The 57671-nt window shown below is 37.0% G+C and carries 47 protein-coding genes and 9 pseudogenes (2 of these 56 cut by a window edge); 13 read left to right on the top strand and 43 right to left on the bottom strand.

Features of this window, described 5'->3' with window-relative positions:
- The 4 genes and pseudogenes from AT575_RS03500 to AT575_RS03485 form a co-directional block, all read right to left on the bottom strand.
- Positions 1-142 (bottom strand): annotated as a pseudogene (locus tag AT575_RS03500) (pyridoxamine 5'-phosphate oxidase family protein) (it extends 232 nt beyond the left edge of the window).
- Between the two features lie 23 nt (positions 143-165).
- Complete coding sequence (locus tag AT575_RS10980; RefSeq protein ID WP_102777172.1) at positions 166-654, bottom strand: YkvA family protein; 489 nt, start codon at positions 652-654, stop codon at positions 166-168.
- Positions 575-1030: a DUF1801 domain-containing protein gene (locus AT575_RS03490; RefSeq protein WP_102777171.1), complete on the bottom strand. Its 456-nt coding sequence runs from the start codon at positions 1028-1030 to the stop codon at positions 575-577. The genes AT575_RS10980 and AT575_RS03490 overlap by 80 nt, the downstream gene beginning before the upstream one ends.
- A 104-nt stretch (positions 1031-1134) precedes the next feature.
- A complete protein-coding gene (locus AT575_RS03485; RefSeq protein ID WP_102777170.1) occupies positions 1135-2151 on the bottom strand; it encodes a Gfo/Idh/MocA family oxidoreductase in 1017 nt (338 codons plus the stop codon).
- A gap of 207 nt (positions 2152-2358) precedes the next feature.
- Between AT575_RS03485 and AT575_RS03480 the strand changes: the two are divergent.
- From AT575_RS03480 to AT575_RS03465, 4 genes and pseudogenes are all read left to right on the top strand, one after another.
- Positions 2359-3054, top strand: a pseudogene (locus AT575_RS03480) (LexA family transcriptional regulator).
- A 7-nt stretch (positions 3055-3061) separates the two neighbouring features.
- Positions 3062-4488, top strand: a pseudogene (locus AT575_RS03475) (Y-family DNA polymerase).
- Positions 4481-4860, top strand: a pseudogene (locus tag AT575_RS03470) (hypothetical protein). Before AT575_RS03475 ends, AT575_RS03470 begins: the two co-directional pseudogenes overlap by 8 nt.
- A complete protein-coding gene (locus tag AT575_RS03465) occupies positions 4841-5146 on the top strand; it encodes a DUF5960 family protein (protein WP_102777169.1) in 306 nt (101 codons plus the stop codon). The pseudogene AT575_RS03470 and the gene AT575_RS03465 overlap by 20 nt, the downstream one beginning before the upstream one ends.
- A 117-nt stretch (positions 5147-5263) precedes the next feature.
- Here the strand turns inward: AT575_RS03465 and AT575_RS10765 are convergent, their stop codons facing one another.
- From AT575_RS10765 to AT575_RS03450, 4 genes are all read right to left on the bottom strand, one after another.
- Positions 5264-5566, bottom strand: coding sequence for a ferredoxin reductase domain-containing protein (locus tag AT575_RS10765; protein ID WP_245871435.1), 303 nt, complete (start codon positions 5564-5566; stop codon positions 5264-5266).
- Between the two features lie 93 nt (positions 5567-5659).
- A complete protein-coding gene (locus AT575_RS03460; protein WP_245871433.1) occupies positions 5660-6547 on the bottom strand; it encodes a ferric reductase-like transmembrane domain-containing protein in 888 nt (295 codons plus the stop codon).
- Positions 6540-7313, bottom strand: coding sequence for an FAD:protein FMN transferase (locus AT575_RS03455; protein WP_102777168.1), 774 nt, complete (start codon positions 7311-7313; stop codon positions 6540-6542). Before AT575_RS03455 ends, AT575_RS03460 begins: the two co-directional genes overlap by 8 nt.
- On the bottom strand, positions 7310-7822 hold the full coding sequence (locus AT575_RS03450; protein WP_102777167.1) for an FMN-binding protein: 513 nt from the start codon (positions 7820-7822) through the stop codon (positions 7310-7312). Before AT575_RS03450 ends, AT575_RS03455 begins: the two co-directional genes overlap by 4 nt.
- Positions 7823-8020: 198 nt before the next feature.
- Between AT575_RS03450 and AT575_RS03445 the strand changes: the two genes are divergently transcribed.
- On the top strand, positions 8021-8380 hold the full coding sequence (locus tag AT575_RS03445; protein WP_102777334.1) for a type II toxin-antitoxin system RelE/ParE family toxin: 360 nt from the start codon (positions 8021-8023) through the stop codon (positions 8378-8380).
- Positions 8373-8648 carry a helix-turn-helix domain-containing protein gene (locus AT575_RS03440; RefSeq protein ID WP_102777166.1) on the top strand — a complete coding sequence of 92 codons (276 nt, stop codon included), beginning with the start codon at positions 8373-8375 and terminating at the stop codon, positions 8646-8648. The genes AT575_RS03445 and AT575_RS03440 overlap by 8 nt, the downstream gene beginning before the upstream one ends.
- 62 nt (positions 8649-8710) lie before the next feature.
- Here the strand turns inward: AT575_RS03440 and ffh are convergent.
- From ffh to AT575_RS03425, 3 genes and pseudogenes are all read right to left on the bottom strand, one after another.
- A pseudogene (gene ffh, locus AT575_RS03435) lies at positions 8711-10266 on the bottom strand (signal recognition particle protein).
- A 12-nt stretch (positions 10267-10278) separates the two neighbouring features.
- Positions 10279-10611 (bottom strand): putative DNA-binding protein, encoded by a 333-nt coding sequence (locus AT575_RS03430; protein WP_174683089.1) that lies wholly within the window; start codon positions 10609-10611, stop codon positions 10279-10281.
- A gap of 195 nt (positions 10612-10806) precedes the next feature.
- Positions 10807-11505 (bottom strand): GntR family transcriptional regulator, encoded by a 699-nt coding sequence (locus AT575_RS03425; RefSeq protein ID WP_102777164.1) that lies wholly within the window; start codon positions 11503-11505, stop codon positions 10807-10809.
- Positions 11506-11807: 302 nt separating this feature from the next.
- Here AT575_RS03425 and guaA point away from each other — a divergent pair, with 302 nt between their 5' ends.
- The 3 genes from guaA (at position 11808) to AT575_RS03410 (ending at position 16615) form a co-directional block, all read left to right on the top strand.
- Complete coding sequence (guaA, locus tag AT575_RS03420) at positions 11808-13370, top strand: glutamine-hydrolyzing GMP synthase (RefSeq protein ID WP_102777163.1); 1563 nt, start codon at positions 11808-11810, stop codon at positions 13368-13370.
- Between the two features lie 406 nt (positions 13371-13776).
- Positions 13777-14946: a cation:proton antiporter gene (locus AT575_RS03415; RefSeq protein ID WP_102777162.1), complete on the top strand. Its 1170-nt coding sequence runs from the start codon at positions 13777-13779 to the stop codon at positions 14944-14946.
- A gap of 190 nt (positions 14947-15136) precedes the next feature.
- Positions 15137-16615, top strand: a complete 1479-nt coding sequence (locus AT575_RS03410; protein ID WP_102777161.1) for a peptide MFS transporter — start codon at positions 15137-15139, stop codon at positions 16613-16615.
- Positions 16616-16903: 288 nt separating this feature from the next.
- On the opposite strand, the gene AT575_RS03405 is transcribed toward AT575_RS03410, so the two are convergent.
- The 15 genes and pseudogenes from AT575_RS03405 to AT575_RS03335 all read right to left on the bottom strand — a co-directional run bounded on the left by AT575_RS03405 (position 16904) and on the right by AT575_RS03335 (position 35134).
- Positions 16904-17785, bottom strand: coding sequence for a VOC family protein (locus AT575_RS03405; RefSeq protein ID WP_102777160.1), 882 nt, complete (start codon positions 17783-17785; stop codon positions 16904-16906).
- A 140-nt stretch (positions 17786-17925) separates the two neighbouring features.
- On the bottom strand, positions 17926-19035 hold the full coding sequence (locus AT575_RS03400; protein ID WP_129587063.1) for a hypothetical protein: 1110 nt from the start codon (positions 19033-19035) through the stop codon (positions 17926-17928).
- A gap of 41 nt (positions 19036-19076) precedes the next feature.
- A pseudogene (locus tag AT575_RS03395) lies at positions 19077-20684 on the bottom strand (type I restriction-modification system subunit M).
- Positions 20685-20696: 12 nt separating this feature from the next.
- Positions 20697-22604, bottom strand: coding sequence for an AAA family ATPase (locus AT575_RS03390; protein ID WP_102777158.1), 1908 nt, complete (start codon positions 22602-22604; stop codon positions 20697-20699).
- 9 nt (positions 22605-22613) lie between these two features.
- Positions 22614-23828 (bottom strand): restriction endonuclease subunit S, encoded by a 1215-nt coding sequence (locus AT575_RS03385; protein WP_102777157.1) that lies wholly within the window; start codon positions 23826-23828, stop codon positions 22614-22616.
- Positions 23821-25074, bottom strand: a complete 1254-nt coding sequence (locus AT575_RS03380; protein ID WP_102777156.1) for a hypothetical protein — start codon at positions 25072-25074, stop codon at positions 23821-23823. Before AT575_RS03380 ends, AT575_RS03385 begins: the two co-directional genes overlap by 8 nt.
- Positions 25075-25076: 2 nt before the next feature.
- Positions 25077-28071: pseudogene (locus AT575_RS03375) on the bottom strand (type I restriction endonuclease subunit R).
- Between the two features lie 296 nt (positions 28072-28367).
- A complete protein-coding gene (locus AT575_RS03370) occupies positions 28368-28583 on the bottom strand; it encodes a hypothetical protein (RefSeq protein WP_102777155.1) in 216 nt (71 codons plus the stop codon).
- Positions 28549-29571: a hypothetical protein gene (locus AT575_RS03365; RefSeq protein ID WP_102777154.1), complete on the bottom strand. Its 1023-nt coding sequence runs from the start codon at positions 29569-29571 to the stop codon at positions 28549-28551. The genes AT575_RS03370 and AT575_RS03365 overlap by 35 nt, the downstream gene beginning before the upstream one ends.
- A 33-nt stretch (positions 29572-29604) precedes the next feature.
- Positions 29605-30606, bottom strand: a complete 1002-nt coding sequence (locus AT575_RS03360) for a hypothetical protein (RefSeq protein ID WP_102777153.1) — start codon at positions 30604-30606, stop codon at positions 29605-29607.
- Positions 30607-30931: 325 nt separating this feature from the next.
- Positions 30932-31195, bottom strand: coding sequence for a hypothetical protein (locus AT575_RS03355; protein WP_071793151.1), 264 nt, complete (start codon positions 31193-31195; stop codon positions 30932-30934).
- 88 nt (positions 31196-31283) lie between these two features.
- Positions 31284-31601, bottom strand: coding sequence for a PTS cellobiose transporter subunit IIB (locus AT575_RS03350; protein WP_102777152.1), 318 nt, complete (start codon positions 31599-31601; stop codon positions 31284-31286).
- 2 nt (positions 31602-31603) lie between these two features.
- Entirely contained in the window at positions 31604-32929 is a 1326-nt protein-coding gene (locus tag AT575_RS03345) for a PTS sugar transporter subunit IIC (RefSeq protein WP_102777151.1), read from the bottom strand.
- A 12-nt stretch (positions 32930-32941) separates the two neighbouring features.
- A complete protein-coding gene (locus tag AT575_RS03340) occupies positions 32942-34309 on the bottom strand; it encodes a glycoside hydrolase family 1 protein (protein WP_102777150.1) in 1368 nt (455 codons plus the stop codon).
- Between the two features lie 111 nt (positions 34310-34420).
- A complete protein-coding gene (locus AT575_RS03335) occupies positions 34421-35134 on the bottom strand; it encodes a GntR family transcriptional regulator (RefSeq protein ID WP_102777149.1) in 714 nt (237 codons plus the stop codon).
- A 435-nt stretch (positions 35135-35569) separates the two neighbouring features.
- Here AT575_RS03335 and AT575_RS03330 point away from each other — a divergent pair, with 435 nt between their 5' ends.
- Positions 35570-36292 carry a DUF554 domain-containing protein gene (locus AT575_RS03330; RefSeq protein WP_102777148.1) on the top strand — a complete coding sequence of 241 codons (723 nt, stop codon included), beginning with the start codon at positions 35570-35572 and terminating at the stop codon, positions 36290-36292.
- A 90-nt stretch (positions 36293-36382) separates the two neighbouring features.
- Here the strand turns inward: AT575_RS03330 and AT575_RS10760 are convergent.
- The 6 genes and pseudogenes from AT575_RS10760 to gyrA all read right to left on the bottom strand — a co-directional run bounded on the left by AT575_RS10760 (position 36383) and on the right by gyrA (position 44878).
- Positions 36383-38823 (bottom strand): annotated as a pseudogene (locus tag AT575_RS10760) (pneumococcal-type histidine triad protein).
- 9 nt (positions 38824-38832) lie between these two features.
- Positions 38833-39765 carry a metal ABC transporter solute-binding protein, Zn/Mn family gene (locus AT575_RS03320; RefSeq protein ID WP_102777147.1) on the bottom strand — a complete coding sequence of 311 codons (933 nt, stop codon included), beginning with the start codon at positions 39763-39765 and terminating at the stop codon, positions 38833-38835.
- Between the two features lie 266 nt (positions 39766-40031).
- Positions 40032-40988, bottom strand: a complete 957-nt coding sequence (locus AT575_RS03315) for a DUF1002 domain-containing protein (protein ID WP_102777146.1) — start codon at positions 40986-40988, stop codon at positions 40032-40034.
- Between the two features lie 153 nt (positions 40989-41141).
- On the bottom strand, positions 41142-41555 hold the full coding sequence (gloA2, locus tag AT575_RS03310; protein ID WP_102777145.1) for an SMU1112c/YaeR family gloxylase I-like metalloprotein: 414 nt from the start codon (positions 41553-41555) through the stop codon (positions 41142-41144).
- Positions 41556-41615: 60 nt separating this feature from the next.
- Complete coding sequence (locus AT575_RS03305; RefSeq protein WP_102777144.1) at positions 41616-42362, bottom strand: class A sortase; 747 nt, start codon at positions 42360-42362, stop codon at positions 41616-41618.
- A 2-nt stretch (positions 42363-42364) separates the two neighbouring features.
- Entirely contained in the window at positions 42365-44878 is a 2514-nt protein-coding gene (gene gyrA / locus AT575_RS03300; protein WP_102777143.1) for a DNA gyrase subunit A, read from the bottom strand.
- 191 nt (positions 44879-45069) lie between these two features.
- Between gyrA and AT575_RS03295 the strand changes: the two genes are divergently transcribed.
- Positions 45070-46053, top strand: a complete 984-nt coding sequence (locus tag AT575_RS03295) for an L-lactate dehydrogenase (protein ID WP_102777142.1) — start codon at positions 45070-45072, stop codon at positions 46051-46053.
- A gap of 56 nt (positions 46054-46109) precedes the next feature.
- On the opposite strand, the pseudogene AT575_RS10750 reads toward AT575_RS03295, so the two are convergent.
- The 9 genes and pseudogenes from AT575_RS10750 to AT575_RS03250 form a co-directional block, all read right to left on the bottom strand.
- Positions 46110-46642 (bottom strand): annotated as a pseudogene (locus AT575_RS10750) (dihydrofolate reductase family protein).
- 70 nt (positions 46643-46712) lie between these two features.
- Positions 46713-48080 carry a H2O-forming NADH oxidase gene (gene nox / locus AT575_RS03285; RefSeq protein WP_102777141.1) on the bottom strand — a complete coding sequence of 456 codons (1368 nt, stop codon included), beginning with the start codon at positions 48078-48080 and terminating at the stop codon, positions 46713-46715.
- A gap of 309 nt (positions 48081-48389) precedes the next feature.
- A complete protein-coding gene (locus AT575_RS03280; protein WP_102777140.1) occupies positions 48390-48992 on the bottom strand; it encodes a lysozyme family protein in 603 nt (200 codons plus the stop codon).
- Positions 48993-49970 (bottom strand): nucleoid-associated protein, encoded by a 978-nt coding sequence (locus AT575_RS03275; RefSeq protein WP_102777139.1) that lies wholly within the window; start codon positions 49968-49970, stop codon positions 48993-48995.
- A 3-nt stretch (positions 49971-49973) separates the two neighbouring features.
- On the bottom strand, positions 49974-51230 hold the full coding sequence (gene glyA / locus AT575_RS03270) for a serine hydroxymethyltransferase (RefSeq protein WP_102777138.1): 1257 nt from the start codon (positions 51228-51230) through the stop codon (positions 49974-49976).
- A gap of 31 nt (positions 51231-51261) precedes the next feature.
- Positions 51262-51855: an L-threonylcarbamoyladenylate synthase gene (locus AT575_RS03265; RefSeq protein WP_102777137.1), complete on the bottom strand. Its 594-nt coding sequence runs from the start codon at positions 51853-51855 to the stop codon at positions 51262-51264.
- Positions 51842-52678 carry a peptide chain release factor N(5)-glutamine methyltransferase gene (gene prmC / locus AT575_RS03260; RefSeq protein WP_102777136.1) on the bottom strand — a complete coding sequence of 279 codons (837 nt, stop codon included), beginning with the start codon at positions 52676-52678 and terminating at the stop codon, positions 51842-51844. Before prmC ends, AT575_RS03265 begins: the two co-directional genes overlap by 14 nt.
- Positions 52678-53757, bottom strand: a complete 1080-nt coding sequence (prfA, locus tag AT575_RS03255; RefSeq protein WP_102777135.1) for a peptide chain release factor 1 — start codon at positions 53755-53757, stop codon at positions 52678-52680. The genes prmC and prfA overlap by 1 nt, the downstream gene beginning before the upstream one ends.
- 17 nt (positions 53758-53774) lie before the next feature.
- Positions 53775-54353, bottom strand: a complete 579-nt coding sequence (locus tag AT575_RS03250) for a thymidine kinase (RefSeq protein ID WP_102777134.1) — start codon at positions 54351-54353, stop codon at positions 53775-53777.
- A gap of 202 nt (positions 54354-54555) precedes the next feature.
- Here AT575_RS03250 and AT575_RS03245 point away from each other — a divergent pair, with 202 nt between their 5' ends.
- Both AT575_RS03245 and AT575_RS03240 read left to right on the top strand, forming a co-directional pair.
- Entirely contained in the window at positions 54556-54741 is a 186-nt protein-coding gene (locus AT575_RS03245; RefSeq protein ID WP_071793194.1) for a 4-oxalocrotonate tautomerase, read from the top strand.
- Between the two features lie 53 nt (positions 54742-54794).
- Positions 54795-55736 (top strand): FAD:protein FMN transferase, encoded by a 942-nt coding sequence (locus tag AT575_RS03240; protein WP_102777133.1) that lies wholly within the window; start codon positions 54795-54797, stop codon positions 55734-55736.
- A gap of 86 nt (positions 55737-55822) precedes the next feature.
- Here the strand turns inward: AT575_RS03240 and AT575_RS03235 are convergent, their stop codons facing one another.
- Both AT575_RS03235 and AT575_RS03230 read right to left on the bottom strand, forming a co-directional pair.
- The gene (locus AT575_RS03235; RefSeq protein WP_102777132.1) at positions 55823-57094 is read right to left on the bottom strand and encodes a nucleobase:cation symporter-2 family protein; all 1272 of its coding nucleotides are present in this window, start codon (positions 57092-57094) and stop codon (positions 55823-55825) included.
- Positions 57094-57671, bottom strand: partial view of a xanthine phosphoribosyltransferase gene (locus tag AT575_RS03230; protein ID WP_102777131.1) — the 3' portion only. Its footprint extends 4 nt past the window's final position; 578 of the gene's 582 nt are visible here — the last part of the coding sequence; its start codon lies beyond the right edge, outside the window — the gene reads right to left on this strand; the stop codon is at positions 57094-57096. The genes AT575_RS03235 and AT575_RS03230 overlap by 1 nt, the downstream gene beginning before the upstream one ends.

Genomic DNA, 57671 nt, shown 5'->3' with positions numbered 1-57671 from the left:
CAGGGATTAATATAGTATCTTCGCCTTTAAGAACAAGATAAGAATTCCAAGTGCAAGTGACATGCGGTTCTTCATTGCCCCATGATGTGATTGAAACAGGCCCTTCATGAGTGAGGACTGCTAAAAATGTGTCTGTAAACATATGTTCTCCTTTTTTAAAGTTTTTTATTTATTTTGCCAGAACTTATAGGCAAAAAGAATAATGACTATCCAAAATAATACGATTGGAATGGCATAATACCAGTGTTTAGGTTTTCCATTTTGCCACATTCCTTTAGACGCAGACTGAGCATCTTGCCAAACTTGATTAGGAATCATTTTAATTAATAAGGTAATTAACAAAGGCAAAATAAGGATATCGTCTAAGTAGCCTAGGATAGGAATAAAATCCGGAATCAGATCTACTGGTGATAAGGCATAAATGACGATCACTGCTGCTAGGCCTTTTGCGTGTAGTAGAGGGGTTCTTGAGTCTTTGAGAGCCAGGAATACGGCTGGGACATCGCTTTTAAGCTCTTTTAGGTTATAAAAAAGCTTTTTTCTTTGTGATTGAATAAAGTGTAGCCTCCTCTTCTTATTTAGGAATGTTGTCCTGATAGGTCTTAATGAAGTCTTCTTGACTGACCTTTTGGCAGAGTTGTCCAATGAGTCCATAAGGAATGGTTTTCATATTCTTAAAACGAATACAAGATTTTCCAACATCTGGTTTAGTTTTAAGATACTTGGGATATTCTTGTAAAAACCAGTCTCTCACAGCATCAAACATATAGATACCGTTATGATAGATGGCAATATAATTTTTTTGGGAACCAATGGTTATAAAAGAAAGGTCATCGTCGGGGTTACAATGGTATCCATCAGGAAAAAGATCTCTTGGTACAACATAGGAAATCATCTGGTATTGTAATTTTTCTTCATAACGACCTGGGAGATTGTCTTTGATGACTTGTCTTAGACGCTCAATAACCTGTCTGCGTTCTTCAGGGAGTGCCTCTAAATAGGCTGTAATCGAATCAACATCGTATTGCATTTTGCTACCTCCATCTCTTACTCTTATTATAGCTGTAAACCGCCTAAAAGTCGCTAAAAAAGGCTGCCTCAGCAACCTTTCTTTATCTTTTTCATAAGCCAGATCTAATCTTGGTTCATGTGACGAATGCCTTCTTCGATAATTTCGATTTGGCGGATAGTTTCTTCGTCTTTAACCACTTTTTCTTTTCCTAAAATAATGCTGTCATGAATAGCTTGGTACATGCGGGCGTAGCTACCTACTTCAGAAATAACTTTTTCTTCGTGGTAAACACCTTGGTCATCCACATATGTGAGTGTACCATAGTGTTCTGGGCTATCCATACCAAAGTCTGGATTGGTTGGCATGTAGAAACGTTTTAAGTCGTCTTCTTGACGGTCTTTTGTTGCTTTAACAAACATCCCTTTTTTACCATAAACAACAAAACTTGGACGTTCTTTAATACGGAAGTAACTTGATTTAATAGAAACTTTTTTGACGCCATAGTAAAAATCTAAGTCAAAGTAATCATTCATACGGCCTTTACCAAGTAATTGACGCACATCATAATGAACAGAGTCAGGCATACCAAAATAAGAAATGACTTGGTCAATAGTGTGACAAGCATGGCCGTATAAGTAGCTGGTATTAATAGAGTATTCTGGAGTATTTTCAGGAATTTCTGGACGGAAATAATCAAAGTGCATTTCCACTTCAAGGATATCTCCTAAAACACCACTATCAATCACTTTTTGAACAGTTAAGAAATCAGAGTCAAAACGACGGTTTTGATAAGCTTGAACAAAAAGACCTTTTTCTTTAGCGATAGCAAACAACTCACGTGCTTCTTCTGCTGTCTCTGTAAATGGTTTTTCTACTAAGGTATTTTTTCCAGCTAATAAACATTGCTTAGCAACACTATAGTGAGCTGATGGTGGGATGGATAAAATAACTAATTGGATCTCTGGATCTTCCAAGACATCCTCAATTTTATCTGTATAGATAACACCGTCTAGGGGTTCCCATGGACTAGGTGCTGGTGAATAGATGGTTTTAATTCTAATATCTTCCAATTGTGTTGAAAAAGGCATGTGGTAACGATTGGCACTTTTCCCATTTCCGATGTAAGCAATGGTTAACATAAAAATCTCCTCTAATGCTTTACTTTTTTCATAACTCTTTTCATTATTAGATGAAAAAAATCACAAAATTTTAGCTAGTTCAATCATACCGCCAATTAGTGAAATTGTCAAAATATACTCATTTTTATCTATCAAAAAGCTTGAATTCTCAATCTGGATTTGATATACTTTAGTAAAGTTATAACTTTACTAAAAGGAGCGATTAGAATGTTCTCAGGAAAACAATTAAAAGCCATTCGGCAAAAAAGAAAAAAATGAGTCAAGAAAGTCTTGGCCAACAATTAGGAGTTAATAAAATGACCATCTCTAATTGGGAAAAAGAAAAAAAACGTCCCTAATCAGAAACACCTACAAGAATTATTAGATATCTTTCAGGTCAGCGAGGATTACTTCAGTCCTCATCATGCTATTTTGATGCCTTATAGTCAACTGAATTCCCGCAATAAAGAAAAAGTGATTAGCTTATCTGAAGATTTGTTAGCTCAACAAAGTAAGATCATTCCTATGCCGACAACCGCCAAAAAACTTTACCGTTATCGTGTTTATGAAAGCCTGTCAGCCGGTACTGGTTTCTCTTACTTTGGTGATGGCAATTATGACGAGGTCTTCTACGATGAGCAATTGGACTACGATTTCGCTTCATGGGTCTTCGGGGATTCCATGGAACCAACTTATCTCAATGGTGAAGTCGTTTTGATCAAACAAGAAGGTTTTGATTATGATGGGGCTATTTATGCTGTCGAGTGGGACGGACAGACCTATATTAAGAAGGTTTATCGTGAAGAGGAAGGCTTACGTCTGGTTTCTTTAAATAAGAAATATTCAGATAAGTTTGCTCCGTTCGATGAGAATCCACGGATCATCGGTAAAATCATCGCTAATTTTATGCCTTTGGAAGTTTAGACGTCCTATGTCTTACATTGATTATTCACGCGAGCCCAGGTCAGATATTGCCTTTGTGGATATGAAATCATTTTATGCCAGTGTTGAGTGTGTTGATCGAGGCTTAAACCCTTTACGCACCTCACTCTGTGTCATGAGTCGAGCAGATAATAGTAATGGACTTATTCTGGCTTCTTCTCCTACTTTTAAACGTGTTTTTGGCAAATCGAATGTAGCCGTTCCTATGATTTGCCTTTTAATATCCAAACAAGACGTTTTAACTATCAAGTTGCCCAAAGAGAAGGTTGGACAGTAACCCCTGCTCTTGTCGCCTATATTGAAGCCTGGGCAAAACATACCTTAGTCCTCCCTCCTCGGATGGACCGTTACATTGAAAAGAATATTCAGATTCAACATATTTTTCAAGAGTTCGCTTCATCGCAGGATATCTTAACCTATTCGATTGATGAAGGTTTTTTGGATTTAACCTCTTCCTTAAATTATTTTATTCCTCATAATGATTTGAGCCGGAAGGATAAATTGGATGCGCTAGCTAGTCGTATTCAGTACCGAATTTGGAAAGAGACCGGTGTTTATTCAACTGTTGGCCTCAGTAATGCCAACCCCCTCTTAGCCAAGTTAGCCTTGGATAATGAGGCCAAGCATAGCGACTCCATGCGTAGTAATTGGTCTTATGAGGATGTGGAAAATAAAGTCTGGCAGATTAAAAAGATGACGGACTTTTGGGGAATTGGTGTCAGAACAGAAAAAAGGTTACATAAGCTAGGCATCTTTTCCATTAAGGAATTGGCTAATGCTAATCCGGATATCTTAAAAAAAGAATTCGGGGTCATCGGTCTTCAACTCTGGTTTCATGCTAATGGGGTGGACGAAAGCAAGGTTCATAAACCTTACAAGCCTGTCAGTAAAGGTGTGGGGAACTCGCAGATTCTGCCCAGAGACTATTATCATCAAGCTGACATTGAACTTGTTTTAGGAGAAATGGCTGAACACGTGGCCAGACGTTTGCGGCGTAAGGAAAAGAAAGCTAGTGTGGTCTCTATTTATGTGGGCTTTTCTAAAGGACAGGAACAAAAGCCTATCAATAGTCAAATGACCATTGATCCTGCTTATAGCAATAAGGTGATTCGTCAGGCCGTTATCTTCTTATTTCGCAAACATTATGTAGGGGGTGTGGTTCGGCAGATTGCTGTTAGATGTGATGGCTTGGTCGATTCCTCTATTGAGGTTTTCTCTTTGTTTGACGACTTTGAAAAAAAGGAAAAAGAAAACCATTTAGAGGCCACTATTGACCAAATCCGTGACCGCTTCGGCATTATGGCTTTACAAAAGGGTTCTTCTTTATTGGAAGCTTCGCGTGTTGCTGAACGTAGCCAATTAATTGGTGGCCACTCAGCTAGTATTGATAGAGAAAGGAAAAAGTTTCATGATTGATCGTTCTTATTTACCCTTTGCTTCTGCCCGGTCTTATTACGATCGTAAAATGGCTAAATGGATGGGCTTCTTTCTGTCAGAGCACAACCATTCGCTAGAGGAAGACCGGCAACGCAAAAACGTTTTTAGTTACTGGATCTAGAGGAAAAGCAATTACTTTTGAGTCAGGCTTACAGTCAGCAATTATCTGTTAAGGTTCGTATCTTTGAAGACAATCAGCTTAAAACTTATTATGGAAAGATTAGCCGAGCTAGTCATAGTCAGGATGACTTTCAAATCAAATGCAAGGCAATCTACTACAGCTTTCCCATAGAACTTTTAATTTCCATTGAACAAGAGGAGTCGACTGACCATGACCATTCACTCTTATAACCAAAATAATTATCAGTTCGATTTTTTTAGTAAGGATTACCGCTTGTTTGAAACAGATTTTTACAAGTACTCAGCCTTGCGTATTCCCTTAACTTTTTTAACAGATGATATTCTGCTGACCTTAAATCGGTCACAGTCGACCTTCTTTAAACTCAATAAAGAAAATGCCATTGACCAAAAGGACCACTACTTCTATTTTAAGCTGATGGAACATCCTAAGCATCCGGAAGTGAAGTTTTATGCCTATCAAGGGGTCGATTTATTAACTAAAGAGAAAATGGCTTAATGCTTTAAAAGTCTTCACCTGTGTGAAGACTTTTTTGTATGACATTAAAGAAGTTATATTTTTAAGTTGAAAGGATTCTGTTGTTAAGAAAAAGGATCCGAAGCTAGGAAAGTTAAATTACCAAGAAAACTCTTCAAAATAAACACGTTCCGGAACCATGCCAGCTTCTTGCATCACTTTTTGCCAATGGCGTCCCATGGCTATTGGTCCCCCTAAGAGAACAATACAATCGTCACGATTTTCTGGTAACTGCCCTAAAATGTCTTGGTCGTGATAACGTCCTACTTGGCAATAGGCTTTGAAATTCGGATTTTCTTGCCACTGCATGAGGCGGTCTTGGTAGATAAACTGCTCTGGACTTTTTACGGTGTAAAAGAATTGCGTTGGTATATGTGGGTTACCTTCTACTACTGATAGCAAGGGCACAACTCCGATACCACCAGCAATGATGACAATTTCTTTAGGCTTAAAGCTTTTAATCAGTGACTGGTATTTGCCAAAGCCGCCATCTACTCAGATGGGTGAATTATTGGGGATTTGAGCAAGCTGTCTTGTGAAATCGCCGTCCCCGCGGATAGCAAAGGTCAAGACTCCCTCTCGCCCCGGTGCATTGACTAGGGAAAAGGGGTGAGGCTCTGCCATTCCTTTAAATTGAGGAAAGGAAATAAAGGCAAAATCCCCCGGTTGGAACTTCAGACGTGAACGTCTTGGTAATTGCACTTGCAGTTCTCTAATATTAGGGGCAATTTCTTGATTAGCTATAAGGCTAGCTTGAATGCCGTGTGCTGCTGGTTTGAAATGGAACCAGAGGTAGGCTAGGAAGACAAAGATGGAATAAGACCAAATGAGTAGCATGAAAGGTTTATTGGAGACGATGAAATCAATCAGTTGGATGTGAATAAAAATCAACAAGGTTGCTAAGACATTGAGACGGTGCAGCCAAACTGAAATTTCGTGTTTAAAGATGCCTTCCAAGAGTTTTTTGATGGTTTCCAAAATGGGAAAACGACTGGTTAACCAACCGGCCATGAAAATCATGGAGTAAGCAGCCAAGCCTAAGAAAATAACAAAGGCAATATCACCAGTATTTTTGATTAAACCATTTGACGGGTCCAATTCTTTATGTAAAAAAGCTAAAAAAATGGCAAGGAGACTAATCATTCCATGAATCATATAAGCACTTGGTAAACCAAGCCAACGGTCAATCCATTTGGGCTTAGTAGCAATATAGGTTGAGGTCAGCATCCAAACATAAGCTAAGACACCTAGTAAAATGCCAAGACTACTATTAGCATGAACTCCTGTTAATCCTGTTTTTAAGGTATACAAAAAAGGTAACGGTAAAATAAATAGAATGACGAGCCAAGACAAGCCTGTTCTACTAGTCAGTTTATTAAGCATAATGGATTTCCCCTTTGTTAAAGATAATCAAACCTTCTTGGTGGCAAATGAGACCCGAAAGTCCTTCTTTAGTGATAAATTCTGTAAAATCGGATTCACTGGCAACAAGACCCACAGTCGCCCAAACATCGGCAACGGCTAATGAATCAGAGATAATAGTTACTTGCTTAACGCCAGAATGAAGTGCTTGTTGACTATGCTGCCCCCGCTTACTAAAGCCAGAGGTTGCCATAGCCCCGTTTGCTAAATGATAAGTAGCTACTATTTTTTGCCTATCATCCGGATTCTCAACAGCTATCTGCCATTCAAAATCAGAAGCTTCACGACTAGCAAATTGCATATCACCACCGCCATTAAAAGAGACTGCTATCATAAAGTCATGAGCAAGCAAGGGTTTAATCACTTCTTTGAAGATTTTCTCAACAGTCCAACCTTTAGCATAACCAGTCGGATTATAAGAGTCATTGTAATAAGGTGTAAAATAACCCTTAGTTTTGACTTCTGCAGCCGCACAGGAAGCATAGACCTGATAAAACTCTCGATTCTCTAATAAAATCTCATCCTTTCCGGCCGCAAACTGAGAAACCAAACTATCCTCTAAAAATGGAGAATAGGTCTGCTCAATCCGCTCTAACTCAGCCTCAATGGCAGGCTTAATGTCTTCCATCAGTAGGATGGCTTTTTCTAAATCATTAGAGACCATGGTTAAGGTAAAAGGCAAATTCATAGCTTGAAAGGTGTGATAATTCTTTTGGTAAGAACTCATGAGCTAATACCCTGAGCTTTGTTAATCGCGTCCTGGAGTGAACCTGTAAAACCTTTATAAGTCTCAGTAGCCCCAGAAACTTGATCAATGGTAGCCGATTGCGCAGCTAAAGCCTCTTCTTTATAAATAGGTAGTGCTTGCTCATTAATCATCACCGATTGTCCTTCTGTATCCGGATGAGCCAGGACAGTAATATTGGAAATTTTACCGCCAGCAACTTTAATTTGCAACCGAACATCGCCCCATTCAGTACTAGTTGAAGCTCCCGTATAAGTACCGTCTTTCATAGCAGTACTTGAGCTGCCACTATCGGTGGCAGATTGCTGCGCTGAAGAGCTGTCAGTCGTCTTTGATGAAGCAAGATTACTTTTAGTCTTGGACGAAATGGCTTTGCTAGTTACCAAGTTGGCTTGGGAGCTGACTTGCCCCTTGGAGAATAAAAGAAAGCCATCAGCTAAAGCTGCAAAACCAGCAACTATCGTGACTCCAATTCCAAAAATTTTTTTCATATCATTTCCCTCTTTAGATTGATTATAAATAAGAATAAAGCAAATGTCTTAAATAAAACTAAAAAGAGCAAACATTTTAATAGAAAATAAAAGAAATTCAAAAAATAAAAAAAGAATCAATAAAATTGAGTACTGAGAATGAAATATTTATAATGTAGTATATTGAAAAAATGAACAATATATGCTATCATGATAAGTATGAAGAAACCTAAATTTGAATTTTATACTCGTCCAAATGGAAATAACGAATTTCTTATTTTTTATAAAAAACTTCCTAAAAAAGATCAAGCTAAACTATTTGCAACAATTGATATGATTCAGGAAAAAGGTTTATTAATAGCTAAAGAAATGGAATGGATTAAGAAAATCGACAATGAGATTTATGAAATTAGATCCAAAGTTTCTTCTAATATTCAAAGAGCTTTATATTTCCATGTGAAAGATGATCGCTTCATCATTACACACGGTTTCACGAAAAAGACACAAAAAACTCCATTAAAGGAAATAGCAAAAGCTAAATCCATAAAGAGAGAGTTTGAGGAGGAAAACAATGACTAATGTTTCTTTTGATCATTTTTTAAATGAAGAACTTCGTAATGAAGACTTCAAACAAGCGTTTCAAACAGAAAAAGCAATCTTAGAAAGTGCTTTAGCAGTATCTAAGGCTAGATCTAATGCTGGGTTAAGTCAAAGACAATTAGCAGAATTGTCACATGTTCCTCAATCAACAATAGCAAGAATTGAAAAAGGACATAATACCAGTATTGAAACCATGAGTAAAATTGCTGTTGCATTAAATCAAGAATTAAAAATTCATTTTGGTTAAAAACCTCAAAAAAGCTAGTTTGTTCGTATGAACCAACTAGCTTTTTCTATTTTCTTTTGCCCTTACTTCCGTTTTTTCTTAGCTTTTTTGATTTTATTAGCTTGGCGTTTTAGGGATTGTTTCATGGCGAATTCTCCCACTTTGCCTTTAAGACCGCCACCAAACATTTGGCTCATGTCCATATCAGACATTCCTGCACCGCCCATCATACCTTCAAGGGCTGACATATCAGGCATTCCGCCTCCACCGCCCATGTTAGGCATATTCTTAGGCATACGACTTGGGTCAATCCCCATTTGTTTCATAGCCTTATTCATGTCGCCAGACATAACGCCTTGCATCATGCTTTTTGCTTGATTAAAATCTTTGATAAATTTATTAACTTCGACGAAAGTATTTCCTGATCCAGCCGCAATCCGACGACGACGACTTGGGTTTAAGAGTTCAGGGTTTTCACGTTCTGCTTTAGTCATTGAAGAAACAATAGCTCGTTTACGGGCAATTTGTTTTTCGTCAATTTTAATACTAGCAAGCGCTGGGTTACCGGCCATACCTGGAATCATCTTGAGCAAGTCTTCCATAGGTCCCATGTTTTGCACTTGGTCCAATTGATCAATGAAGTCATTGAAATCAAAAGTGTTCTCACGCATCTTCTCCGCAAGCTCAAGTGATTTCTGCTCATCATACTCTTGACTAGCTTTTTCAATCAAGGTTAAGAGGTCACCCATGCCCAAGATACGACTTGCCATGCGGTCTGGTGGAAGGTTTCAATGTCAGTGATTTTCTCACCAGTACCGGTGAACTTAATCGGTTTGCCAGTAATTTCACGGACAGACAGAGCCGCACCACCACGGGTATCCCCATCAATCTTAGTAAGAACTACCCCTGTGATTTCTAATTGTTTGTTAAATTCATCAGCGACATTTGCTGCCTCCTGACCAATCATACTATCAACAACTAAGAGGATTTCGTTTGGTTGGGCTAGCGCTTTGACATCACGCAACTCGGTCATGAGTTTTTCGTCAATTTGCAAGCGACCTGCTGTATCAATCAGCACATAATCATTACGTTTTTCAGCCGCTAAAGCTAGACCTTGACGGACGATTTCAACTGCTGAATGGTCTGTCCCCATGTCAAAGACAGGCACATTGATTTGTTGGCCGAGGGTCTTCAACTGATCAATGGCAGCCGGACGATAAATATCGGCCGCAATCATCAAAGGACGCGCATTTTCTTCTTTGATTAATTTATTCGCCAATTTACCAGCAAAGGTGGTTTTACCAGCCCCTTGTAAACCGACCATCATAATAATTGTTGGAATCTTAGGCGATTTCTCAATTTCAGCTGTTTCAGAACCAAGAATACCCGTTAATTCTTCATTAACAATTTTGACAATTTGTTGGGTTGGATCTAAAGTGTCAATAATTTCATGACCAACAGCTCGTTCACGAACCCGTTTAATGAAGGTCTTAACAACCGGTAGGGCTACGTCGGCCTCTAAAAGGGCCAGACGAATTTCTTTTGTAACCTCTTGAACATCTTTTTCCGATAATTTTTTCTTGCCGCGAATATTTTTAAAGACGCCCTGCAAGCGTTCAGTTAAACTTTCAAAAGCCATCTACTTCTCCTCTTAATCTCTGTTATCAATACTTGTTAAAATGGAAATTTTCTCCTGCAAGAAAGTATCATTAGGATACTTTTCCATCATAGCATCAAAAATTTCACTACGAACCACATAATCCGAATACATATGAAGCTTCATTTCATAGGTTTCCAAAATCTTCTCAGTTCGCTTAATATTATCATAAACCGCTTGACGGCTAACTCCAAATTCTTCAGCAATTTCAGCCAAACTATAATCGTCCGCATAGTAAAGTTCAATGTAGTTCATTTGCTTGTCGGTTAATAGCGCAGCATAAAATTCAAAAAGGGCATTCATCCGGTTTGTTTTTTCAATTTCCATAGACTCCATTTTACCATATATTGCCCCGAAATAATAGTAGGAAATGCCCTGATAACAGCTTCTCCATTAGTTGCCACTTTACAGGAAGCAAAAAAGAGGAAAGCCTGTTTCAAGCTAAAGAATTAATTTATAAGAATAATTCATTTTTCCTATTAAAAGGTGGTAAAATACAAAAAAGAGTTTGCAAACAAACTCTCAATTGTTTTCCAGATAAAATTCAAAGCGATCGCCTACATACTGACTGCGGACATACTCAAATGGATTCCCGTTGCTGAAATAAGATACTTGGGTTAAAGCTAGGATGGCGTGGCCACGGCTAACCCCTAAATAGGTGGCAACGCGTTCGCTTGCTGTTTTAGCATATATGGTTTGGCGGCTTTTGCCGATTTCATAACCATTAGCAACTAAGGTTTTAAAGAAATGCTCAGTGATATCTTCGCGTTTGACATTTTTGATGAACTTCTCGGGAATCGAGGCAACCTCGTAAACTAATGGAACATTATCGGCATAACGGACGCGTTCCATACGAACAACATAGTCAGTGACTTCTAAATTGAGCTCTTTGATTTCGGTATCTGAGGCTAGTTGTCTTTGGTAAGAAAGTAATTTTGAGGATGGCTTTTTGCCTTGAGAATTAACAATCTCTGTAAAAGATGTGGTTCCACGCATTTTTTCTTGTACGCGTTGACTAGATACATAGGTACCAGAACCAATGCGTCTTTCTAGGATACCTTCTTCGACTAAAAGCGTGATAGCCTGTCTTAAGGTCATGCGACTAACCGCAAAGTGATCAGCCAAGTCTCTTTCGCTCGGAAGACGATCACCGATGGCCCAAACCTGGTCGTCGATATCTTTTTTGATGGCATCATGAATTTTAATATAGGCTGGTAACATGTCAGTCTCCCTAGTTTGTTTACTATTACAACTATTCTATCATAATCACTGACACTTTAGTGGACAATGTCACAAAATGTCTGTCCTTATTCTGAAAAATTCAATTTTTATCATCATTTTTCTGTCATTGTCAGACTTTTTATCAATTTTTACTCAAATTAACTTCCCCTTTTAAAATAATGTTAGGATTTGGCCTTTAACAGCAAACAATTAACCGAATTTCTAATGCCATTCTCAAAAAAATATGCTACAATGAGATGAAAACCATTAGTCCAAAGAGTAATGGAAATGAAAGGATTACAATGACTGAAATTTCAATTTTGAAAGATGTTCAAAAAATCATCGTTCTTGATTATGGTAGCCAATATAATCAGTTAATTGCTAGACGTATTCGAGAGTTTGGCGTTTTTTCTGAATTAAAGAGCCATAAAATCTCTGCTGCCGAAATTCGCGAGATTAACCCTGTTGGTATTGTCCTATCTGGGGGTCCAAATTCTGTTTATGCTGAAGATGCCTTCGGAATCGATCCTGAGATTCTCGAATTAGGAATTCCAATTCTTGGTATCTGTTACGGTATGCAATTGATTACTGAAAAACTCGGTGGTAAGGTTTTTCCTGCTGGGCAAGCTGGTAATCGTGAGTATGGTCAATCAACCCTAACCCTTCGTACAGAGTCTAAACTCTTCGCTGATACACCAGAAGAACAATTAGTTCTCATGAGTCACGGCGATGCTGTTACCGAAATTCCTGAAGGATTCCATTTAGTTGGTGATTCTGCTGACTGTCCATTTGCTGCTATTGAAAATACAGAAAAACAAATCTATGGTATTCAATTCCACCCAGAAGTAAGACATTCTATTTATGGAAACGACATTCTTAGAAATTTTGCAATGTTCATCTGTGGTGCTCGTGGCGACTGGTCAATGGATAATTTCATTGATATGCAAATCGACAACATCCGTAAACAAGTAGGTGATCGTAAAGTACTTCTGGGATTATCTGGTGGTGTCGACTCTTCAGTTGTTGGGGTTCTTTTACAAAAAGCCATTGGTGACCAATTAACCTGTATCTTTGTTGACCATGGTCTTCTTCGTAAAGACGAAGGTGATCAAGTTATGGGTATGCTTGGTGGTAAGTTTGGCCTTAACATTATCCGCGTTGACGCTAAAGACCGATTCTTAGATTTATTAGCTGGTGTTGATGATCCAGAGAAAAAACGTAAGATCATCGGTAACGAGTTTGTTTACGTCTTTGACGATGAAGCAAGCAAGTTAAAAGGTGTTGACTTCCTAGCACAAGGAACGCTCTATACTGATATTATTGAATCAGGAACAGAAACAGCCCAAACCATTAAATCTCACCACAACGTTGGCGGTCTTCCGGAAGATATGCAATTCCAGTTGATCGAGCCACTCAATACATTGTTTAAAGATGAGGTTCGTGCTCTTGGTATCGCACTTGGCATGCCTGAAAACATTGTATGGCGCCAACCTTTCCCAGGTCCAGGTCTTGCTATTCGTGTCATGGGTGCTATCACGGAAGAAAAACTTGAAACTGTCCGCGAATCTGACGCGATTCTTCGTGAAGAAATTGCTAAAGCTGGCCTTGACCGCGACGTATGGCAATATTTCACTGTAAACACAGGAGTTCGTTCGGTTGGTGTTATGGGTGACGGTCGTACTTACGATTACACTATCGCTATCCGCGCTATTACTTCCATCGATGGTATGACAGCAGACTTCGCACAATTACCATGGGACACTCTTAAGAAAATTTCAACCCGAATCGTAAACGAAGTTGATCACGTCAACCGCATCGTCTACGACATCACAAGCAAACCACCCGCAACTGTTGAGTGGGAGTGATTTTCTCCAGTGGAGGAAATCAGCCTCGAGCCTTGAAATAACAAAGTGAGAGGGAATTATAAAGAGTAACCAATCGGTTACTCTTTTCTTCTGGTCCAGTGGACCTTTTTTGCGTGAGCCTAGAAATAGAAAAGCGAGGGTTCCAGTGGAGGAAATCAGCCTCGAGCCTTGAAATAACAAAGTGAGAGGGAATTATAAAGAGTAACCAACCGGTTACTCTTTTCTTCTACTTTAGTGAGCTTTCTCATTTTTACAAATTCTAATGTTTGATTTTAAAGAGTCACTAAATTCAAAACTAAAATGATATTTTTCTTTATTTCTAACATAGGCACCTAACTTTTCTTGTCCGAATACTCATGATATAATAGTAATAATTGACACAAATTATTAGATTTATGAGGGGTTTATGCAAGAATTATTTCAAATTACTATTATTTTAATTTCCAGTTTTTTGGCCATTGAGGCCTCAAAAAAGTTAGCTATTCCAGCGGTCGTTGGGCAACTACTAGTTGGGATCATCATTGGTCCTAGTTTGTTGAACTTGGTTCATCAAGGTCATATCATTCACTTTCTAGCCGAACTTGGTGTTATCCTACTTATGTTCCTAGCTGGTTTAGAGGCTGATTTAGCCCTTTTAAAGAAGTATCTCAAACCTAGCTTGGCGGTTGCCATCACAGGTGTTGTGATTCCGGTTGGCTTATTCTATATGGTCACCAAGCTCATGGGCTACGATGTCAATACCGCCATGTTTTACGGCATCGTCTTCGCCGCGACTAGCGTTTCCATAACCGTCGAAGTCCTGCAAGAGTATAAGCGCGTGCAAACCAAGGTTGGTGCTGTTATTCTGGGTGCGGCCGTTGCTGACGATATTATTGCCGTCCTCTTACTTAGTTTCTTCGTTGCGACCAACAAAGGTTCTGGCTCCAACTCCAATCTCCTTTTCCAAATGATCGGCCAACTCCTCTTCTTGCTTTTTTTAATTGCTTTGGTGAAATATATCGTTCCAGCTATTTACCGCCTGACTTTCAAGATTGACCAATTCGAGAAGGATAGTTTTTTAGCCCTTTTAATCTGTTTTAGTATGGCGCTACTAGCAACAACTGTAGGAATGAGTGCCGTCATCGGTTCCTTCTTTGCAGGCCTTGCTATCGGTCAAACCCATAAAGGTGAGGAAATTATGCATGAGATTTCAGAACTGTCTTACATGTTCTTTATCCCAATCTTCTTTGCTTCCATTGCCCTACCACTGAAATTTGATGGCCTATTTGCAAATCTAGGTATTATCATCTTCTTCACTATACTAGCTGTTATCAGTAAACTATTACCAGGTTATTTGGTTGCCAAAGGTTTTAACTTCTCTAAGATGGATTCATTAACAGTTGGTGCTGGGATGGTTAGTCGTGGGGAAATGGCTTTAATCATTGTCCAAATTGGCTTGGCAGAAAAATTAATCACTAGCCAAGTCTATTCCACATTAGTGATTGTTATTATTCTTTCAACGGTCATTGCCCCATTTATTCTTAAAAAAGTCCTTCAAGTAAAAAAAGCTGAAGGGCTTTTTTTGCAATATTTATAAGTCTATACAGAAATCCATCTATACCAATAAGATAATAACGGTACTAAATATAATAATTATACCTAATAATATTAAATTATTCATTATTTTATGTATTATAAGACTTTCATGAAATTTCCACAATATTGACATAATGCCTATTTTACGGTATTCTATACCCTGTGATTTTAAGAAGGAGACATAAAATATAATGAATACAAATGATTCTAAATCATTCTTCGGACATCCTCGCGGACTGTCCACTCTCTTTTTCACAGAAATGTGGGAAAGGTTCTCATACTACGGTATGCGCGCTATTTTACTTTACTATATGTATTATAGCGTCAGCAAAGGTGGTCTAGGTTTTGACAAAGTTACTGCAGCTTCAATTATGGCTATCTACGGTTCCCTTGTATATTTGTCGTCCATTATTGGTGGCTATGTATCTGACAGAATCCTTGGAAGTCGAAAATCCGTCCTCTATGGTGGGATCTTAATCATGGTTGGTCACATTGCTTTAGCAACACCTTTTGGTAAAACAGCCCTATTTGTTTCGATTGCTCTTATCATCCTCGGAACTGGTTTCTTAAAACCAAACGTTTCTGAAATGGTTGGGTCCCTCTATGGTGAAAAAGACTTACGTCGAGATGCTGGATTTTCAATTTTCGTCTTCGGAATTAACTTAGGTGCTTTCATTGCTCCAGCACTAGTTGGTTATCTTGGCCAAGAAATTAACTTCCACCTTGGCTTCTCTCTTGCTGCCGTCGGAATGTTCTTTGGTCTAATGCAATACATCCGTGATGGTAAAAAATACCTCTCAGAAGAAAGCATGCACCCAACTGACCCCCTTTCAGCAAGCGAAATGCAAGACCTCAAAAAGAAAAGTGCTCTTGTAGCTGTAGGCGTTGTCCTATTAGTCATCGCCTTGAAGTTGGTTAATTTATTAACCATCAATAGTATCATCAATATCTTTACCTTTATTGCTATTGTTGTTCCTATTTATTACTTCTTCAAAATTTTAAGCAGTAATAAAATCAATGCGACCGAACGTTCACGCGTTTTAGCCTATATCCCACTCTTCATTGCTTCCATTTTATTCTGGTCAATTGAAGAACAAGGATCAGTTGTCTTAGCCTTATTTGCCGATGAACAAACACGTCTTTACTTTAACCTATTTGGTCATCACATCAATTTCCCATCATCTTACTTCCAAAGTATTAACCCACTCTTTATCATGCTATATGTTCCATTCTTTGCATGGATCTGGGCTAATTTAGGAAGCAAACAACCCTCATCACCTAAGAAATTTGCTTATGGTTTAATTGCTGCTGGTCTATCTTTTGTTTGGATGATGTTGCCAGGAATGATGTTTGGTGTTCATGCTAAAGTAAGTCCAATGTGGTTGATTGTTAGCTGGGCGATCGTTATCGTCGGTGAGATGCTCATCTCACCAATTGGCTTATCGGTTACAACAAAATTAGCACCTAAAGCCTTCCAAGCACAAATGATGTCCATTTGGTTCTTAAGTAACGCATCTGCTCAAGCCATCAATGCTCAAATCGTTAAATTCTATACATCAGGTAATGAAGTTGCCTATTATGGTATTGTCGGAACAATTACAATTGTCTTCGGTATTCTTTTATTCTTCTACGTACCACGTATTGATAAATTAATGGCCGGCGTTAAATAAGTAAAATAAGTCACTCAATCAAATGAGTGACTTATTTTTTGGCTTAAAAATTGCTTTTTGACTTAGTCTTCATTTTTCTTAGAAGTTTTAAGAAGAGCAAAGCCACCACAAAGGGCCATCATACCGATAGCACCAATGACTACAGAGCCTGCTCCATTGTTGAGTTTTCTAAAAGTATTACAGATAATTTAATCTAAGATATTAAAAATTTAATAAATGCTTACTATATGAAAAAAACTAAAATAGCTGAAACCAGAGAGTGGTGACAACCATTTTAGTTTTTTTTTGTTATTCAACTTCAGCTAATGCTTGTCGCAAAGCTAAGTCATCCAATTTTTTCATTGGCATCATGGCTTTGGATACAACCTCAATCTGTGTAGCGCTGCTATTTCCATAAAAAGATCTTAACCAAGAGGGAATGATCTGCCATGAAACACCGAATTGGTCTTTACACCAACCACATTGCTCTGCTTTAGGTTCAGACGATAATTTGCTCCAATAATAATCCAATTCCTCTTGACTGTCACAATAGAGCATGAAAGAGAAAGCTTCATTAAAGGCCTTGTCGCCAGTATAGCCGTGGTCCATGGCCGTAAAATAGGCGTCATCAAGCGTCACTGAACCATAAGCAACCTTGGCGCGTGGATCCTGAGCCTGACCGGGAGGATAAGGAACAATAACATTGGGTTTAGTCGAAAAGACATCAGCATAGTAATTGAGGGCATCTGCTGCTCGACCACAATTATCGCCGGAAAAAAGCAGAGAATATTCAAAGCTATAGGTTTTTTCTTGATCTGGCATCAGTAATAATTGCCATGACAAACCAAAGCGATCAGCCACCCAAACGTAGTAAGGGTTAAAAGGATACTCCTGCAAAGGCATCAAATCATGACCACCTTGCGAAAGCGTTTGATACAAGCGATCGATTTCTTCCTTAGTTTGAATACCAACCATGATGGAAATAGCTTCATTTAGTTGAAAATAAGGACCCGCTGCGATAGCTGCCATGGACTCACCCGCAAGCTCAAAAGAAACTAAGTCACAATCACCAGAAGGTGTATCTTTTAAAGTGTATTGCCAATTAATTTTAGAATCTTTAAATAGCTTGGTATAGGTAGTAACAGCTTCAATAGCATTGTCATTAAACCAAAGATGTGGAACAATAGTCATTTTTTGCCTCCCATTATCAGACAATAGATTTATTCTGCTGATAAATGATATTTTCTAACTTTATCATACCTCAGATGATAAAAATTCACTATTAGAAAGCATCAAAATAGAGATATTTTAGCTTATACTCTGAAAATTCATTACCTAAGATTATAATCTTTTTTCGTTGTATTAATATCATATAATAATGTTGGATCCAGATATTTTACTTCTGTTATATTAAATTTAGCAAGATTAAATTTTTCAGCAAAGAAAAATATTTTACCATGGATTCCAAAGGTTTGATCCTTATAAACTGGCATTCTTATCTTAATTTTACTCCATTTTGTAAGAGTTTGCTTCTTATTGCCATTTTTCATTTCAAGTTTATATGTTAAAATGCATGGCTTATCAACTAAAATATTGAATTTATATTTTGATTTTCCACTCTGTATTGTATCCATAATATTATTTGTATAAATTTTACTATATGGTTTTGTTAATTCAAAAATTGTAAGATCATTTGGAGGCATTGGTGGTGCAGTTGCACCTATATTTTCCGAAAATTTACCGTTTTGGAATACTAAATAAGCTGATTCAGATTGTTTAGTTTTTAAATTTTTAATATTGATTTCGAGTCCACTAGTATTATTATCTTTTAAATCGTTAAAATTCTTCAAGATTGTTTCTTCTCTCAGATTAATATCAAATAATTTCTCGACTGATCCTCTGTCAAGCATATTGGAAGAATATTCCTTTGTAAATATTTTCTTTTTTTTATTATTTTCATTAATAAAATAGCTAACTAGGTATCTCGAGTTTGATGTTTTAGTACCATTATTGAAAACATAACCTATATAATGTTGTTTTTTTGAATTTATTCCAGAATTTAATCTGATATCAGAATATTTATAATTTGTATTTACAACAACGTTTAGCAAAGAAATTTTATTATATTCAACATCAGATGACATTGTATTATTTATATAAATATTATTTTCAAAATAGTTCGATAGCCAATCTACCTTATCAGATTTAACAGTAATGTGATATGGATTTGCAGAATAAGAATTTTCAATTTCCTTTGCTAAAATCTTTTGAATTTTTATAGAACCAGTCAAATCCGCAATAATCCCTTTATCATCAATATGTTGGTATATACCCCATAAAGCACTTAAAATAACACATATGGAAATATTTTTAAATAATTTTGAATTTAATCCTTCTAAACTCTTCAGAAAATTTATGTTTTGTTTTTTCCTTTTGTACATTTTAATTCCACTTTTCATTATGCATTATTATAATATTTTCCTCACAACTTCAAATCCTTCAAAAAGGCGTCCAGTTCGGCTTGGGCTTCTGGAGTTGTGCCTTTGAGTTGTCCGAGCATATCCATGAGGGTTTTGGATTGTTCTTCAATTTTGGCGTTAGTGGCATTAATGTTAGCACGATGTCCGTTAAGGGTAGAACTTCTTCTTCTTCGAAGGTGTCCACGTAGCGAGGGATATTAAGGTTGAAATCATTTTCTTTGATTTCCTCAAAACTCGCCAGGTGGGCAAATTTATCCATGTCTTCACGCGCTTTGTAGGCATCAAGGATCTTGCTGATGTGGACATCGGTCATCAGGTTCTGATTTTTGCCCTTATCGAATTCTTTAGAGGCATCAATAAAGTAAACATCACGGTTGGTTGGTCCGGTTCTTCTTGAGAATGATGACTGTGGTCGGAATCGAGGTGTTATAGAAGATATTGGCTGGCAGACCGATAACCGTGTCGATGGCACCTTCTTCCAAGAGGTGCTGCCTGATTTTACCTTCAGCATTTCCTCGGAAAAGGACTCCATGAGGGAGGACAATAGCCATGACACCGCCGTCTTGTTTTAAATGGTAATAGCCGTGCAGCAAGAAAGCGAAGTCTGCCTTACTCTTTGGAGCAAGTGCACCGAAGGCAGAGAAACGTGGGTCCTGTAAGAATCCACTGTGAGCCGTCCATTTGGCTGAATAGGGAGGATTCATGAGCACAGCGTCAAAATTGGTAGGCTCTTGACTTGGCCAGTCCTCATCCAAAGTATCTGCATTATGCAGTTTTTGGTGGGCAACAGGTACCCCATGCAGTATCATGTTCATACGGGCCAAGTTATAGGTTGAGGTATTCAACTCTTGACCAAAGTAAGAAACGGTTGTCGGGTGATGACTGTATTTCTTAGCATTCAATAGCAAGGAACCAGAACCCATAGTTGGATCGTAAAGGGTAAAGTCAGACTTGTCTTCACGCCCCAGCATGGTAATTTGGGTCATCAATTTTGCCACCGGTTGTGGGGTATAAAACTCCCCAGCTTTCTTACCGGAATCAGTCGCAAACTGGCCAATCAGATACTCATAGGCATCCCCTATCATGTCACCTGCATGCGCAGCCATATCCAAATCAGCCAAAGCCTTCATGACATTGGAAATGGTCTGGTTCTGCTTCTGAACGCTTACACCAAGCTTTTTAGAGTAGAGATCAATGTCTTCAAACATGTTCTCAAAAAGCTCGTCAGATTGCTCAATATCGCGGAAACCTTGAGCAAGGGACTCCAACTGAAAAGTGCCCTCGTTGATTTGATTAACCAAGGCCGTAAAGGTCAAATCAGGCGCCATCACATAAGAAATGGAGCGCGACACGGCCTCAATCATATCAGCCTTAATCTCGTCGTCCTCATAAGCCTGACGATAGAGATCCAAAGCCTGACTAAGATCAGCCACCTCTTCTTCCATCATCTCAGCCACATGCAAAAGCAACTTGTCCGATAAGTATTTGTAGAAAATCAAGCCCAACAAATAAGACTTGTAATCATTGGCATCCATCTTAGAGCGGAGAATATCCGCCGAATTCCACAAAGCCTGGTATAAAGCTTGGGAGTTAGTAGTAATATCTGTCAAATTTACTCTCCATTAACATTTAATATTTTGAAAATATTTCTGAATCAAAGTTTCTCTCAGTTCACTATTTAAGTATAATCTTGCAATTGCTTTTTCACTATACTTACTTTCTAAAAGTGTATTTCCTAACCCATTTAGAATTTGCCCTTTTAGATTACAAATATTTAAAATTTTATCGAAATCATTATTTTTAAATGCATTATCTATTTTAGTTTCAATCTTACTAATCTCTTCATCGACTCTAAATCCTTCACCTAACTTACTAAAATATTGTGAAATATCATTAACAGTTGGAGTACTTGTCAAAATGAGATTTTGTGATACGTAATCATCAACTCGTTTTTTTAAAGCAACGCTAATTATTTTGCTTATATTATTTTTACATTCTGCAATTAAACTATTTTTAAAATTTTGTATTGATGCATCAATTTCTTCTTCAGTTTTAAAGCTAGAGATAACATCTCTAATAACGTTTTCATCTAGCAATAACATTTCAATTTCATTAAAAGGAGTGGTAAAGATAAGGTCTTTTTCATATTTTAATATTGTTTCTTCGGAATTCCAGTCATTATCGATAATACCAATAGCATTATTTTTGGTAATTGTACTTAACTTATTGAAAGCGCGAGTATAATTTATGACATCTTTATGGCCTGTAACTGGCTTAACTAAGAATCTGTTTTCAAAAAGTTTAGAATAGATTTGATAATCTAAACTAGTTTTGGTTCCTTCACAAAATAAAATTTGTTTTCTAGCACCACTTATTTCAATAATTAGTGAAAGTGGAATTTCATAGTCACCATCAAGAATATCATAGGTAAATTCTGTACTACTTTTATATTCATGACACCAAATATATGTTGAATTTGCCCTTGATTGAATAAAATCTAAATTATGAGATGCAAAAACAAATTGGCAATCATTTCTTTCTGAGATTAAAAGATCCCATAAATGATTATAAATTGCACTATTCAAATAAGTTTCCGGTTCATCAACTACTATAAAAGAATTTTCTGGCGCAATAAGTATATTTCCAATGTAAAATAAGATACTTTTTTCACCATCACTTAAACTATTTATTGAATATTTTTTTCCATCTTTACAAATTTCTAATGTCCTGTTTTCAGCATCCGCAAATAAACTAATATTAGGTATCAATCGTGACCAAATATAAGTCAATTTCTCAAAAATTGTGTCATTATCAACTCTAAGACCTTGCTGTTTCTTTGTTGCCTTAATTGAATATTCTTTGACCATCAAAGTAATTAATTGTGTAAACGGAGCCTCAAAATTATTATCCATAAACATAGACTCTAATGTAATTTTATCTGTTTTAATCACAAATTTTTTTACAAGTTCAATATATTTATCTCTTCGAATATCATTTCTCATATGATTATTAGATGAGAAATATAAAAATTTCTGAGCTGGAATAACAAACATTTGTTCTGAGTTAAATTTTCTTAAGGAATTTATAAGCGTTGTTTTTCCGGAGCCATTTGGGCCAATTAAAATTGCAGTATTATTTATTTTTGACATAAAAGAAAAAACATATAGACGCTCAAAATCTTCTTTTAGATTAATTAAGTCTTCCAGTACAATCTCTATATTTTCAATTCTTAAATTAAACAAATTTAACATCCAAGAATTTGTAAGATTTTTGAAATTTTTAGATAAATCTTCAGAAAATATATTCTCGTTTTTCATATGATCAATAATTGAAACAATATCATCAAAGGTATTTATACATTCTTTATAATTCGAACTTTGAGTTAATGAATTATCTTTAGTATATGTTACAAAAATCTGCTTTCTTTCCTGTACTAATTGTTTAACTTCATCAAGTGAAGTAACTGAAATTATTGATTTTTTTGTTATATCTGTATGTTTAGTATTTGTCTTTTTAAATATTTTTATCATAGTTAATACCTATAAAAACATCTCTTTAAGCAGCTTCTTCTTCAAATCTTTCAATGCCGTAATCTTATTATGGATAGAGGCAATTGTGTCGTCCAAATTGGAGAAAAATTGACCAATAGCGATTTGTTCCAAGTTTTTTGGCACCTTAATTGTTAGATTTGATAAATCTTTAGAATTAATTGAAGGATAGCTAGTTCCAGTACAGTTCAAAAGTACCGAACTTACAAAATCATTTCTTTGTAAACTTATAAATAAGAATTCCGAATTAATTTTTGGCCTAATTTGAGCATAACCTGTTGAAAAAACCCAATCTTTTTCTTCAAATTTAAAAAGATAATTATTTTTTTGATATGGACGCACTGTTTGAAAGAAGATATCATTATTACTAGCAACTCTTTGAGCTCTTGAAGGAGCAGTTTCTTTATTTACTAAATAATAATTTAATAGATTGACACCGCTAACAGACTCTAAATCAACATATTTAAATTCATCCGGTATACTGGATTTTGGATTTATCACAGAAATATCTTTAATTTTGAAATTATCCCATTCATCATTGAATCCTTCCAAACGAATTTCAGGTTCCTTTTGACCAGCTTTTGGAAACATCTTAGATAACATGGAACCTTTAAAAGTCTGATAATTAGCTAAATTATCCTTATATGACATTAGTAAATCATCAAGAGTTTTGAAAAGAGAACCGATTTCTATTATCTCCGAAATTGATTCTGGCAATGAAATTTTAGCTTCTTCTAATATTTTTTTTGAAAGATTACCAATTGAACCATTTCCACCCTGAACAAGATTAAGTATCTTTAAATACTCAGAGGAATTCATCCAAGCTTGTATAAAATTTGGGTACTCTGTTCGAAGCGATAACATAAATCCACCATGAACAGTATTTTCAACTATCCCTTTTACAATTGCATGCTTACCTACTAGATTACTTGAACCATTAGCTGCTGTTATCAAAATATTATTATTTTCTATATAATTGATATTAACAGCTTGTTCATTAACAAAAACATCTAAATCAGAAATTTCAAAAGAAGTTCCATTAATATTTGAGCTTCTAAGAACTCGAACACCATTTGTTGTTACATCACTTGGTTTGTATGTTAAACCACGATTTATTTCAACAAGGTCACCAAGTTGTTTACTCTTCCATTTGTCTTTTGAATCATTAAATCTGAAATTAGGAAACAAATTATTTATTTTATTCATTTTTTACCACCTCAAAAAGGCCAGTTTTATTGAAAATTGCCAAACATTCTTCTGTAGTTATTTTACTTTCTAAAAAAAGTCCAAATAACTTTAACAACTCAACTGAATCAATTATTAATACATCATTTACTGGATTTTTTGCATAGTTAATGACATCAGGATGTATGATTGGTCTTTTTTCTAGTGGGTCATTTCTAAATCTAGTAGCAATTAATATTCTCCTGCACGAATCATAGCTAATATCATTTTCTTCGGCAAACTTTTCTGAATTCATCCTTAGTTGAGAAATATTAGAATTTTTTATATTACCTACTAATCCTTTGAATTCAAAAAGATAATGGATTTTATTTTGTGCAAAATAAAAATCTTCTTTCTTTTTATCGACAAATTCAACGTCAATATTAATTAATTGAATTAATATATCACGTATTATCAATTCTAGTTCTTCGCCTGTTTTATATAAAATTGACTCATAGTATTTATTTTTTGAAATTTTTTCTTCAGACAAAGAAATTAATTTTTTTGCTTGATTTATTATATTATTTTGTTCCTGAATGATTTGACTCTGAAATTTGTCATCAAATAATTTTACATTATTGAACCAATCAGGAATAGGAGTGGACTCATTATGTCGATAAAGTTTTGAAATAAATATATCAAATTGGTCATTATTTAATATATTTAAAGTGCAAAAAGAAAATCTTTCTTTTGTAAAACTAACTAATTTTTTACTACTATCGGAATAGATATGATTACTAAATACAGTTGTATCTAATAAATCATAACCCGAATGATCTTTTCTGAAATAAAAATCACTTTCTATTTGAACTTGATTTATAGTGGTATTGTTTCTTTCATAATTAATATAAATGTATTCTTTGTTGATGATATTATTAAAATGAAAATTTACTAATTCACTTAACATATCTTTCAACAAAACTTCTTCTCTATATTGTCTGTGATAACTATCATAATAATATGAAAAATGAACATTTTGTGGGAGAAGAAATAAATAATTTGTCCTAGAAGATTCTTCAATACTATTTTTCAAACTTAGAAAATCTCTTTGAATATTTAATGCATCCGAAATATATGGTGAATTACTTTTCCATATATGTTGATGATTTAAGTCAATAACATTTAAATCAAAAGAATCCAATGATAAAGGACTACCAAATTTATTTGAAATTGACACATTAAAATTATTAATGTTATCACCATTAAAATTAATTAATTGAATTTTCATTCCTACCTCCCCACTTTCAGTGGTTCTATGATCTCGTCCATGAGTTGGACATAAGCTTGTCTTATGGCACTGCGGTATTTAAAGGGGTTGACTGGGTTTTCGGCGCTGGCTTTATAATCGCCATAGCTGGCACTGTCAATTAAGTCTTGGTCTCCTTTTTGGTGTTTTTGGCCTTTTTGATAGTTTTGGACTACGTAGAGGGTTTCTTGGTAGCCGACATGCCATTCTTCTACGAATTTTCGGACATGTGTCTGGATGACCTGGTTGATCATGTCTTGGAGGATGTCTGTAACCGATTGATTGCGGTAGGATTCTGGGTCCATTTGGATTTGCAGCCACATATTAGCAATCAATTGGGCTAGTCCCTGGTTTGACTTACTTAGGGTTTCGTTATAGCCATCGATAGTTTTGATATCTTTGGCGGTTAAGGCCTTGCTGGCACTACTTCCTTCTGGGATGAAGGTTTGGATTAGTGAGACGATGTAGGCATAGTTGATTTCATCAGTATGGACGGATTCCAGTTCATACATGATGTCTAAAGGTTCGCCAGGCTCCTTTGGATCTGTATCGCGATTTCTCAGTTCCTCTAAGATGTTTTGATAAGCACCTTGGTAATCGTCTATTTTTTCCTGGCTCATGCCCAGTGCGGTGAAGAGCGCTTCTTGGTCATACTGGGAATAGACTTGTGCGGCGGCGTAAGCTTATCGAATTCTTGGTAGATTTTGGCTAATTGTCTTAGCTCTGCATCTTTCATTTCTGATAGTGGAGTGGCTTTGCTTGGGTCTTCGGTAAATCGGCTATCCAGGCTTGTCCATTTCTCCAAGAAAGTGGCTTTAGCTTCTGGCCATTCTGGTGCTAGGACGTCTGCTTGGCCACCATTTGAATAGAGTTTGAGGGCATTGTCAACGGCTTCTTTGAAGGTCTCCGGTTTTTGGAAGGTGATGATTTGACCATATTTCTTTGCCCGGCTAAAGACCCGATTGGTTCGCTAAAGGCCTGGATTAAATCCTGTGGAGACATGGGTTTGCGGTCGATATAGAGGGTTGACAAACATGGGGCATCAAAGCCTGTTAAGAGGCGGTTGACCACGATAACCAAGTCTAGTTGCTGATCACGGAATTGGTAGCGCTCATGTTTCCGAGCCAGGCGATTGTTGACGTCGGCGTTATAGCCACGCAGATCAGCAAGGGTGAAATGGCAAGCAAATTCTTCATTGTAGTCAGAAAGAGATTCTCGCATCTTATCCTGGTTGAGGGTTGAATCCTCATCATTTTCGGTGACTGAATAAGTGATTGCCACTTTTGGAAAATCCGGTAAGGTTTGTTTGACCTTCTCTGATACTTTGACCTCTTTTTCGCCATTTTTGACAGCTTTAATCAGTTCATAATAGCCTTGTGCTTGGGCGATTGACTTAACGGTTAGGATGGCATTGAAAGTCTTACCTACTCCATTTTGGAAGCCTAGTTGCGCTCGTGATTTGTTGATGATGAAGTCAATGACTTGCAGCATGTGCTCTTCATTTTGGTAAATCTCATCTTTGATTTCAGCTTCTAGAGGTTCTTTGCCTTCAGGGTAATGCAAGGTATTAACGTACTCAATTTTGAAGCCTTTGACAGCTCCATCATGAATAGCTTCTTTAACGGTATACTCGTGTAAGCGAGGGCCGTATTGTTTTTCAGTGGTTTGGGCTAAGTTACCTAACTGTTGGCGCTTATTTTCAGCAAAGATTGGTGTGCCTGTAAAACCATACCATAGGGCATTCGGGAAAAAGGCAGTCAGGTTCTTTTGTGCTTGTGGAGTAACAGCTCGATGGCACTCATCTACGACAAAGGCCATTCTGAGGGATTTAATTTTTGTTTGTTCTCTTGAAAAATGACCGTCATTGAATTTCCGCATCATGTTGGCCATTTTTTGAATAGTGGTGACTATTACCGTCTTATCATCACTATAGAGCTTTTTGACTAGTTGATGGGTATTATCTGTTTCATCAATATCAATGGTATCATTCTGTGCATATGAGAGGAATGAAGATGTTGTCTGCTGATCCAAATCTCTACGGTCAACAACAAAGATGGTCTTGGCCATAGATGGGATTTGTAAGAGATTGCGGGCAACCTTATATGAGGTCAAGGTTTTACCTGATCCAGTTGTGTGCCAAACATATCCAGATTTTTGTTCTAGGCTAGCTTTAGCCACCGCTTCGATGGCATGGACTTGGTATGGACGTAAAAGAATCAATGCATTCTTATCATCATCAATAACTGAATAATTCATGACCATTTGGTGAGCTCGAGGGATTGATAAGACCTGAGTTGCAAAAGCAAAGAGATCCGTTACAGGATGATTTTCCTTGTCCACCCACTTGGTTAAGAATTGATCATTAATCTTGTCTTCCTTGGCTGCTGCGATATAGCGAGTATCAGTGACATTGGAGACAACAAACATTTGTAAGGATGAATAAATACCTCTGAAGCAGCCTTCACGGTCATACTTCTTGATTTGCCGGAAGGCGTCCATGAAAGGATGAGTTTGCTGCTTAAGTTCCACCTGAATCATTGGTAAACCATTGATTAAAAGGGTTACATCTAGGCGTCGGTCTCTATCTAGTGAATGCAAGTGATCACGTTTGACCTGATTAACCACCTCGTAGATGGATTTCCCACCCGCAACATCATCTCGGAAAAGGACTGATAAACGAATGGTTCCTAACTTAGCATCTTCCCGTTGTACCTGAACTTTAGCAATCCCATTTTCTCCTGCAATCCATTTAGCCGCCACAAAGTAATTGTTAAAGTTTAAGGCGTTCTTAATCTGATGTTTCTCTTGCTTTGTTAAGGGAACATCATTTAATACAGCAGTATTGTTCTGAGCTAATTTTTCAAAAAAGTTTTCCCAAAGGGCTTCTTCTGTTTTTAGGTCTTCACGATAAGTCCATTGGCTATCACCTGTAATGAGTTGTTGAATCAGTTGTTGTTCGACTTGAGTTTCTATTTCCATGAGCACTGTTAACTCCGTAGGTTTTTGTAAATGTAATTTATGTATAGTTTAGTGATGATAATTAAAGATCTAGTCACTAATTTTATGATAAAAGTTTTAAATATTTTATCAATTAGTTTCTTTTTATTGAAAAAATTAATAGTTTTGGTCACACGGAAGTGACGCATACACCTCATTATACCACTTTTAAAGGCTCATTTTTAACCGTTTTCACTCATTTTTTGAAAATTTTAGATTGAACATGAAAAATTGCCACAATAAAAAAGTCCTCAAGTTTTTGAGGAACAAAATTATTATTATTTTTTTGAGACGTTTTTAAAAATTCCAGTTGATGTAACTGCAGTTAGTGCTAATCCCCCTACGATTTTCTCAATATTTTTCACTTTTCTAGAATGTTCACCACAGAAAATACTATTTTCACTATGAGTCTCTTTTTGACATTTAGGATATTTACAAATTTTTAATTGATTATGTTCATTAGTTTCTATTTTCTTCAATTTTTTTAAATTCATGATTGTCTCCGTCAATTCTTAATGATTCAGATAGCGATTCAATAGTATTAGATATAGCAAGTAAGTTTTGATTAATTCGACCATCAGCACCTTCATGAGCATTATCTATTTTCCAAGCAAGAGTTTTGCCTCGATTATCTATTGGCGATAATAAAGTTTGATTTAAAAAGGCATTATAGTTCTGAAGAGCTGCTATTAATGCTTGCTTTTCACCCAATGCTGTATAAGCAAGCATATTTAGTTGCAATGTTGCATTTAAATAACCTAAGGACATCTGTAAAAATTGTTCAATTTTTTTAGAAATTTTCAAATTATTCTTATTGATATTTGTAAATTCATTTGCATCAGTATTAATGGTCAACATCAATTTTGCTATAGTTTCACTGTTTGTTTTAGCAGCCGAAAGTAACAGATCACGTTGTAATTGTTCATCTGACAAAGCTAATGCTTCAATGACTAGTTGTCTACCTGCAAAGAATCCTGAATAGCGATCATTATATTGACCATTTTCTACACGATCGATAGTTACATTTAACTCAGCAATTTGATTAGAAATGTCAGATAACTGACCTTGAATAGCTGATAACTCAGCTAAATTCCCAAAATCTTTTGCTGATACTTTTTTAAGTTCTGTTTGTCCAACTATTTGTTGAGGAGATTTTGACGTATCAAAAATTGCACCAAACATGGCTCCGTTAGATTTTTTTACACCTAATTTCCAGTTGCCTTTCTCTAGTTGTTCTTTCACGAAATCTGAGTAATCTGCAACATATTGTACATCTGCTTTGGAAAGAATCTTTTGGACGTATTCGATTTTCGAAGTATTCTCAATGATTTTCCCTAATAGATTTTCACTTACTTTTTGAGCAGATATTTCTTGTAATGGTACTAATGAATAGGAGGAAAAATCATACTTATAGAGATTTTGATTAAAGACATTAATTTCTTTCTTTTCATCGTCAGAAAATAAAATTGTTAATTCGTTCATAAAAGTTCCTTTTAAAATAAAATGTTCAGTTTCTTATTTTTTTGTATGGTAAGAAATTTTTACCTTTGCATCTTTTGGGAAATAATCACCTTCCTTAAAACTATTATCACCATTTATAGAAACATCATCAACAATATCTAATAATTCTTTATTTTTCAAGAAAGTGACATCTTTAATTTTTACAAGATTAATATTTTTAAACCCCATATTTTTAAAATCTGCTTTGACTGAATCAATATTATCACCATAGCCTGATGACGATGAAATTCTGATATCACCATTTGATTTGTGTTGATAATCTGAAATGAAGGTTCTTGAATAAGTAAAAATAAAGAAGATGATTAAACAAACTGGTATTACTTTTGCTAAAAACTTAAATAAATTATGAAGAGCTTCAGTCCTTTTTTCATCTTGTTTTAGCCGTAATTGTTCAATTTCTTCTTGTTTTTTTAATTGCTCAGTTCTTTCTTTTTCAATTATTGGCCTATTTTGCTCTTTAAGTACCTCTTTTTCAGATAAATTTGTTTTTACTTTTTCTTTTTCATAATTAATTTGTTGTAAAACTTCTTCAAAATGAGGTTGAATAGACCCACAAAACTGACAATTTTTCCTTGAAGATGGGAGCTTATTTCCGCACCTAAAGCAAAAAACATATTCAATGTCTAAATTGATATTCTCAGGATCAGTTTTAAATGTGTCGGATATATTATTTTTTATCGCAGTACTCAAGCGTTCAGAAAATATTTGAGGTATCATTGAATCGGTATTTCCTTGATCAGTAATCTCGTAATTACCAGTTAATTGTCCTTTATCGTTAAAATCTACTTCAAAATTGTAACTCGTAAGTCCAGTGGTTGAGGTTACCATTCCAGTAATATGTAATTCATTGATATCAATAATTTTTAGGCGTTTAATTTTCTTTGCTTCTTGATCTACTAATACCAAAAATTCATTTTGACTGACTCTCTGGTTGTTAACTTGGTTTTCTAAAACGTTCCCTGAAAAACTATTTTTTATCGCATCTAATATTTTCATTTTTTTACTTTCTAAGAATTTTCTTTATCGTAATTATACCACTTTTAAAGGCTCATTTTTAACCGTTTTCACTCATTTTTTGAAAATTTTAGATTGAACATGAAAAATTGCCACATTAAAAAGCCCTCAAGCTGATTTACTTGAGGACTAGGAGTAATAATAATATTTTTTATGAAAGACTGATTTTTCTTAGGGTATCGATATTGAATCTGTAAGATTCAATATCTGGGGATTTTCGAGAGATTGGCTCGAAAAGAAGTCATGGAATCCGGCAGGAGTCGTTGACGTCCCAACCCCTAGTAAAAGCAGTATTGAAATAATGATATTAAATCGTAATTCCCATATCACGCGCAATTTCTGGTGCTGTGGTTGATTGGTTTTCTGGTTTAGCAGCTTTGTCAATTTGTGCTTCATCATGGTCTTTATGAATACGTTCTGCTGCTTCTTTTTCTGACTTTTCATAGCTCAATGTTAAGCTATCGTGAATTAATTCTTGTGTCACTTCTTCTACAGTCACCTGTTTAAGTTCTGCTGTTGCTTTTAGCATGTTGTAATCTTGATCATTAATTTGAATAGTTACTGTTTCCATAACGATTGCCTCCGACTTTTTCTTTAGTATACCGTAAATTGTCAAAAATATCTTAAAAAAAGCAGATTTTCATCTGCTTTCTTTGCTCTTAATCTAAATGTTTCAAGATAATTTTAGTAAGATTTTCTAATCCAGCAGGTGTTGGTACATAGGCATTAAATGGTATATTATCTACTGGTTTTTGATGGGGCTCGGCATATTCAGTGATTGGTTTGAAATACATTTTTGTTTGTGGACTTACTAAGTATAAATCATAAAAATCTTTATTAACAATATTTTTAGCATCACTGGTTGTTGTGGCATCAACATGAATATCTTTGCCTTTTTCTTTTAAGAGATTACTTGCTTTTTTGGCCATTAATGAAGATGACATACCAGCATTACAAAAGATCATTACATTTTTCATAGTTACACCTCTGTTTCCATTTCTAATTCTGACTGTTTGATGGCTGCTTTTTTCGCAACGATTACAAATGGCCAGTAGAATAAACCAGTTACAATTAAGATAATTATTTGAAGAATTACAACTTTAATGTCACCTTGTGACGCAAGGAATCCACTAATTAATGGTGGTGTTGTCCACGGTACCATTACTGTTAATGGTTTAACAAAGCCAATGACAGTTGCAAAATAGCCGATTAAAGCGCCGATGACTGGACTTAATACAAATGGAATAATCATAGGTAAGTTGAAGACAATTGGGAAACCAAAGATTATTGGTTCGTTGATTTCAAAGAGACCAGGTCCTACTGAAAGTTTAATGATATCTTTGAAAGGTTTGTAGTTTACAGCTAAAAGTACGATCAAGATTAGGGCAAATGTGCCACCTGTTCCACCCATTTGAGCGTAGCAAGTTTGGAAAGCAGAATTCAAAATATGAGGTGCTTCTTTACCCGCTTGGACGGCAGCCATATTTTCATTCATATTTAACAGCATCATTGGTTCAGTCAAGGTCGAATTAATGACAGATTGGTGAATTCCGAGAGTAAATAGGAAATTACCTGTTGAATAGATTAGAAGGTAACCAAATAGTGATGTATTAACTTTTCTTAGTGGTTCTTGAACTAAGTTGGTAATAATCGTCACCATATCAGTATGGAAAACATTGAGTAGGATTGCTGAGATTAAAGCAAAGAATGAAACCGTTAAAATTAATGGAATCATCGTTGAGAAAGATTCACCAACTGCAGGCGGAACATCTTCCCCTAGATTGATCCTAAATTTATTACTTTTAGCTAGTACAATGAACATTTCTGTTGCTAACATTCCAATGATGATTCCAGCAAAGAGACCTTTGGTACCAATTTCATCAAAAGTGACAAGCCCAGAAACTGTAACTGCTTTTTGGGCTGCTAAAGGTAAGATTGATTTTTCCATTGGCAACATTACAAACAAGGAGGCAAGCGCTACTGCAATTGAGCTAATAGGCTTATCAAAATCTCGATGAAGAGATAGGAAGTAAGCAATACAGGGTGTTACTAAAAGTCCAGCAATATTTAGTGAACCATTAGTTAACATATTACCGTAGGACTGGAATTGTACTAAGGTTTCACCTTTAAAGAAGGTCGTAAAGACAACATTATTTAAAAGCACTGCTAATCCAGCTAAGATAAAAAGGGGCATAATTGTTGTAAAGGCATCACGTAAGGTTCTTAAGTGAATCTGATTTCCAAGTTTAGCTGAGAATTCAGCGAATTTTTCTAAAAATTTTTCAACTTTTGAATTATTTCCCATTTGAGAACTCCTTTAATTCTTATAGAGTGATGCACCGTTGCTTGCAATCACTTCTTTAAACCAAGCGTAGCTTTTTTTCGGTACTCGTTTCATATCTTTTAAATCTTGGTTACTGCGGTTTACGTAAACTAATCCGTATCGTTTTTCCATATCGCCCTTAGAACTTAAAATATCAATCAAGCCCCATCCTAGATAACCAATGACTTCAACTCCATCTTTCTTCATAGCGTCATACATGGCTTTTAAATGTTCTCTATGGTAGTCAATCCGGTAATCGTCTTCAATTTGGTTTGTTCCATCCCAAGTTTCACGAACACCAATGCCGTTTTCGATTGGGAATACTGGAATTTGGTAACGTTGGTACAATTTATTAAGGACATCCCTGAACCCTTGCGGGTCAATTTGCCAGGCCCATTCGGTTGTTCCAATATAGGGATTTTCAACCTTACCGAAATCAAGATAGAAATTTGGGGCAGTGCCTTCTGGAATTTGTTTTGCCGAAACAGTTGTTGAACTATAGTATGAAAAACTCATAAAATCACTAGACATGCTACTAATACTTTCCATTTCTCCATCAATAATTCCTAAATCAATGTCATTTTCTTTAGCATAAGCTAAATGTTGTTTGGAGTAACGGCCATTGACAAAACATTCTACCAAGGTATGATTGACAAATTCATCCCATTCTCGAGCAACTCGGATATCTTCCGGATCACATGTTGCTGGATAAACTTCAGAATAGGCAAGCATACCACCAATTTTAGCATCAGTTTTCTCATGGATGTAATTGCTTATTTCGGCATGACAAACCATTACATTGTGAGCAATTTGATAAAGGTCTTGAATAGTTTTATCACCTTTTTCATAACCTGAAATATTGAAACCTTCACTGAAATGAAAAATATTCTGTTCATTAAAGGTAATCCAATATTTTACGCGATCACTAAAACGGTCAACCATTTCTTTTCCAAATCTAATAAATGCATCTTTGACATGTTTTGACATAAAGCCATTATATTCCTTTGCTAAATGCAATGGCATATCAAAATGATAAAGACAAATCATTGGTTGGATACCGCGTTCTAACAAATCATCAATGAACTTGGAATAATAAGCTATACCTTCTTCGTTAAACTCCCCATCTCCATCTTTAACCACACGAGACCAGGAAATTTGGAAACGGTACATGTTCATCCCCAAATCTTGCATATAGTCAAAATCTTCAGTGTAATGATTGTAATTATCATTAGCAAAATGCCAATCACTTAAACCATCTTTAGGTTCTCTGACATCATAAACGGACAAGGATTTACCACCTTGATTCCAACCACCCTCTGTTTGCATACTGGAAACTGAGTTTCCCCAAAAGAATTTTTCCATTTTTGTCTCCTTTGTTTTGTAATCGTTTTCAATTACAGTATATAAAAACAAGTAACCTTTGTATAGGTCACTTGTTTGTCATGTAAGTTTTAGACTTTACATAAGAAATTTTTATCTGAAATCAATATAGTTTACAGATGCTTTGTCATAGCGAGCACGTGTTTGAGAGTATTCAAATGGTCTGCCATCTTTAAGAAAAACAACTTGCTCAATTTCTAGAACGGGATCATTTTTCTGACATTCTAAATAATCATGATCAAATTGATCGGGTTTGTCTGCTCTAATTTGTCTTATGCCAGAACCAATTTGCAAACCCAGTTCTTCAATAATATATTTATAAATAGATTTATCCAGTACTTCTTGATTTAAGTTGCTGATGATGTGAGTTGGATAAATGGAATATTCCAAATGAAATGGTTGATCATCCAAATAGCGAAGTCTAATAATATCGTAGACTGCTTGGTCAGCCCTGATTTTTAATTTTGTCATTTCTTCAGGAACTGGAAAACGAACTTCAAATGAAATAATATAGCTGCTCATTTTTCCTTGGTGAGAAAAGTAGCTTGAGGTTCCAACGATGGTGCCCACATCAGTTCCATATTTGTCTTGTTGGAGTGTAGGGAAAGAAACAAAGGTACCTTTCCCTCGTTTAGAATATAAAAATCCTTCAATTTTTAAAAGGTTTATGGCTTTTTGAATTGTCATTCGACTGACTTGATATTCTTCTGATAACTGAAATTGATCCGGAATTTTTTGATCTTGTTTATAGTATTCGGCTAAAATCTTTCGTCTGATATCTTCAGCAATTTGTTCATATTGTATCATCCATCTTCTCCAATTCACAAGATAGTTCTCTCTTATAAACTAACACGGTAAAACTTATTTGTAAAGTTGCCCTTTATAATAAAAAAGTTAACTTGGGACTAAAATTATAAATAGAATTTCTCTAAAATATGTGTTTTATCATAACATTTTTCACTTCATTTGTAAGCGTTTTTGTAAAGTTACGACTCTTTTGTATTTTTTTGCCATATCATTAGCCATTTTCCACCTTCTTATTTGTTTAATTATACATTATTAGAATATTCATAATTATTTCGTCAATTTTATAAAACCCTATTATATAGCTATTTTTCGAATATTTGACATTATTGGGAATTATCTTTATTTTTTAATTTTAGAATAATTATTAAAATTTTTATTGACAAGTTAAACTCCTATTGTATAATAAGCTTAGACGCTTTGGGAGGATTAAGCAAGATGACCTATTTTATTGGAATGGGAACTATTATAGATACTATAGCTATTCTGTTAGCGGGTGTATTTGGTGTTCTCTTTGGCAAATATTTAAACGAGAGACACCAAGATGGTCTTAATATGGCTTCTGGAGTTAGTGTCCTCTTTATTGGTATATCTGGTGCTATGCCCGGCATGTTAAAGATTGCTCATGATGGCTTAAGCAGTGAGCACGCTTTACTTGTTGTTGGCTGCCTTTCTTTAGGAAGCCTTCTAGGTGAGTTTTTAAATATTGAAGCTAACTTTGATAAGGTTGGTTATTGGCTCAAAGCAAAAACTGGTTCCAGTAAAGACCCTGACTTCGTCAATGCCTTTGTGACTTCAACCTTAACCGTTTCAATTGGTGCCATGGCTATTATTGGTCCTTTACAAGATGGTATTTCAGGTAATATTAACATCTTACTGACAAAAAGTGTTTTAGACTTTGTAATCATAATCGTTCTGACAACCTCTTTAGGAAAGGGTGCAATTTTCTCGGCTATTCCAGTTCTCTTCATCCAAGGCACTATTACTATTTTAGCTCGTCTTGTTCAACCATTTATGACAACTTTGGCATTATCAAATATTTCTCTTGTCGGCTCTATACTCATCTTCTGTGTCGGACTCAATATTGTTTGGGGTAAAAAGATGCGCGTTGCTAACATGTTACCAGCATTAATTTTCGCAACAATCTTAGCTTATTTCTAATCAGTTTGACAATGACAAAAACACTAAAAGGACTGCTCCAGTTGGAGTAGTCCTTTCTTGATATTTTTAGGAGAGATTTTAATCATGTTATTAGTTAACAAAAGTTTGATTAATAATATCGTAAGTCATGCTTTTACCGTTAGCATTGAAAGTTAGATAAGTTCCAAATTGAATGTGCTCCATACTTACCCCGTATTTGAATGATAATTGCATAATCCGGTTTTGGAAGTCTTTTACTGTTAAGCCATATTGATTTGCGAGAGCTTGAAGATGAGCTTCATATGGATCTTCTTCTTCGACTGCTTCCTCAGTCACATCCTCTGCCGGTTGGCTTGGAGTTGGTGCATCTGGTTTACTTGTGTCAGTATCTGTAGCTTCTGTCACATCATCTTCTGGTAAATCCTTATCTTCAACTGACACAGAAGGTTTGTCATTACGAAGTGTATAGATGATTGGGTCATTGATATTGACTAAGTTAAGACTGACAGAAGGTTTACCTGGAACTGAGACAATATCACCCAGAACCATAAATTGTGTTCTAGGAACCTTGTATTGACGTGAAATATAATCCAGTTTTTCGTCATTAGGATTTTTCACCGCTACAGCACCAGAGAAATCAACTTCTTGATAATCCAATGGTAACTTAATTTCGTTTAATGGCACATGTTTTGTAGAGCCATCTTTTCCATAAATTATCAATTCAGAGCCTGAACGAATGATGTCTTCTGTCTTGTAATCTTGTTTAGCTTTACCCATTTTCAACTGCATAATGATAGTTTCATATTCCACTAGATCTTCGAATTGATCAGGGGTCAACTTACTTGGAATATTTTTTAGTTCAGCAGTGTGGGTATGATTGCCATGAGGAATGATAACTTTGTCCCCAGTGACTTTTAGCTGTTCTACTTTAATACCATTTTGTAAAGCCAAGTATTGCAGTTTCTTAGCAATTTCTTCCTTGCTAAAGTGTCCGTCATCGACCTTACCAATCTTACTATCCTTAGCATTAATAGCGTCTTGAACTTGTTTCAACTCGCTGTCTTCTAGTTCACTATATGGAATATAATGCTCATGACCCTCGTGATCAGCAATAATCCCGTCCTCGTCGTAAGACTTGATCGAGTCGATATTGAACTTGTAGCCATCATCTGTGCTGTATGGCTTGCCATCCTTACCTTGCTTGGTTTTAGTGATTTTACCATCTAAAAGATTAATTTTACCATCTTTTTCTTTTGGAGATTCAGGCTTGTGGTCAACAGGAGTCGGTGTAACAGGAGTTTTAGCCCCTTCAAGGCCAAGAAGTTTCTCAGCTGTCGCTTTGTCAACCTGAGTTTGACCGGCAAGGTGCATCCTTGCCAAATAAATTTCAAGCGGTGATAATTGATTTTCCGGAACCACGTGCCAGTGATCACCGTGTGGGATAACGTAACCACGACTGGTTAATTTGGTAACTGTATTAGGGTCAAAGACCAAGCCGTCGCCTTCACGGTGACGTTTATTAGCAGGTTGCTTATACAATTGATGAAGCAAATCTTGGTAAGAGACATGATTTTTATCTACCACAGGAGACGGAGCTGGTTGATTTGGTTTGGAACCTTGACCACCAGTGTGTCGTGGAGCAGGTACAGGTGTGTTTGGAACACTTGGGTAGTAAATAGGGGCATTTTGATGTCCGCCAGTCGGTGCTGGTGTCCAACTACCAGCATTGGAAACAGGAATTGGTTTACTACTGTTGCCTGATCCACCTTTATGACCAGAAGATTTGCCTGATTTTGCTGCCCAGACCGCTTGAGCAGCTCCTAATTCACTGGCTGATAATTCCCCTTTAGGAATGTAATGGAAATGATTTCCATGAGGGACGATATAGGCATCGCCAGTATCTTCAATAACATCATTTGGATTAAAGATATAACCATCATCAGTCGTGTAACGCCCTTGGCTCTTAGCGTTTTAATCTCTTGTGCAGAAGCTCCGACATGACCGGCTGCTTTATAGCCCTTGCCAGAAGCAGATTCATTTCGATTTTTCTCAGCTTCTTTAGCCCCCTTAGCAGCTTGTTCAGCAATCTGTTCCTTAGTTCTTAGGTTTGATTTCTTGCTCCCCTCTTTGAGATAAAGGTAATATTTACCATCGACTTTGATGATGTAACCGTCTTTGACTACATTAACCACATCAGACTTCTTAAAGACATAGTTAGGATCTTTCATCAAGAGCTCTTCACTAATGAGAGCATTAAATGGCACTTTACCATTATAATAATGATAGTGGTCGCCGTGTGAAGTAACATATCCTTTATCAGTAATTTTAACAACAATTTGTTCAGCTGAAATGCCTTCTTCCTTGCTGATGTCGTCTGGATTCTTTTCAGATGCTAATTGGTTCTTCTGATTTTTACCGGACTTGTCAGCGTCCACATAAGATACTGAATTTTCTTGAGCTTGATGAGCCTGGTATTGTCCAAGTTCATAGCCACAGGCACTAAATAGTAAGGCAAGGACAGCCCCAGCGCCAATCATTTTTTTCTTATTCATTTATTCCTCCTATTTCTTTAATTCCTGATATAAAATCTCAAGGTTATCAGAGACATAATCGAGATATGGCTTCTGTTCTCCTGGATCAACTTCTAAGGGACTCAATTCTTTTAATTTAGCACCCGTTGATTTAGCCACCGTCTTAGCCATTTTCTGGGAAACATTCTTCTCCACAAAAATTGTTTTGACTTTATAGGTTTTGATAAAATCACGAATTTCTTTTAATTGTCGAGCAGTCGGTTCTTGATCTGGTGAAATTCCCGAAATCCCCAATTGAACTAGTCCGAAGCGTTTAGCTAAGTAAGAGAAAGCCGTATGTTGGGTGACAAAAGTTTTCTTTTTGATACCCTTAAATTTTTCTTTGTAGCCTTTGGCAATTGCTCGCGCTTCTTGAGTAAAGTTTGAGGCATTTTCTTGATAGACTGCCTTATGTTTGGGGTCCAATTTGCTGAGCTTATCAGCAATATCTTGGGCTTCCTGGGCTGCCATAATGGGATCAGACCAGGTATGGGGATCATATAAGGTAGCTGGATCAATTCCTTTGCCCACTACCATGTCCTCTAAGCCTTGAACCTTATCTAAAGACAATCCTTTAGAGGTTTCCATAATTTTTACCTTAGAGTGGTGGGCACTAGCATCCAGTTGCCCCGCCCAGGATTCCAAAGTATGGGAATGGTAGAAAAAGACATCCGAATCATAGATAGCTGCTACATCGTTGGCTGATGGTTCATAGCCATGAATGCCCGAACTTGAATGAATCATTTTAATGTCATTCAAATCTCCTGAGACATATTTGGTCATGGCATAGATGGGATAAAATGAGGTAACAATATGAAGTCCTTCTGCTTGCTTGTCTGATTTTGACTGACAAGCTGATAGGCTTAACAGCAAGGGAAAGACTAAAATACCGAGAAAAAATAGTCGTAAACGTTTAAGGTTCACAATTGCTCCTTTCAAAAAGTTAAGTCTACCTAATAAATAGATAACCAGTTAAGTATATAGCTGAAAAAGTCTTTTGTCAATAGGTAAATGAGAAAATGATAAAATAATTAATTTTAATCTTTCAACTAAAAAATTCAGACAATTATTAGCCCAAAGTAAACCTAGCTGGATCATAATTTTTGGGCAAAGTACTGACCTCGTACTGATACATTATTGTGCACACAAAAAAGAGCAGTTTCCTGCTCTTTCTATTCTATCTTTAATTCTTAGCCAATCAGTGAACGGAAGAAATCAATAATTTGTTGCCAAATGCCTTTACCAGTTTCTAGGGCTTTGGCAGAATCAAAGTTTAAGTTAATGTCTTTAAAAGTTGAACCTGATTTAGCAACGATGGAATCTTTTAGGGAATTTAAGGTATCTGTAAAGTTAGCATTTGAAATAACCCCACTATTTGATAAGTTAAAGGCAAAGTTAACAATGAGATTGATTTGGTCTGAAGACATAGCATCCGTCAAACCATAGTTTTTAAGAGTGTCGTCAACAATTTTTTGCACTTCTTCTTTACTTAAGTCACTACCACCTTTGGCCACTGCTGCTTTGATGTCAGTTAGGGCCACATTAAGTTTATCGGCATCGTAGTCTTCTTTACCAGCGTTTTGGGCATTGATGTCTGATAGGGTTGATAATTCTTCCTGAGCTAAGTTTTTGTTCTCTTGCGGAACTTGTGCCCCGTTTTCTTCTAAAGAGTAATAAATACCAGCTAAGGCCGATTCCCCCGTAACCTTAATCGGTGAGGCGATACTAATATCAGCATGGGAAATCCCTAAGGTGACAGCCGCATTACGGTACATATCCTGTGTAACTTTGGTAATGTTTTCTGGTGTGACAATGGATACCTTTAGGACTTCATTAGCTCCTAACTTCTGAATTTTCACTGATGAATACAATTGGATGCTGGCATCATCAGCGACATTCATGATTTTGGCATAGGCTGCTGTATTCAGGGTTTTAACCTTTGTATCCTTACCGCTATTGTAATTAAGCAGGTTTAAGGTTTGCTCACGTTGGCTTTGATCTAGTGAATAGCCTAAAACATAGTCAGGTTGAACATAGGCTTCGTCAATAACACCTTGGACATCATTTGAAGCTGCAAAAGCTGTTGACACTAGTAAACCACTAGCAAGAACAAGACCTGTAGCAAGTATTTTTTTCTTAAATTTCATTTTATTTCCTCAAACTTTTCTATTTCGTTTTTTGAGCAGATTATCTGAATCTGTTCTCATATTATAGCACCCCTTTCTTAAATGAGGGTTAAAAAACTGCTACACTGAAAAGACAAAATCAACAAAACCATGACAAAATGTCATGGTTTTGTTTTATTCATGTAATTCAAGTGGCAGACCGTCTGGATCAAAAAAGAAGGTCATTTTTTCGCCAGTGTAATCATCGTATCGTAAGTCTTCGACTGGGATATTTTTAGCCTTAAGTTCTTTGATATAGTCTTCAATATGGGTGACGCGAAAGGCCAGGTGACGGAGTCCACAAGCTTCTCGGTCAAATTCAGGACGTCCTACACGTTTGGGTGGAGCTTGATAGTCAGGATCTTTAAGAGAATTACCAAAAATCTCCAATTCAATGGCACCACATCGCAAATCCAATTTATAATCATGGCGTTCAGGACGGTGGTTTTCTCTGATAATCTCAAATCCTAATTGGTTAACGTAAAAGTCTTTTGACTTGTCATAATCTGATACAATGATGGCTACATGATGGACTGCTTCTAATTTCATCTTTTCTCCTCGTGATTTTAAAGACTTAGAAGCCAAGACTAAGTCTTAGCTTCTGATTTCTTATTCAATGGCTACTTGGTTGTATGAATGATTAAAAGCTTTCATTACGGACTCAGGAGCCCCTTTGTAGGCCATTTCTTTTTTCAATACACCTTTAACACAGATACGTGCTGTTGCTTCTGCATCGGTACAAGTAATCAGTGTGATTTCTTTTTTTCCTGGCGTGTCATTTAAGACATCTACCCGATCGGGTGTCACTGTTTGGACTGATTCAATGTCGTATTGGTAAATTTTTTCTTTATCAGTGACATAAATCTTCATGCCAACTTTTGCTCGATCTAGGGGAGAAAAGAGCATGTGGGAAGAACCCACCATACCAAAGATATGGTGACTGGCAAGTGAGTAGTTATTGTCACCACCCATGACTTGGCCTTCTTTCATGGTTCCTGCACCATAGATTAACTCTGTATTTCCAAGACCTTTAAAAATTGGTAGGTTAATACTAACTTCTGGTATTGCTATTCCACCTATTACTGGGAGCTTTAGTGCTTCCATTTGGGCTTGCAATACAGTATCTGTTGATACGGCTTTTACGGATTTGAAATCAAAAGAACTTTTGGCTTCTTTGTTTTTCTTAATAGTCTTTTTAGAGACATGTTGCACTTGGTATTTGTTTGAATTCCAGGCAATCAGGGTATTACGAATGGTTTTATTAAACATGAGTCCAAGACCAATAATCAATAAAACTACTGCTAGGAGATTTCGTAATCTTGAAGACCCTTTTTTCTTATTTCTTTTTGTTGTCATTCTTAGTCCTCACTTGATTGATCTGAAGCAGGGCTAAGGTCAGCATTTGTTGCTTCGCTTATGTCTTGTTCTTCTACTAAGGTTGGCTCTTCCTCTTCAGGATCAACCAAGGCAAAAGTAACAATTTGAGAATCTTGGTCTAGACGCATGACACGAACACCCATTGTTGAACGTCCTGTTTGTGAGACATTAGCAATATTAGTTCTAATAATTACCCCTTTATTGGTGATAATCATAATGTCCTCATCTCCGGAAACAGTAACTAAGCCTGCCAATGCTCCATTTTTCTCTGTGATATTGGCTGTTTTAATTCCTTTACCACCACGGCCTTTAGTAGGGTATTCTGAGGCTGCAGTACGTTTACCGTAGCCTTTTTCAGTAATAATCAAGACTTCTTGTTGATCAGTGATGCGAGAGGCACCCACTACTAAGTCGCCATCACGAAGGGTAACCCCTTTGACACCAGTTGCTGAACGGCCCATATTACGAACCACAGCTTCTTGGAAACGAACGGAGTAACCAAACTTGGTACCAATGATAATATCTTCAGAACCATCAGTTAAGAGGACATTAATCAGTTCATCGCCTTCTTTAAGGTTCAAGGCACGCAAGCCGTTCTGACGGATGTGTCCAAATTCTGAAGCACTGGTCCGTTTAACCACTCCATGACGGGTAGTGAAGAAGAAATATTTGTTTTCAATATCTTCTTTTCGTGCATTGATAATCGTTTGAATAGTCTCTTCTTCTTCTAATTTTAAGAGGTTAACAATTGGTAAACCTTTTGCTGTCCGGCCATATTCTGGAATTTCATAGGCCTTTAGACGGTAAACACGACCTTTGTTGGTGAAGAATAACAAGGTGTCGTGTGTACTTGTAGAGACAAGCTCTTTGACAAAGTCATCATCATTGACGCCTGTTCCTTGAACTCCACGACCTCCACGTTTTTGAGCACGGAACTCATCTTGAGCTAATCGTTTGATGTAACCATTATTAGAAAGAGTAATTAAGACGTCTTCTACTTCAATCAAGTCTTCATCTTCAAGTGAAAGAACTTCACCAACCATTAATTCAGTTCGACGAGGATCAGCATATTTACGTTTAATTTCATCCATTTCTTCGATGATAATGGCTTTAACCCGTTCTGGCTTAGCAAGGATATCAGCTAAATCAGCAATCAATGCAACTAAGTCATCATATTCAGATTGAATTTTATCTCTTTCCAAACCTGTTAAACGACGAAGACGCATATCTAAGATAGCCTGACTTTGACGTTCTGATAGGTTGAAACGCGTCATCAATTCTGCTTGGGCAATGACATCTGTCTCACTATTACGGATAATAGCAATGACTTCGTCTAAGTGGTCCAAAGCAATTAACAAGCCCTCTAAAATATGAGCACGCGCTTCTGCCTTGTCTTTTTCAAATTGAGTCCGGCGGGTGATAACTTCTTTTTGGTGAAGAATATAGTTATCAATGATTTGTCTAAGGGTTAAAATCTTAGGCACGCCATTTTCAATAGCTAACATGTTAAAGCTAAAGTTGGTTTGAAGACTGGTTAATTTGAATAAGTTATTAAGAATAACGTTAGCTGAAGCATCACGACGGACTTCGATAACAAAACGAACTCCTTCACGGCTGGATTCATCACGTACCGCAGTAATCCCTTCAATCCGTTTTTCTTGGGCTAAACGAACAATGTGTTCATGAACTTTTGTTTTATTAACGCCATATGGGAATTCTGTAACGACAATGCGTTCACGATCCTTATTATAGACTTCAATTTCTGTCCGCGAACGAAGAACAATTGATCCTTTCCCGGTATCATAAGCTCTATGGATACCAGACCGTCCCATAACCAATGCTCCTGTTGGGAAATCTGGTCCAGGAATGACCTCCATCAATTCTCGAGTGGTACAATCTGGGTTCTCCATGACCATTTTGACCGCGTCAATGGACTCGCCCAAGTTATGTGGTGGAATATTGGTCGCCATTCCGACCGCAATCCCTGTTGCACCATTGACCAAGAGGTTAGGGAAACGAGCTGGTAAAACTAAAGGCTCACGTTCACTTCCATCATAGTTTTCTTGGAAATCAACAGTATTCTTATTGATATCTCTTAATAGTTCAAGAGCAATTTTACTCATGCGGGCTTCAGTGTAACGCTGGGCAGCGGCACCATCGCCATCCATAGAACCGAAGTTCCCATGGCCGTCAACTAACATGTGGCGGTATGACCACCATTGAGCCATCCGTACCATTGCTTCATAGATTGACGAATCGCCATGAGGGTGGTATTTACCCATGACATCACCGGTGATACGGGCAGATTTTTTATGGGGTTTGTCAGGGGTTACCCCTAATTCGTTCATTCCGTACAGAATCCGACGATGAACTGGTTTTAAACCGTCACGAACATCTGGCAAGGCCCGAGCGACGATAACGCTCATGGCATAGTCAATGAAAGATGTTTTCATTTCACTTGTCAGATTGACGTCAATTAGATTTCTATCTTGCATTTAAGGAATGCTCCTTTTCTAGTCAAACTCTTGTATATTATATCATAAATTCCATATTTTTTCACTGTGGAACCGCTGTCAGAAAACTATTTTCATTTTTTTAGTGATTTGAGTGACAAACTATTCACAAAGTGCTAAAATTGAATTGTATGGGCAAGGAGCCCACAAAAAAAATAAGGAGATGTTTAGACATGACTGTAACTAAACAACACAAAAAAGTTATCTTAGTCGGCGACGGTGCCGTAGGTTCATCTTATGCTTTTGCATTAGTAACCCAAAATATTGCACAAGAGCTTGGTATAATTGATATTTTCAAGGAAAAAACACAAGGTGATGCGGAAGATTTAAGCCACGCACTTGCCTTCACTTCTCCAAAGAAAATTTATGCTGCTGAATACTCTGACTGTCACGATGCTGATCTTGTCGTATTAACAGCTGGTGCTCCTCAAAAACCAGGTGAAACACGCTTGGACCTTGTTGAGAAAAACCTTCGCATCAACAAAGAAGTTGTCTCACAAATTGTGGCTTCTGGCTTCAATGGTATCTTTTTAGTTGCTGCTAACCCAGTTGATGTCTTAACTTATTCAACTTGGAAATTCTCAGGATTCCCTAAAGAACGTGTTATCGGTTCTGGTACTTCACTTGACTCAGCACGTTTCCGTCAAGCATTATCTGATAAAATTGGTGTTGATGCTCGTTCAGTCCATGCCTATATTATGGGTGAACATGGAGACTCAGAATTTGCCGTTTGGTCACACGCTAATGTTGCAGGTGTTAAACTTGAACAATGGTTACAAGACAACCGCGACATTGACGAAGAAGGCTTATTAGACATCTTCGTATCAGTTCGCGATGCTGCTTACTCAATCATCAACAAAAAAGGTGCAACTTTTTACGGTATCGCCGTAGCCCTTGCTCGTATTACTAAAGCTATCCTTGATGATGAAAATGCCGTTCTTCCACTTTCAGTCTTCCAAGAAGGCCAATATGAAGGTGTTACAGATTGCTACATTGGACAACCTGCGATCGTTGGTGCCTACGGTGTGGTTCGTCCGGTAAATATCCCATTGAATGATGCTGAATTGCAAAAAATGCAAGCCTCTGCTAAACAATTGAAAGAAATTATCGACGAAGCATTTGCTAAAGAAGAATTCGCTTCTGCAGCTAAAAACTAAACTCGTTAACCAATAAAAAATCCTAAAAATAAAAAAGAGACCGTCAGGTCTCTTTTTTATTGACGTTGATCATACCTGAGCATGGCTATGCCATCTGTAACGGTGGATTCTATCAGTTGTAATTTGTGTTCTTGGCTGTTACCTGTAAACAATGGGCGCCCCTGACCTAAGATAGTTGGAATGATACCAATAATGTAATGGTCTATCAAGTCTGCTTCAATCAAGGTATGGACGAGTCCTGCACCTCCAAAAATCCAAATTGGGCCACCTTTTTCTGCTTTTAATTGCTTAAGAGTGCCAACAATTTCCTTAGTGAAAAAGACATTGGGATATGGAGAGCTTAAATTTTGCCTAGAGGCCACGTAGAACTTTTTATCTTGATAACCATCTATTAATTCTAGAGGCAATCGTCAAGTGATTTACGGCCCATAATAACGGTGTCACAAGAATTAAAGAAGGACGGATTGTCAAATTGTTTGGTGCTGTCAAATGCATCTGTGCCTTGTCCTTCAATCCAATCGTAGCTGCCATCTTCTCGTGCAATATAGCCATCTAGACTCATAGCAATATTTAATACAACTTTTCTCATTTTTCCTCCTAAAAAGTGCCACTATTTGAGAGGCACTTTTTATTATACATTAATGCTCAGAAAAGTTAGCTTATTCTGCTCCTAAAGCAGCCATCGTAATGTAGTTGTATGGCTTGTTAAAGTGTGGCAAGAAGAAGATATCCATTAGAGAGAGTTTCTCAATTGTTACTTTTTCTTGAATGGCTAGTGAGAACATATGAATTCCCATTGAGACATCTTCATAAGAAACCATTTGACATCCTAAAACAACGCGACTCTCTTTGTCATAAACAATTTTAATTGCCACTTCATGGTTATTTTCTTTAATGAATTCAGGTTTTTGTAAGTCATTAAAACCAGTTTCAGCAGCATTGAAACCAGCAGCTTTTGCTTTCTCAAGTGTTAATCCTGTTGAGACCATCTTCAATCCGTAAATGGAAATTCCATTAGAACCTTGTACACCGGCACCTTCTAATTCATGACCACATGCATTATGTGCGGCTACAATCCCAGTACGAACAGCATTTGAAGCTAATGCGATGTAGTTAACATCTTGACGGGCATTATCAAAGATAGTGGCACAGTCTCCGATAGCATAAACATCTTTCATGCTAGTTTCTTGTTTTTTATCAACAATCCAAGCACCATTTGGTAGCGTTTCAAGACGACCATTCCCTAAGCCAGTGTTTGGTTTGAAACCGACAGCCATGATGACCATATCGACATCAAAACTGTCTTTATCAGTAATGAGGCGCTCAACTTTACCATTACCCTCAACAGCTTGAACAGCCTGACCAAAGGCTAATTGAATACCATGGTCTTCAAGATTTTTACTCATCATATCAGTGAAATCACGATCGTAGTAGCCACCCATACATGTGTCGGCAATATCGACAAGGATAACTTCTTTCCCTTTACGTTGGAAAGCTTCCGCAAGCTCAACACCAATGTAGCCCGCACCTACAACGGCAACACGGTTAATGCCTGGTTTTTCTAGCTTCGCAATAACCTCTGCAGAGTTTTGGTAGAGTTTAACAAATTGCAAATTCTCTAAAGTTGCTTTGAACTCACGTGACCCTTCAACAAGTTCCACACCCTTAATTGGGGGAATGATAGGCTGTGAACCAGTAGCAAGAATTAATTTGTCATAAGACTCAACATGTTCCTTACCTTCAACAAGGGCTGTCACTTCTTTTTTATCATAGTCAATCGATAAAACTGGTGACTCCATATAGACTTTAGCCCCCATTGCTTCCAACTCTTCTTTATCAGAATAAAAGAGTCCTTCAGGGCCATCAATTTGTTCTCCAATCCAGAGAGCCATACCACAACCTAGGAAAGAAATATTTGAGTTTTGATCAAAAGTAACAATCTCATTTTCTAATCCATAATTTGAAAGCATGGTTTTGATAGCTGCAGTTCCAGCATGGTTTGTTCCGACAACAACGATTTTAGACATATATATTTTGTTCCTTCTTTCACAATATTTTTGTTTAGGTCTTGATTATAGCATAGCAATAAATCGCTTCCAAAGAATTTGCTCACAGATTGTTTATAACATCACAAAAATTAAAATGTTTAAAAAGCCTAATGTACGGCCTTTTTTTCCAACCATCGCATTTATCAGGATCTTAAAAAAACAAATGTTTGTGATTTCTCAAACTTTAAGTAATTATCTTTATGAATTATTGTGAATTTCCGAACTTGTTACAGAAATATAAAAAAACACTTCTAAAAAGTTTCAGAAGTGTTACACATTTTAATTATTTTAAAACATTGAGAAGAATTTAATGAGATATAAGTTAAAGGCCACTTGGCGAGAATAGTAAAAATTACCACCGTTTTTATAGAGTTGACCACCAGAAATGATGGCAAGAGGATGATAATAAATATAAGTCTCACCAGTAGTATTCCCTAAGCTAGGTGCTACTACTTCTCGCGAATAAGTTTTAGCTAATTCAATAGTATTCTCACCACCATTTTGAGCCACGTATTTGATATAAGGTGTGCCAAAGTTATAAGCCTGAATGGCAGTCCACGAATCAACGCCCATTTCTTCAGCCAATTGTAAGTTCTTAGAAACTAACTTGATGCCATGTTGAATGGAAACTTGACTATCTGTAATCGAGTTGGTTGTTCCACTACTACTTTCACTGGACTGCATGACATCGGCTGATCCACCCTTGGTCTCTGTATATATCATGGCCAAAATTAAATCAACATTGGCTTTGGTATCATTGGCTGCTAATGTCTTCTCAACCATCTCTTGATAGCGCATAACGTTTTTGACGTTCTGATGGGTAATATAGACCTGAAAAAGGCAAAAAATCAGAAAGACAAAGAAAACAACGCGCTTGATAAATTTAAACATTTATTTATTTTTTATATCCTCAATATTTTTGATTAGAATGGAATAAGTCCCATCGTCATTCATAATGAATTCAACAGAATCAGCATCCTGATAGACGGCATTTGGAACTGTTAATTCAATCCCATTAGAAAGGGATAATTTTTGGCTTTCTAATTTCTTCAATTGACGGGAATGGTCAATATCGGAAATTTTAATGGGTTCTGGAATAGCATCTTTGACCTGGTCGACGAAGGTTAAACGAGCTGTTAAATTATTATCGAATAATTGATCAGCCAGTTGTTCTGGCGACAAATGGTCCCCCTCTTCCAAATTTTTGGAAATGGCAGACTTCATTTTTGATTGGAAAGCAAAATCATCCTGATTGAAGTTCTCAGCGATCTTTTGCGCGGTTTGTTCAATGGTTTTAATGGATTTTTTCACGGACTGCTGCGGTTGCACCTTGAGCAAGGTCTCCGAGAAATAATTGGCAAAGCTACCATTGTGTTTGACCCTTTTTTCAATCAAATAATAATCATGAGTCTCCAAATTGATGACCAAAGCCTCATCCGGCGCCTGAGCCGCACTTGGAAGGTTATTCTGGGTAATACTAAAAGGATTATCCTGACTATTGTTGGTGTGGGCAAAGGCCTCTTTCAAGGTTAAACGGAGAAAGGCAAAATATGGCAGTCCATCCTTCTCAAAAGCAAGGAAGACCAAATCATTGGTCTTCTGATCTTCCGAAATGACAAAAGCTTCCTTCCATGCTTGCGCAATGGCTTTGCTGCTTTCTAAGTAATCTTCAGAAATCATGCTGAGAAAATCGTTATCAGCAGTGAATTGGCCCCGCTTTGCATCTTCCGAGAAAACCTTAGCTAGTTTTTTTCTGAAGTATTCATCAAGTCGTGGGGTAATGGTCACCTCACTTTCAGCAAGTAATAATTCAGTGTCACTGGGTGAAAATTGGTGAATGTATAGTTTACGTATATAAATATCTAACATGGGTTATTTTTCGTATAATGGGAATCTATCAGTGATGGCACGCACTTCTTGACGAACTTGGTCAAGTACAGCCGCATCGTCATGGTTAACCAAAGCTTTAATAATTAAGTTGGCAATGGCTTTACTTTCCTCAACACCCATACCACGGCTAGTAATGGCTGCACAACCAATACGGATACCTGAAGTTTTGAATGGTGATAAGGTTTCAAATGGGATTGAGTTTTTGTTGAGGGTAATATTCACCTCATCCAAGAGGTTTTGTGCTAATTTACCACTTTCAATAACCTTGGTCACATCAACAAGAAAGACGTGGTTGTCTGTGCCACCAGAAATCAGACGGAATCTGTCATCTTTGGCGAAGACATCAGCCATAGCTTTGGTATTGTCGATAATGTTTTGAGCATAAACTTTAAAGGCAGGGTCTAAGGCTTCTTTGAAAGAAACGGCTTTTGCAGCAATGACGTGTTCTAATGGACCACCTTGAAGGCCTGGGAAAATGGCAGAGTTAATTTTTTTAGCCAATTCTTCATCATTGGTTAAAATCAAGCCACCGCGCGGCCCACGCAAGGTTTTATGCGTTGTAGAGGTTGTGACATCTGCGTAAGGGATTGGGCTTGGATGAAGGTCTGCCGCCACCAAGCCCGCAATATGAGCCATATCAACCATAAGGTAAGCACCAACTTGGTCAGCAATCTCACGGAATTTGGCAAAATCGATGGTGCGAGAATAGGCTGAAGCACCCGCAACGATAAGTTTAGGTTGGACTTCTTTAGCCTGTTCTAAAATCGCATCATAGTCTAGCATTTCTGTTTCTGGATCAACTGAATAACCAACAAAATTGTAAGTTTTTCCTGAGAAATTAACTGGTGACCCGTGGGTTAAATGGCCTCCTGCTGCCAAATCCATACCGAGTACTGTATCTCCAGCTTGAATCAAAGCCATATAGGCAGCTGCATTGGCTTGACTACCTGAATGTGCCTGAACATTGGCAAACTTAGCCCCAAAAATTTCCTTAGCACGTTCGATAGCCAAGTTCTCAACCACATCAACACATTCAGTTCCACCGTAATAACGTTTACCTGGATAACCTTCAGCATATTTATTGGTTAAAAGAGAACCTTGAGCTTTCATGACAGCTTTAGAAACCACATTTTCAGAAGCAATCAATTCAATATTGTGTTCTTGTCGTTCTTCTTCAGCATGGATAGCATCCCATAGTTCTTGGTCAAACGCTTGATAATCATCTCTATCAAAAATCATAATAAATCTCCTTTATTTATAAGGGGCTTTCTTATTCAAAAGAAATCCCAGCAACCTTGTTTTGAATATCAGCAACCGTAATGGCCCCTTGTCTGAGGACTTTGGCTTTAGGTCCGGATAAATCAATAATCGTAGAATCCTGACCGGTGAGAGCCTGGTCGTCTTCGAAACCTGTAACCTGCTGGCCAAAGGCGTCCATAATGGCTTTGTAGTTGCGACCACTTTCATTACCAGAAATATTGGCTGATGGCCCAATCAGGGGACCCGTTAAGCGAATCAGTTGAGCAGTAATTGGGTGGTTGGGTAAGCGAAAGCCTACAGTATCCTTGCCAGAATTAATCCAAGCTGGCACTTGATCATTAGCCTTTAAAATAATAGTTAGTGGTCCTGGTAAAAAGGCATCAAATAAATCTTTTAGGTAGGAAGGTTGGTCCTTGGAATAGTCTAGAATAGACTGATAATCAGCAACATTTAAATTCATCGCCTTATCACGCGGTCTCTTCTTGAGAGCATAAACCTGATTAACAGCTTCCTCATCTAAGGCTTTGGCAAAAAGGCCGTAAACCGTTTCTGTTGGCAGTACTAAGGCACCACCTTCTTCAATGATGGCTTTAAAGCGTTCCATGATCGATAATCACCATTCTATCCTTTCCATAATAATCTTTGAGAATGCGCAGCCTTCTGTCTGGGAAGGTGGATTCTACCAGTTGTGACAGGTCTGGCCCCTGTTTGTAACCTATTTCGAAGTAAATTTTCCCATTTTCTTTCAGGTAGTTACTAGCTTGCTCAAGGATTGCTCGGTAGATCGCTAGGCCATTCTCCTCAGCAAAAAGGGCTAAATGAGGCTCTGAAATCAAGACATTGCGTCCCACTTCCTCCTTGTCCTCATAAGCAATATAAGGGGGATTGGAGACAATGATATCAGACTTTCCTGAAATAGAACTAAAAACGTCGGACTGGGTAAAGTCAATTTCTGCCCCGTTGACCTTGGCATTTTGTTTGGCGACTTCCAAGGCTTCTGGCGAAATGTCTGAGGCTGTTACTGTCCAACTGGGTCTGGCTTTTTTGAGGGCAATGGCAATAGCCCCGCTACCAGTTCCAATATCCAGAACATTTAATTTTTCTGCCTGGTTCTCCGCAAGGATCAATTCCACCAGTTCCTCTGTTTCCGGCCGTGGGATTAATACAGCTTCATTAACTGTCAGAATCAAATCCCAGAAGTAGGCTTTGCCAGTAATGTATTGTGGTGAGCGACCAGCAAGTAACTGGTCCATGATGTTTTGCATCAGTGCGTAATCAGTCTCGGTGACTTCTTTATTTTGATGTTGGATGAAGTCCATCAGACCCCACCCCTTTAATTCTCTAAAAACATAAGAAATATTTTCGGCATCTTCACCTACTTTCACTAAAGCTTCTTCGTAGGCTGCTAGTTGACTGGCATAATTCATTATTTATTTAATGTTTCCAATTTCTGAGTTTGGTCATACATAATCAAGGCATCAACGACTTCATCCATTTTACCTGATAAAATGGTATCTAATTTTTGCAGAGTTAATCCGATGCGGTGATCAGTGACACGGTTTTGTGGGAAGTTATAGGTTCTAATCCGTTCAGAACGGTCACCTGTCCCGACTGTTGATTTCCGTTCGGCATCTTGCTCGTCTTGGGCAATTTGGGCGAAGTGATCAGCAACACGGGCACGAATAATTTTCATGGCTTTATCACGGTTCTTTTGTTGTGTCCGTTCTTCCTGCATTTCAACTTTTATATTGGTTGGCAGATGGACCATCCGTACGGCTGTTGCTACTTTATTGACGTTCTGTCCACCAGCACCGGATGCATGATAGATGTCAACCCGTAAATCTTTAGGGTCAATTTCATATTCTACATCTTCGATTTCTGGCATCACTAATACTGTTGCAGTTGAGGTATGGACACGACCTTGGCTTTCAGTTACAGGAACACGTTGGACACGGTGTGCGCCTGATTCATATTTTAATTTTGAATAGACGGATTGTCCTGATACCATAGCTACGACTTCTTTGATACCACCAACACCATTGTAGGATGCTTCCATAACTTCAAAGCGCCAGCCTTGGCTTTCTGCAAAGCGTTGGTACATATCCAGTAAATCGCCGGCAAAAAGTGCAGCTTCATCACCACCAGCTGCCCCACGAATTTCCAAGATAATATTTTTATCATCATTTGGGTCCTTGGGTAAGAGAAGAATCTTCAATTTTTCCTCGTATTCATCTTTAGTAGCTTTTGATTCTTTTAGCTCCTCTTTAGCCATCTCTTCTATTTCAGCATCACCGCCAGAATCTTTAATCATCTCCTCTGCGTCAGCGATTGACTGAATAATATCCTTATACTGACGGTAAGTAGCAACTGTTTCGCGGGTATTAGCTTCTTCTTTAGATAATTCCATGAAGCGCTTAGTGTCGGAAACCACATCTGGGTCACTCAGCAATTCACCTAATTCTTCATAGCGGTCTTCAAGGGATTGTAACTGATCATAAATATTCATACTAGGCTTGCTTCTCCTTAATCTTGGTCAAGTGGTGGATGAAAATAATGTTTGCGACATACTGGAATGTAAGTTTCATTACCACCAATTTGAATTTGTTCACCTTCATAGATAGGTCTGCCATCTTTCATCCGTAACTGCATAATGGCTTTTTTACTACAATATTGACAAATAGTTTTGATCTCATCGATTTTATCAGCTAAAAGTAAGAGTTGCTCTGAACCCTCAAATAAATGATTTTGGAAATCATTCTTCAAACCAAAGGCCATGACTGGAACATGTAACTCATCAACGACACGAGCTAAATCATAGACGTTTTTCTTACTCAGAAATTGACATTCATCAATCAAAACACAATAAGGTCTGGTATCCAAAGCATCGATATAAGTAAAAATATCCATATCATCTGAAATGGGTATCGCTTCTCTTTTCATACCAATCCGACTAGATACTACACCAAAGCCGTCCCGAGTATCTAGAGCACTTGTCATAATAACAACAGGTTTATTTTGTTCTTCGTAATTATGTGCTACTTTTAATATTTCAATGGATTTTCCAGAATTCATCGTCCCATATTTATAGTATAATTGAGCCAAACTGGGGTTCCTACCTTCTTTTTTTATCTTAACTATTCTACCACAAAAATGCCTATTTTGCGATGACAATTGCCCTTTATTAGTCAGCAAAGGATTACAACATATTATACAATTTATATTTTTTTATATTTTTATATAATTTTTCTATGCATTTAATGAATAAAGTGGTAAAATATAGAAAAATACAAGGAGATAAAAGAAAATGCCATTTGTTACAATTGATTTATTTGAGGGCCGTAGCCAAGAACAAAAAAATGAATTGGCCCGTGAAGTTACTGAACTTGTCTCACGAATTGCCCAAGCCCCAAAAGAAAACATCCACGTGATGATTAACGATATGCCTGAAGGAAGCTATTTCCCTGCCGGCGAAATGAAAAAGAAAAATTAATTTGGGTCAAAAGAATTTGACCCTTTTTTCTATAGAGAGAAAGGAGCTCAGATATGTTTCTCACTAAACAGTTACATATGATGGGTACCATCATTGATGTCCAGATTAAGTCGGCTACTGCATCCAAACAAATGGAAAAAGTCTGTCAACTCTTTGAAATCTACAAAAACCGTTTTAGTGCCAACGACATGGATTCCGAACTGATGGCAATTAATCTTGCTGCTGGAAAGCAAGCTGTTAGAGTTCACCCAGATTTGTTCGAACTAATTCAAATTGGTAAAACTCATAGCTTAGCTCAACCAAGTAATTTAAATATTGCTATTGGCCCCTTAGTTCAAACTTGGCGTATAGGTTTCTCTGATGCAAAAGTTCCAAGTCAGCAAGAAATTACTGAGAAATTAAGTTTGACCGATGCCAGTAAGATTGACATTGATCCGACAAATCAATCTATTTTTCTTGCGGAAGAGGGAATGAAAATTGACTTAGGCGCTTTAGCCAAAGGCTACATTGCTGATAAGATAATGGACTATTTAATAAAAGATGGTATCGAAACTGCCTTGATTAATCTTGGCGGTAACGTCTTAGTCCACGGTAACAATCATAAAAGACCAGACGGTCTCTACTATATTGGTATCCAGGAACCCGAAAAAGAACGTGGACACAACTTAGGTATCCTCAAAGTTTCAAACCAGTCTGTTGTCACTTCTGGTATCTATGAAAGACGACTTAAAGTTGACGACAAGGAATATCACCACATCTTCAACCGAGAAACAGGATTGCCCATTGAAACAGACATGGCCAGTTTAACTATTGTCGCTGATTCATCCCTAGATTGCGAAGTCTGGACAACTCGTTTATTTGGTTTAGATAGCATGACTGTCTATAAGCTTATTAACCAGCACCCTGACATTGAAGGGATTATTGTGACTCAGGATAAACGAGTTGCTATCACAAATGGTTTAAAAAATCGTTTTACCTTTACTTACCAAGCTTAATTAGAAACAAGAAACACCTCTGAATCATACTGTTCAGAGGTGTTTTTATCTAAAAAGACTCTTACGAGTCTTTCAACTAATTTGGATTAATCCTTTTTGCTGCCGTTAAAGATTAAATTAAGAACTACTGCTGTAACCGTTGCAATAACAATTCCATTTGTTAAGAACATATTAGCAGTTGTTGGTAAACTGGCAAATAAGTTTGTTCCGTTAAAACCAACACCTGCTGAAATAGAAACTGCTGCAATAATAAAGTTAGCTTCGTTATTAACAAAATCAACACGATTAAGCATTTGCATCCCTTGAAGAGCTACCATACCAAAAAGGACTAACATTGCGCCACCAAGGACTGGGTTAGGTATAATTTGAGCCATAGCACCAAATTTAGGTAACAAACCGATAAATACTAGGAAACCAGCTGTATAGTAAATTGGGCGACGTGTTTTAATACCTGAAAGACGTACTAAACCAACATTTTGTGAGAAACCAGTATAAGGGAAGGTGTTAAAGATACCACCAAGTAAAACGGCCATACCTTCTGCACGATATCCGTTACGGAGACGTTGACTATCTAATTTGTCACCTGTAATATCTGATAAGGCTAAATAAACACCAGTTGATTCTACCATTGAAACGATGGCAATAATACACATCATGACAATTGAAGTAATCTCAAACTTAGGAGCACCAAAGTAGAAAGGTGTTGGAACGTGAACCCATGGTGCATTGCTTACAGCTGCTGTATCAACAACGCCCATTAATGCTGCGATAATAGTTCCTGATACTAATCCGATTAAAATTGCGATTGATTTAATAAAGCCAGTTGCAAATTTTTGAACTGCTAAAATAATGAAAATAGTAAGCATAGCTAGAATCAGACTTTGCAAAGTTGGTTTTGGTGTATTATTCCCCATATTCCCCATAGCAACTGGAATTAGAGAAAGTCCGATGGTTGTGATAACAGAACCTGTTACGATAGCTGGGAAGAAACGAGCGATTTTAGAAAAAACACCTGCAATCAGGATAACGAAAATACCTGAGGCAATTAAGGCACCAAACATGGCACCAGAACCTTGTTTTGTTCCAATGATTGATAATGGAGCAACAGATTGAAAAGCACAGCCTAGGACAACTGGTAAGCCAACACCAAAATATTTATTTAATTGGAGCTGCAAGAAAGTTGCGACACCACACATAAAGATATCAGTTGAAATTAAGTAGGTTAATTCTTTGGCTGAATAACCGATGGCACCAGCTATCATGATGGGTACTAAAATCGAACCAGCATACATTGATAAGAGGTGTTGTAAGCCTAATACTGCTGATTGTGAATGTGAATGTTGTTCTTGTGATGCCATTATGCGTCAGCCTCCATAAAGTTTAATTGTCCATTTTCGAAATTCTTAATGCGGGCAAGAGATGTGACTTGAACTCCCATGTCTTCCAATACTTGACGACCATCTTGAAATGATTTTTCAATGACAATGCCGACACCAACTACTTGTGCACCAGCTTGATTGATTATTTCGATTAAGCCTTTTGCTGCTTGGCCATTTGCCAAAAAGTCATCAATAATCAATACCTTATCTTCTTTTGTCAGAAATTTGCTAGCAATTGAAACAGTACTTGTAACCTGCTTAGTAAATGAGTAGACTTCAGCGGTTAAAATTCCTTCGGTCATAGTAATGTTCTTATGCTTTTTAGCAAAGATCATTGGGACATTGAGAGCTTGTGCACTGTAAAGTGCTGGAGCAATACCAGATGCTTCAATAGTGACGACTTTTGTAATGCCTGCCTGAGCATAAGCATCAGCAAATACCTGGCCAATGTCTTGCATAAGCTGGAAATCCACTTGGTGAGTTAAAAAATTGTCAACTTTTAAGATGTTTTCCCCTAAAATGTTACCATCTTTAAGGATGCGTTCTTCCAATAATT

The sequence above is a fragment of the Streptococcus penaeicida genome (assembly GCF_002887775.1).
Classification (GTDB): domain Bacteria; phylum Bacillota; class Bacilli; order Lactobacillales; family Streptococcaceae; genus Streptococcus; species Streptococcus penaeicida.
This window is presented reverse-complemented; position numbering and strand designations above follow the sequence as displayed.

What these genes read in the sequence shown, in the direction of transcription:
- AT575_RS10980 (WP_102777172.1), bottom strand. Translation starts at nt 654, where the DNA reads ATGGACTCATTGGACAACTCTGCCAAAAGGTCAGTCAAGAAGACTTCA.
- AT575_RS03490 (WP_102777171.1), bottom strand. Translation starts at nt 1,030, where the DNA reads ATGCAATACGATGTTGATTCGATTACAGCCTATTTAGAGGCACTCCCT.
- AT575_RS03485 (WP_102777170.1), bottom strand. Translation starts at nt 2,151, where the DNA reads ATGTTAACCATTGCTTACATCGGAAATGGGAAAAGTGCCAATCGTTAC.
- AT575_RS03465 (WP_102777169.1), top strand. Translation starts at nt 4,841, where the DNA reads ATGACCATTCACTCTTATAACCAAAATAATTATCAGTTCGATTTTTTT.
- AT575_RS03460 (WP_245871433.1), bottom strand. Translation starts at nt 6,547, where the DNA reads ATGCTTAATAAACTGACTAGTAGAACAGGCTTGTCTTGGCTCGTCATT.
- AT575_RS03455 (WP_102777168.1), bottom strand. Translation starts at nt 7,313, where the DNA reads ATGAGTTCTTACCAAAAGAATTATCACACCTTTCAAGCTATGAATTTG.
- AT575_RS03450 (WP_102777167.1), bottom strand. Translation starts at nt 7,822, where the DNA reads ATGAAAAAAATTTTTGGAATTGGAGTCACGATAGTTGCTGGTTTTGCA.
- AT575_RS03445 (WP_102777334.1), top strand. Translation starts at nt 8,021, where the DNA reads ATGAAGAAACCTAAATTTGAATTTTATACTCGTCCAAATGGAAATAAC.
- AT575_RS03440 (WP_102777166.1), top strand. Translation starts at nt 8,373, where the DNA reads ATGACTAATGTTTCTTTTGATCATTTTTTAAATGAAGAACTTCGTAAT.
- AT575_RS03430 (WP_174683089.1), bottom strand. Translation starts at nt 10,611, where the DNA reads ATGGAAATTGAAAAAACAAACCGGATGAATGCCCTTTTTGAATTTTAT.
- AT575_RS03425 (WP_102777164.1), bottom strand. Translation starts at nt 11,505, where the DNA reads ATGTTACCAGCCTATATTAAAATTCATGATGCCATCAAAAAAGATATC.
- guaA (WP_102777163.1), top strand. Translation starts at nt 11,808, where the DNA reads ATGACTGAAATTTCAATTTTGAAAGATGTTCAAAAAATCATCGTTCTT.
- AT575_RS03415 (WP_102777162.1), top strand. Translation starts at nt 13,777, where the DNA reads ATGCAAGAATTATTTCAAATTACTATTATTTTAATTTCCAGTTTTTTG.
- AT575_RS03410 (WP_102777161.1), top strand. Translation starts at nt 15,137, where the DNA reads ATGAATACAAATGATTCTAAATCATTCTTCGGACATCCTCGCGGACTG.
- AT575_RS03405 (WP_102777160.1), bottom strand. Translation starts at nt 17,785, where the DNA reads ATGACTATTGTTCCACATCTTTGGTTTAATGACAATGCTATTGAAGCT.
- AT575_RS03400 (WP_129587063.1), bottom strand. Translation starts at nt 19,035, where the DNA reads ATGTACAAAAGGAAAAAACAAAACATAAATTTTCTGAAGAGTTTAGAA.
- AT575_RS03390 (WP_102777158.1), bottom strand. Translation starts at nt 22,604, where the DNA reads ATGATAAAAATATTTAAAAAGACAAATACTAAACATACAGATATAACA.
- AT575_RS03385 (WP_102777157.1), bottom strand. Translation starts at nt 23,828, where the DNA reads ATGAATAAAATAAATAATTTGTTTCCTAATTTCAGATTTAATGATTCA.
- AT575_RS03380 (WP_102777156.1), bottom strand. Translation starts at nt 25,074, where the DNA reads ATGAAAATTCAATTAATTAATTTTAATGGTGATAACATTAATAATTTT.
- AT575_RS03370 (WP_102777155.1), bottom strand. Translation starts at nt 28,583, where the DNA reads ATGAATTTAAAAAAATTGAAGAAAATAGAAACTAATGAACATAATCAA.
- AT575_RS03365 (WP_102777154.1), bottom strand. Translation starts at nt 29,571, where the DNA reads ATGAACGAATTAACAATTTTATTTTCTGACGATGAAAAGAAAGAAATT.
- AT575_RS03360 (WP_102777153.1), bottom strand. Translation starts at nt 30,606, where the DNA reads ATGAAAATATTAGATGCGATAAAAAATAGTTTTTCAGGGAACGTTTTA.
- AT575_RS03355 (WP_071793151.1), bottom strand. Translation starts at nt 31,195, where the DNA reads ATGGAAACAGTAACTATTCAAATTAATGATCAAGATTACAACATGCTA.
- AT575_RS03350 (WP_102777152.1), bottom strand. Translation starts at nt 31,601, where the DNA reads ATGAAAAATGTAATGATCTTTTGTAATGCTGGTATGTCATCTTCATTA.
- AT575_RS03345 (WP_102777151.1), bottom strand. Translation starts at nt 32,929, where the DNA reads ATGGGAAATAATTCAAAAGTTGAAAAATTTTTAGAAAAATTCGCTGAA.
- AT575_RS03340 (WP_102777150.1), bottom strand. Translation starts at nt 34,309, where the DNA reads ATGGAAAAATTCTTTTGGGGAAACTCAGTTTCCAGTATGCAAACAGAG.
- AT575_RS03335 (WP_102777149.1), bottom strand. Translation starts at nt 35,134, where the DNA reads ATGATACAATATGAACAAATTGCTGAAGATATCAGACGAAAGATTTTA.
- AT575_RS03330 (WP_102777148.1), top strand. Translation starts at nt 35,570, where the DNA reads ATGACCTATTTTATTGGAATGGGAACTATTATAGATACTATAGCTATT.
- AT575_RS03315 (WP_102777146.1), bottom strand. Translation starts at nt 40,988, where the DNA reads ATGAAATTTAAGAAAAAAATACTTGCTACAGGTCTTGTTCTTGCTAGT.
- gloA2 (WP_102777145.1), bottom strand. Translation starts at nt 41,555, where the DNA reads ATGAAATTAGAAGCAGTCCATCATGTAGCCATCATTGTATCAGATTAT.
- AT575_RS03305 (WP_102777144.1), bottom strand. Translation starts at nt 42,362, where the DNA reads ATGACAACAAAAAGAAATAAGAAAAAAGGGTCTTCAAGATTACGAAAT.
- gyrA (WP_102777143.1), bottom strand. Translation starts at nt 44,878, where the DNA reads ATGCAAGATAGAAATCTAATTGACGTCAATCTGACAAGTGAAATGAAA.
- AT575_RS03295 (WP_102777142.1), top strand. Translation starts at nt 45,070, where the DNA reads ATGACTGTAACTAAACAACACAAAAAAGTTATCTTAGTCGGCGACGGT.
- nox (WP_102777141.1), bottom strand. Translation starts at nt 48,080, where the DNA reads ATGTCTAAAATCGTTGTTGTCGGAACAAACCATGCTGGAACTGCAGCT.
- AT575_RS03280 (WP_102777140.1), bottom strand. Translation starts at nt 48,992, where the DNA reads ATGTTTAAATTTATCAAGCGCGTTGTTTTCTTTGTCTTTCTGATTTTT.
- AT575_RS03275 (WP_102777139.1), bottom strand. Translation starts at nt 49,970, where the DNA reads ATGTTAGATATTTATATACGTAAACTATACATTCACCAATTTTCACCC.
- glyA (WP_102777138.1), bottom strand. Translation starts at nt 51,230, where the DNA reads ATGATTTTTGATAGAGATGATTATCAAGCGTTTGACCAAGAACTATGG.
- AT575_RS03265 (WP_102777137.1), bottom strand. Translation starts at nt 51,855, where the DNA reads ATGGAACGCTTTAAAGCCATCATTGAAGAAGGTGGTGCCTTAGTACTG.
- prmC (WP_102777136.1), bottom strand. Translation starts at nt 52,678, where the DNA reads ATGAATTATGCCAGTCAACTAGCAGCCTACGAAGAAGCTTTAGTGAAA.
- prfA (WP_102777135.1), bottom strand. Translation starts at nt 53,757, where the DNA reads ATGAATATTTATGATCAGTTACAATCCCTTGAAGACCGCTATGAAGAA.
- AT575_RS03245 (WP_071793194.1), top strand. Translation starts at nt 54,556, where the DNA reads ATGCCATTTGTTACAATTGATTTATTTGAGGGCCGTAGCCAAGAACAA.
- AT575_RS03240 (WP_102777133.1), top strand. Translation starts at nt 54,795, where the DNA reads ATGTTTCTCACTAAACAGTTACATATGATGGGTACCATCATTGATGTC.
- AT575_RS03235 (WP_102777132.1), bottom strand. Translation starts at nt 57,094, where the DNA reads ATGGCATCACAAGAACAACATTCACATTCACAATCAGCAGTATTAGGC.